Annotated in this window: 52 protein-coding genes and 3 riboswitches (1 of these 55 cut by a window edge); of the genes, 22 read left to right on the top strand and 30 right to left on the bottom strand. The window is 73.4% G+C overall.

Annotated features, from left to right (window positions below):
* Both ACFV1W_RS11995 and ACFV1W_RS11990 read left to right on the top strand, forming a co-directional pair.
* On the top strand, positions 1 to 435 hold the 3' portion of the coding sequence (locus ACFV1W_RS11995) for a DUF58 domain-containing protein (protein WP_380415511.1). The gene continues 888 nt to the left of window position 1, outside the view; only the last 435 of its 1,323 coding nucleotides appear in the window; its start codon lies off the left edge, out of view; its stop codon occupies positions 433 to 435.
* Complete coding sequence (locus ACFV1W_RS11990) at positions 432 to 2,867, top strand: transglutaminaseTgpA domain-containing protein (RefSeq protein ID WP_380415509.1); 2,436 nt, start codon at positions 432 to 434, stop codon at positions 2,865 to 2,867. Before ACFV1W_RS11995 ends, ACFV1W_RS11990 begins: the two co-directional genes overlap by 4 nt.
* A gap of 125 nt (positions 2,868 to 2,992) precedes the next feature.
* Here the strand turns inward: ACFV1W_RS11990 and ACFV1W_RS11985 are convergent, their stop codons facing one another.
* The 3 genes from ACFV1W_RS11985 to ACFV1W_RS11975 all read right to left on the bottom strand — a co-directional run bounded on the left by ACFV1W_RS11985 (position 2,993) and on the right by ACFV1W_RS11975 (position 5,206).
* Positions 2,993 to 3,382, bottom strand: coding sequence for a DUF3040 domain-containing protein (locus ACFV1W_RS11985; protein ID WP_380415507.1), 390 nt, complete (start codon positions 3,380 to 3,382; stop codon positions 2,993 to 2,995).
* A gap of 453 nt (positions 3,383 to 3,835) precedes the next feature.
* Complete coding sequence (locus ACFV1W_RS11980; RefSeq protein ID WP_380415505.1) at positions 3,836 to 4,588, bottom strand: methyltransferase domain-containing protein; 753 nt, start codon at positions 4,586 to 4,588, stop codon at positions 3,836 to 3,838.
* Between the two features lie 45 nt (positions 4,589 to 4,633).
* The gene (locus tag ACFV1W_RS11975; RefSeq protein WP_380415503.1) at positions 4,634 to 5,206 is read right to left on the bottom strand and encodes an SAV_6107 family HEPN domain-containing protein; all 573 of its coding nucleotides are present in this window, start codon (positions 5,204 to 5,206) and stop codon (positions 4,634 to 4,636) included.
* Positions 5,207 to 5,786: 580 nt separating this feature from the next.
* On the opposite strand from ACFV1W_RS11975, the gene ACFV1W_RS11970 reads away from it, so the two are divergent.
* Both ACFV1W_RS11970 and ACFV1W_RS11965 read left to right on the top strand, forming a co-directional pair.
* Positions 5,787 to 6,404, top strand: a complete 618-nt coding sequence (locus ACFV1W_RS11970; protein ID WP_380415502.1) for a DUF4126 domain-containing protein — start codon at positions 5,787 to 5,789, stop codon at positions 6,402 to 6,404.
* Positions 6,405 to 6,426: 22 nt separating this feature from the next.
* A complete protein-coding gene (locus ACFV1W_RS11965; protein WP_380415501.1) occupies positions 6,427 to 7,926 on the top strand; it encodes a phytoene desaturase family protein in 1,500 nt (499 codons plus the stop codon).
* Between the two features lie 38 nt (positions 7,927 to 7,964).
* On the opposite strand, the gene ACFV1W_RS11960 is transcribed toward ACFV1W_RS11965, so the two are convergent.
* Both ACFV1W_RS11960 and metF read right to left on the bottom strand, forming a co-directional pair.
* Complete coding sequence (locus ACFV1W_RS11960) at positions 7,965 to 8,843, bottom strand: hypothetical protein (RefSeq protein WP_380415499.1); 879 nt, start codon at positions 8,841 to 8,843, stop codon at positions 7,965 to 7,967.
* Positions 8,844 to 9,029: 186 nt separating this feature from the next.
* Entirely contained in the window at positions 9,030 to 9,947 is a 918-nt protein-coding gene (gene metF, locus ACFV1W_RS11955) for a methylenetetrahydrofolate reductase [NAD(P)H] (protein WP_380415497.1), read from the bottom strand.
* 184 nt (positions 9,948 to 10,131) lie between these two features.
* Between metF and ACFV1W_RS11950 the strand changes: the two genes are divergently transcribed.
* On the top strand, positions 10,132 to 11,238 hold the full coding sequence (locus tag ACFV1W_RS11950) for a polyprenyl synthetase family protein (protein WP_380415496.1): 1,107 nt from the start codon (positions 10,132 to 10,134) through the stop codon (positions 11,236 to 11,238).
* A gap of 34 nt (positions 11,239 to 11,272) precedes the next feature.
* Here the strand turns inward: ACFV1W_RS11950 and thiE are convergent, their stop codons facing one another.
* The 3 genes from thiE to ACFV1W_RS11935 are packed head-to-tail and all read right to left on the bottom strand — an operon-like array spanning position 11,273 to position 13,518.
* The gene (thiE, locus tag ACFV1W_RS11945; RefSeq protein WP_380415494.1) at positions 11,273 to 11,917 is read right to left on the bottom strand and encodes a thiamine phosphate synthase; all 645 of its coding nucleotides are present in this window, start codon (positions 11,915 to 11,917) and stop codon (positions 11,273 to 11,275) included.
* Positions 11,917 to 12,282 carry an Rv2175c family DNA-binding protein gene (locus tag ACFV1W_RS11940; protein WP_380415493.1) on the bottom strand — a complete coding sequence of 122 codons (366 nt, stop codon included), beginning with the start codon at positions 12,280 to 12,282 and terminating at the stop codon, positions 11,917 to 11,919. Before ACFV1W_RS11940 ends, thiE begins: the two co-directional genes overlap by 1 nt.
* A gap of 33 nt (positions 12,283 to 12,315) precedes the next feature.
* A complete protein-coding gene (locus ACFV1W_RS11935) occupies positions 12,316 to 13,518 on the bottom strand; it encodes an NAD(P)/FAD-dependent oxidoreductase (RefSeq protein ID WP_380415491.1) in 1,203 nt (400 codons plus the stop codon).
* 105 nt (positions 13,519 to 13,623) lie between these two features.
* Positions 13,624 to 13,736, top strand: a riboswitch (TPP riboswitch).
* On the opposite strand from ACFV1W_RS11935, the gene thiO reads away from it, so the two are divergent.
* From thiO to pknB, 4 genes are all read left to right on the top strand, one after another.
* A complete protein-coding gene (gene thiO, locus ACFV1W_RS11930) occupies positions 13,731 to 14,915 on the top strand; it encodes a glycine oxidase ThiO (protein WP_380415490.1) in 1,185 nt (394 codons plus the stop codon). Its footprint overlaps the riboswitch before it by 6 nt.
* Positions 14,912 to 15,136 carry a sulfur carrier protein ThiS gene (gene thiS / locus ACFV1W_RS11925; protein ID WP_380415488.1) on the top strand — a complete coding sequence of 75 codons (225 nt, stop codon included), beginning with the start codon at positions 14,912 to 14,914 and terminating at the stop codon, positions 15,134 to 15,136. The genes thiO and thiS overlap by 4 nt, the downstream gene beginning before the upstream one ends.
* 4 nt (positions 15,137 to 15,140) lie before the next feature.
* Entirely contained in the window at positions 15,141 to 15,947 is an 807-nt protein-coding gene (locus ACFV1W_RS11920; protein ID WP_380415486.1) for a thiazole synthase, read from the top strand.
* A gap of 79 nt (positions 15,948 to 16,026) precedes the next feature.
* Positions 16,027 to 17,805 (top strand): Stk1 family PASTA domain-containing Ser/Thr kinase, encoded by a 1,779-nt coding sequence (pknB, locus tag ACFV1W_RS11915; protein WP_380415544.1) that lies wholly within the window; start codon positions 16,027 to 16,029, stop codon positions 17,803 to 17,805.
* Positions 17,806 to 17,817: 12 nt separating this feature from the next.
* Here pknB and ACFV1W_RS11910 read toward each other — a convergent pair whose 3' ends face one another.
* The gene (locus ACFV1W_RS11910) at positions 17,818 to 18,447 is read right to left on the bottom strand and encodes a sulfite oxidase-like oxidoreductase (RefSeq protein ID WP_380415484.1); all 630 of its coding nucleotides are present in this window, start codon (positions 18,445 to 18,447) and stop codon (positions 17,818 to 17,820) included.
* 242 nt (positions 18,448 to 18,689) lie between these two features.
* Between ACFV1W_RS11910 and bfr the strand changes: the two genes are divergently transcribed.
* Positions 18,690 to 19,169 (top strand): bacterioferritin, encoded by a 480-nt coding sequence (gene bfr / locus ACFV1W_RS11905; protein WP_380415482.1) that lies wholly within the window; start codon positions 18,690 to 18,692, stop codon positions 19,167 to 19,169.
* An 11-nt stretch (positions 19,170 to 19,180) separates the two neighbouring features.
* Here bfr and ACFV1W_RS11900 read toward each other — a convergent pair whose 3' ends face one another.
* Together ACFV1W_RS11900 and ACFV1W_RS11895 are read right to left on the bottom strand one after the other, a co-directional pair.
* Positions 19,181 to 19,471 (bottom strand): bacterioferritin-associated ferredoxin, encoded by a 291-nt coding sequence (locus tag ACFV1W_RS11900; protein ID WP_380415480.1) that lies wholly within the window; start codon positions 19,469 to 19,471, stop codon positions 19,181 to 19,183.
* Positions 19,472 to 19,676: 205 nt separating this feature from the next.
* Positions 19,677 to 21,026 (bottom strand): class II 3-deoxy-7-phosphoheptulonate synthase, encoded by a 1,350-nt coding sequence (locus tag ACFV1W_RS11895; protein WP_380415478.1) that lies wholly within the window; start codon positions 21,024 to 21,026, stop codon positions 19,677 to 19,679.
* Positions 21,027 to 21,326: 300 nt separating this feature from the next.
* On the opposite strand from ACFV1W_RS11895, the gene ACFV1W_RS11890 reads away from it, so the two are divergent.
* A complete protein-coding gene (locus ACFV1W_RS11890; protein WP_380415476.1) occupies positions 21,327 to 23,261 on the top strand; it encodes an anthranilate synthase family protein in 1,935 nt (644 codons plus the stop codon).
* A gap of 40 nt (positions 23,262 to 23,301) precedes the next feature.
* Here the strand turns inward: ACFV1W_RS11890 and ACFV1W_RS11885 are convergent, their stop codons facing one another.
* From ACFV1W_RS11885 to ACFV1W_RS11875, 3 genes are read right to left on the bottom strand one after another with little or no spacing between them, the layout of a single operon-like run.
* Positions 23,302 to 24,012, bottom strand: coding sequence for a response regulator (locus tag ACFV1W_RS11885; RefSeq protein ID WP_380415475.1), 711 nt, complete (start codon positions 24,010 to 24,012; stop codon positions 23,302 to 23,304).
* Positions 24,012 to 25,244 (bottom strand): MacS family sensor histidine kinase, encoded by a 1,233-nt coding sequence (gene macS, locus ACFV1W_RS11880; RefSeq protein ID WP_380415473.1) that lies wholly within the window; start codon positions 25,242 to 25,244, stop codon positions 24,012 to 24,014. Before macS ends, ACFV1W_RS11885 begins: the two co-directional genes overlap by 1 nt.
* A gap of 35 nt (positions 25,245 to 25,279) precedes the next feature.
* Positions 25,280 to 26,113, bottom strand: a complete 834-nt coding sequence (locus ACFV1W_RS11875; RefSeq protein ID WP_380415471.1) for a lysophospholipid acyltransferase family protein — start codon at positions 26,111 to 26,113, stop codon at positions 25,280 to 25,282.
* A gap of 176 nt (positions 26,114 to 26,289) precedes the next feature.
* Here ACFV1W_RS11875 and ACFV1W_RS11870 point away from each other — a divergent pair, with 176 nt between their 5' ends.
* Both ACFV1W_RS11870 and ACFV1W_RS11865 read left to right on the top strand, forming a co-directional pair.
* Positions 26,290 to 27,084 (top strand): alpha/beta hydrolase, encoded by a 795-nt coding sequence (locus ACFV1W_RS11870; RefSeq protein WP_380415469.1) that lies wholly within the window; start codon positions 26,290 to 26,292, stop codon positions 27,082 to 27,084.
* Positions 27,077 to 27,913, top strand: coding sequence for a hypothetical protein (locus tag ACFV1W_RS11865; RefSeq protein WP_380415467.1), 837 nt, complete (start codon positions 27,077 to 27,079; stop codon positions 27,911 to 27,913). Before ACFV1W_RS11870 ends, ACFV1W_RS11865 begins: the two co-directional genes overlap by 8 nt.
* Here ACFV1W_RS11865 and ACFV1W_RS11860 read toward each other — a convergent pair.
* From ACFV1W_RS11860 to ACFV1W_RS11840, 5 genes are all read right to left on the bottom strand, one after another.
* Entirely contained in the window at positions 27,840 to 28,682 is an 843-nt protein-coding gene (locus tag ACFV1W_RS11860; RefSeq protein ID WP_380415466.1) for an endonuclease/exonuclease/phosphatase family protein, read from the bottom strand. The two genes, ACFV1W_RS11865 and ACFV1W_RS11860, sit on opposite strands and share 74 nt — an antisense overlap.
* A gap of 122 nt (positions 28,683 to 28,804) precedes the next feature.
* Positions 28,805 to 29,746: an ROK family glucokinase gene (locus ACFV1W_RS11855; RefSeq protein WP_380415464.1), complete on the bottom strand. Its 942-nt coding sequence runs from the start codon at positions 29,744 to 29,746 to the stop codon at positions 28,805 to 28,807.
* A 192-nt stretch (positions 29,747 to 29,938) separates the two neighbouring features.
* The gene (locus ACFV1W_RS11850; RefSeq protein WP_380415463.1) at positions 29,939 to 30,352 is read right to left on the bottom strand and encodes a DUF5304 family protein; all 414 of its coding nucleotides are present in this window, start codon (positions 30,350 to 30,352) and stop codon (positions 29,939 to 29,941) included.
* Positions 30,353 to 30,458: 106 nt separating this feature from the next.
* The gene (locus tag ACFV1W_RS11845) at positions 30,459 to 31,631 is read right to left on the bottom strand and encodes an ArsA family ATPase (protein ID WP_380415461.1); all 1,173 of its coding nucleotides are present in this window, start codon (positions 31,629 to 31,631) and stop codon (positions 30,459 to 30,461) included.
* A gap of 33 nt (positions 31,632 to 31,664) precedes the next feature.
* Entirely contained in the window at positions 31,665 to 32,099 is a 435-nt protein-coding gene (locus ACFV1W_RS11840; protein WP_380415459.1) for an SRPBCC family protein, read from the bottom strand.
* 324 nt (positions 32,100 to 32,423) lie between these two features.
* Between ACFV1W_RS11840 and ACFV1W_RS11835 the strand changes: the two genes are divergently transcribed.
* Positions 32,424 to 34,217, top strand: a complete 1,794-nt coding sequence (locus tag ACFV1W_RS11835; protein WP_380415457.1) for an AMP-dependent synthetase/ligase — start codon at positions 32,424 to 32,426, stop codon at positions 34,215 to 34,217.
* 86 nt (positions 34,218 to 34,303) lie between these two features.
* Here ACFV1W_RS11835 and ACFV1W_RS11830 read toward each other — a convergent pair whose 3' ends face one another.
* On the bottom strand, positions 34,304 to 35,440 hold the full coding sequence (locus ACFV1W_RS11830) for a glycosyltransferase family 4 protein (protein WP_380415455.1): 1,137 nt from the start codon (positions 35,438 to 35,440) through the stop codon (positions 34,304 to 34,306).
* A gap of 215 nt (positions 35,441 to 35,655) precedes the next feature.
* Between ACFV1W_RS11830 and ACFV1W_RS11825 the strand changes: the two genes are divergently transcribed.
* Entirely contained in the window at positions 35,656 to 37,011 is a 1,356-nt protein-coding gene (locus tag ACFV1W_RS11825; protein WP_380415453.1) for a glycosyltransferase 87 family protein, read from the top strand.
* On the opposite strand, the gene ACFV1W_RS11820 is transcribed toward ACFV1W_RS11825, so the two are convergent.
* The 6 genes from ACFV1W_RS11820 to ACFV1W_RS11795 form a co-directional block, all read right to left on the bottom strand.
* Positions 37,012 to 38,181, bottom strand: coding sequence for a hypothetical protein (locus ACFV1W_RS11820; RefSeq protein WP_380415451.1), 1,170 nt, complete (start codon positions 38,179 to 38,181; stop codon positions 37,012 to 37,014).
* Positions 38,182 to 38,234: 53 nt separating this feature from the next.
* Entirely contained in the window at positions 38,235 to 39,281 is a 1,047-nt protein-coding gene (locus ACFV1W_RS11815) for an NlpC/P60 family protein (protein WP_380415449.1), read from the bottom strand.
* Positions 39,282 to 39,507: 226 nt separating this feature from the next.
* Positions 39,508 to 40,632 (bottom strand): NlpC/P60 family protein, encoded by a 1,125-nt coding sequence (locus tag ACFV1W_RS11810; protein WP_380415448.1) that lies wholly within the window; start codon positions 40,630 to 40,632, stop codon positions 39,508 to 39,510.
* A gap of 10 nt (positions 40,633 to 40,642) precedes the next feature.
* Positions 40,643 to 40,796, bottom strand: a riboswitch (cyclic di-AMP (ydaO/yuaA leader).
* 340 nt (positions 40,797 to 41,136) lie between these two features.
* Positions 41,137 to 42,174 (bottom strand): NlpC/P60 family protein, encoded by a 1,038-nt coding sequence (locus ACFV1W_RS11805; RefSeq protein ID WP_380415447.1) that lies wholly within the window; start codon positions 42,172 to 42,174, stop codon positions 41,137 to 41,139.
* 210 nt (positions 42,175 to 42,384) lie between these two features.
* A complete protein-coding gene (locus tag ACFV1W_RS11800) occupies positions 42,385 to 43,698 on the bottom strand; it encodes an NYN domain-containing protein (protein ID WP_380415542.1) in 1,314 nt (437 codons plus the stop codon).
* Positions 43,699 to 43,988: 290 nt separating this feature from the next.
* Entirely contained in the window at positions 43,989 to 44,252 is a 264-nt protein-coding gene (locus tag ACFV1W_RS11795; protein ID WP_380415445.1) for a hypothetical protein, read from the bottom strand.
* Between the two features lie 201 nt (positions 44,253 to 44,453).
* On the opposite strand from ACFV1W_RS11795, the gene ACFV1W_RS11790 reads away from it, so the two are divergent.
* Entirely contained in the window at positions 44,454 to 45,275 is an 822-nt protein-coding gene (locus tag ACFV1W_RS11790) for a rhomboid family intramembrane serine protease (protein WP_380415444.1), read from the top strand.
* A 3-nt stretch (positions 45,276 to 45,278) separates the two neighbouring features.
* A complete protein-coding gene (locus ACFV1W_RS11785) occupies positions 45,279 to 45,560 on the top strand; it encodes an Lrp/AsnC ligand binding domain-containing protein (RefSeq protein ID WP_030240061.1) in 282 nt (93 codons plus the stop codon).
* Between the two features lie 33 nt (positions 45,561 to 45,593).
* On the opposite strand, the gene ACFV1W_RS11780 is transcribed toward ACFV1W_RS11785, so the two are convergent.
* The 3 genes from ACFV1W_RS11780 to ACFV1W_RS11770 all read right to left on the bottom strand — a co-directional run bounded on the left by ACFV1W_RS11780 (position 45,594) and on the right by ACFV1W_RS11770 (position 48,876).
* Positions 45,594 to 46,952, bottom strand: a complete 1,359-nt coding sequence (locus ACFV1W_RS11780) for an aminotransferase class V-fold PLP-dependent enzyme (protein ID WP_380415442.1) — start codon at positions 46,950 to 46,952, stop codon at positions 45,594 to 45,596.
* A gap of 52 nt (positions 46,953 to 47,004) precedes the next feature.
* A riboswitch (SAM riboswitch) is annotated at positions 47,005 to 47,122 on the bottom strand.
* 133 nt (positions 47,123 to 47,255) lie between these two features.
* Positions 47,256 to 48,332, bottom strand: a complete 1,077-nt coding sequence (gene trpD, locus ACFV1W_RS11775; protein WP_380415440.1) for an anthranilate phosphoribosyltransferase — start codon at positions 48,330 to 48,332, stop codon at positions 47,256 to 47,258.
* A 118-nt stretch (positions 48,333 to 48,450) separates the two neighbouring features.
* Positions 48,451 to 48,876 (bottom strand): hypothetical protein, encoded by a 426-nt coding sequence (locus ACFV1W_RS11770; RefSeq protein WP_380415438.1) that lies wholly within the window; start codon positions 48,874 to 48,876, stop codon positions 48,451 to 48,453.
* 395 nt (positions 48,877 to 49,271) lie between these two features.
* Between ACFV1W_RS11770 and ACFV1W_RS11765 the strand changes: the two genes are divergently transcribed.
* The 5 genes from ACFV1W_RS11765 to ACFV1W_RS11745 all read left to right on the top strand — a co-directional run bounded on the left by ACFV1W_RS11765 (position 49,272) and on the right by ACFV1W_RS11745 (position 54,081).
* Positions 49,272 to 49,892, top strand: a complete 621-nt coding sequence (locus ACFV1W_RS11765; protein ID WP_350515899.1) for a heme-copper oxidase subunit III — start codon at positions 49,272 to 49,274, stop codon at positions 49,890 to 49,892.
* 187 nt (positions 49,893 to 50,079) lie between these two features.
* Positions 50,080 to 50,889: a c-type cytochrome gene (locus ACFV1W_RS11760; protein WP_380415436.1), complete on the top strand. Its 810-nt coding sequence runs from the start codon at positions 50,080 to 50,082 to the stop codon at positions 50,887 to 50,889.
* Between the two features lie 8 nt (positions 50,890 to 50,897).
* Positions 50,898 to 51,950: a Rieske 2Fe-2S domain-containing protein gene (locus ACFV1W_RS11755; RefSeq protein WP_380415434.1), complete on the top strand. Its 1,053-nt coding sequence runs from the start codon at positions 50,898 to 50,900 to the stop codon at positions 51,948 to 51,950.
* Positions 51,947 to 53,605 carry a cytochrome bc complex cytochrome b subunit gene (locus tag ACFV1W_RS11750; RefSeq protein WP_380415432.1) on the top strand — a complete coding sequence of 553 codons (1,659 nt, stop codon included), beginning with the start codon at positions 51,947 to 51,949 and terminating at the stop codon, positions 53,603 to 53,605. The genes ACFV1W_RS11755 and ACFV1W_RS11750 overlap by 4 nt, the downstream gene beginning before the upstream one ends.
* A 104-nt stretch (positions 53,606 to 53,709) precedes the next feature.
* Positions 53,710 to 54,081: a GntR family transcriptional regulator gene (locus tag ACFV1W_RS11745; RefSeq protein ID WP_380415430.1), complete on the top strand. Its 372-nt coding sequence runs from the start codon at positions 53,710 to 53,712 to the stop codon at positions 54,079 to 54,081.
* 56 nt (positions 54,082 to 54,137) lie between these two features.
* Here ACFV1W_RS11745 and ACFV1W_RS11740 read toward each other — a convergent pair whose 3' ends face one another.
* On the bottom strand, positions 54,138 to 55,391 hold the full coding sequence (locus ACFV1W_RS11740) for an Ig-like domain-containing protein (RefSeq protein ID WP_380415428.1): 1,254 nt from the start codon (positions 55,389 to 55,391) through the stop codon (positions 54,138 to 54,140).
* Positions 55,392 to 55,423 lie beyond the last annotated feature (32 nt).

The raw sequence follows: 55,423 nt of genomic DNA, 5'->3' as shown, positions 1-55,423 counted from the left end.
GTGCCGGGGCCCGGCGCCGGCGGCCAGAACCTCGCCGCCGACACCTCCGGGCTGATCCTGGACGCCCTCGCGATCGCCGACCTGTCCGACGGCGCCGGGCTCTCCCGTGCCGAGGAGCCGCTGCGGGCCGGCGGCGAGGGCCTGCTGGTCGCCGTCCTCGGTGACCTGGACCAGGCCCAGGCCGCCCGGCTGGCCAAGCTGCGCAGCCGCACCGGCGGGGCCATCGCCCTCCTCCTCGACACCGGCACCTGGGCCGGCCTGCGGATGATCGCCCCCGACACCGGCGGCGACCCGTTCCGCGAGCGGGTCCGGGAGCTGCGCGCGGCCGGCTGGACGGTCCTGCCGGTCCGGGCCGGCGACTCCCTGCCGGACCTGTGGCGGGCCGCCGACGGTGCCAAGACCACCGCCCCCTACCGAGAAGAGGCCGGCGCGTGACCACCCGGGCCAAACTGACCGTCTACTCGGCGCTGGCCACCGTCCTCGCCTCGCTGTGCATGCTTCCGCTGCTGACCACCCGCAGCTGGCTCACCCACGCCGTCCTGGTCGTCGGGGTGATCTCGGCCGTCGGTGTGGGCGTGCGCCGATCCCCGCTGTACCGCTGGTCGGTGCCGGTGGCCCAGGTGCTGGTGCTGCTCCTGCTGGTGCTGATCGGCTTCGCCGGCTCCGGCATGACCGCGGGCGTGCTGCCCGGGGCGAACGCGCTGCGCGTGCTGAGCCGGGTGTTCTCCTCCGGCATCGACGACATCGGGCAGTACGCCATCCCGGCCCCGCCGACGGCGGGCCTGCGGCTGATCCTGGTCTCCGCGGTCGGCCTGATCGCCGTGCTGGTGGACACCATCGCGGTGACCTACCGGCGCGCGGCGCTGGCCGGTCTGCCGCTGCTGGCGCTGTTCTCGATCGGCAACGCCCTGGCCGGGGAGCACGGCAGCTGGGTCTGGTTCTGCCTCGCCGCGGCCGGCTACCTGGCGCTGCTGTTCGCCGAGGGCCAGGACCGGGTCTCCCGCTGGGGCCGGGTCTTCCGCGGCGGCGCGCGCGGCACGGTGTCCTCCAACCACGTCAGCCTGGGCGGCCAGCAGGTCGGCGTCCTGGCGCTCGCGCTGGCGCTGCTGCTGCCGGTCTTCCTGCCGCGCTGGGACCTCGGGCTGCTGGGCTCCGGCTCCGGCGGGTCGTCCGGCAGCGGCACCGGGGGCAGCGTGGCGACCAGCCTCGACCCGCTGGTCAGCCTGGAGTCCGCGATCACCAAGCCGAGCAACAACGAACTGCTCAGCTACACCCTGGACAGCGACCTCGCCGACCAGATCTACCTGCGCACCGGCTCGCTGGACCAGTTCGACGGCGCCAACTGGAAGCTCAGCAGCGCCGTGGTCCGCGACCTCCCGGTCACCCTGCCCGCGCCCGAGGGCCTGCACGACCCCAACGTCCCCCGGATCAAGGGCGACTTCCAGGTGGGCGACCAGCTGGAGAAGAGCTGGCTGCCGATGCCGTACCCGGCCGCCTCGGTCACGCTCCCCGACCGCAACGACTGGAAGCTCGACCCGATGACCGGCACCGTCGTGCCGGTCGGCGACAAGGCGATCCGCGGGCTGCACTACCAGGTCAGCGCGCTGGACCTGCGGCCCACCGCCGACGAGCTGCGCACCGCGCCGCTCGCGCCCCAGGACGTCCGGGAGCGCTACACGGCCCTCCCCTCCGACCTGCCGTCGGTGGTCGCGGACCAGGCCAGGGCCGTCACCGCCAACGCCCGCAACGACTACGACCGGGCGACGGCGCTGGTGAACTGGTTCACCGGACCGCAGTTCAAGTACGACACCTCGGTCGAGGGCGGCACCGGCAGCAACGCGATCGCGGTCTTCCTGCGCGACCGCCGGGGCTTCTGCGTGCACTTCGCCTCCACCATGGCGGCGATGGCCCGGGTGCTGAAGATCCCGGCCCGGGTCGCGGTCGGCTTCACCCCCGGTGACACCAAGGACGGCAAGCGCTACTCGGTCACCGGCCGGATGTACCACGCCTGGCCCGAGCTGTACTTCTCCGGCTACGGCTGGATGCGCTTCGAGCCGACCCCGAGCCGGGGCGTCCCGACCCGCTACACCGAGGCGTCCAGCGCCCCGACCACGGCGCCCACCCAGCAGCCGACCGCAGCGGCGACCAGCGCGGCCGCCGCCCCGGCACCGTCCAGCAGCTCGGACTGCACGGCCAAGCAGCGCCAGCTGGGCGACTGCGGCCCCAAGGGCAAGGTCGTCAGCCAGGCCGCCGAGGAGTCCTGGCTGCTGTCCGGGCAGGTGCTCGGCACCCTGGCCGTGGTGCTGGCACTGATCGCCCTGCTGCTCGTCCCGATGTTCTGGCGCACCGCCGTGCGCCGTCGCCGGCTCGGCGGCGGGCGGCGCCGACCCGGCGGGGACGGCCCGACCGAGCTCACCGACACCCAGGTGCTGGCCGCCTGGGACGAGCTGGTCGACTCCGCCTGGGACCTCGGAATTCCCCCGGACGAGTCACGCACCCCGCGCTCCGCCGCTCGACGGATCACCGAGACGGCGCACCTGGACGCGGAGGCGGCGGCCGCCGCCGGGCGACTGGCGCTGGCCACCGAGCGGGTGCTCTACGCCCCGGCCGGGCAGGCGACCACGGCACCGCTGGCCGCCGACGTCCGCACCGCCCGACGCGCCCTCCAGGCCGACGCCGGCCGGCGCGGTCGGATCCGGGCGCTGCTGCTGCCGCCGTCCTCGGCCCAGCTGTGGTGGCGGATCTCCGACGAGGTGCGGGCGGCCCGCACGGCCGTCGCCACCCGCACCGGCCGGGCCGTCGAGGCGGTCACCGGCCCGGTGCGGCGGGTGTTCACCCGGCGCGAGCGGTCAGGCCCCGGGGCCTGACGGGACGCGCGAGAGCCGGGGCGGGCAGTCGATCGACTGCCCGCCCCGGCTCTCGTTCGCAACGGTCCTCGGAGGTCCTGGGGTGGTCCTGGCCCGGCTGCCGTCCCGGCCCTGACCGGTACGGCTCAGAAGCCGCCGGTCTGCTCGTCCCGGCGGCGCTGCCAGCGCTGCTCCACGCGGTCCATCATCCCGGCCTTGCGGCGCGGGGCGGCGGCCTGGCGGGGGCCGGAGCCCTGGCCCGCGGGCCCGCGGCGCCAGCCGGTCACGGCGAACACCGCGCACCCGAGCATCACCAGGAACCCCACGACGCTGACCCAGATCTGGTCCGGAACGACCATGCCGCCCATCAGCAGACCGACCCCCACCACGAATCCGGCGACGGCCAGGTAGACCCGCCGACGGGTGTAGGTGCGCAGCCCGGTTCCCTCAAGCGCCGACGCGAATTTGGGATCTTCGGCATACAGCGCTCGCTCCATCTGGTCGAGCAGTCGCTGCTCGTGCTCCGAGAGCGGCACGGAGTCCTCCTACTCGTCGGTCGCGGGTGCGACCGGTCCGCCACCCCGGTCGGGGAGGCCAGTCCAATCAGCCTTGGGCACGCGGTCGGACGCCCGTGTGGGGGACCCGGCCCGTGTCGTCCATATGCCCCACGCGTCCGGCTGTCATGCTTTCCGGCTTTACCCAGATCATACGGTCCGTGGGCCCGTTACGGGGTGGTCTGCGCCGCGTGGGCCGGGCCACTTCGAGCGGCCGGGGCCGCACCCCGCTCAACGCCGGACCGCCCGTACAAGTGCCCGAGCCGATGGGATCGACCCGGACCTGGGGGAGCTTCGCGGGCGCACCCGCACGAGGAGCGGGAGTCCGGGGGCCGTCGGGGGAGCGAACCGCCGCCGTGCGGTGCGCGAACCGTACGACGGCGGGCGGGGGATCCTGGGTGTCGCGGGGGCCCCGGTCCGCTCCGGGAAGGGGCCTCAGGCCAGGGTGGCCAGCAGGTGCAGCTGGGTGGCCACGGCGTGGAAGGCCGGCTGCGCGGCGGCGGCCTCCTCCAGCTTCAGCAGCGCCTCCATCGCGCCCGGCTCGGTGTCCACCAGCACCCCGGGCACCAGGTCGGCGAAGACCCGGACGCCGTGCACCGACTCCACCCGCAGGCCCGCGCCCTCGGCCAGCCGGCCCAGCTCCTCGCCGGTGAAGCGGCGCGGCATCGGGTCCTGCTCGCCCCAGCGGCCGTCGACGGCGGAGAGCACCGTACGGGCCTCGGCGAAGTGGCCGGCCAGCGCACGGGCCAGCACCGCGCCGTTGCGGTTGGCGGCCAGCAGGCTGACCAGGCCGCCCTTGCGCAGGGTGGCGGCCAGGCTGCCCAGCGACTCGGCCGGGTCGTCAACGACCTCCAGCACGCCGTGGCAGAGCACCGCGTCCACGGTGCCGGGCGCGACCAGCTCGGGCAGCGTCTGGGTGTCGCCCTGGACGGCCCGGACCAGGTCCGTCACCCCGGCCTCGGCGGCCCGGCGCTCCAGCGCGAACAGCGCGTCCGGGCTCGGGTCGACCACGGTGACCCGGTGGCCGAGCTTGGCCACCGGCACGGCGAAGTTGCCGGTGCCGCCGCCGGTGTCGACCACGTCCAGCACCGGCTGGTCCAGCTCGGCCGCCCGCTTCTCCAGGGCTGTCCGCACCACCTCCCAGACCACGGCGGTACGCAGGGCGCTGCGGGGACGCGTCGGGTACAAGGTGGGGCTCCTTGGCACGTGCAGATCGATCAGGTTCCCTCCACCTTATGCCTGACGGATGGCGGCTTCGCCCGCGCCGCCCGGCTCCCCGCCGTCGAGCGGCAGGCGTGGTGCGGGCGGGGCCGGGTGCAGGCCGAGCAGGCGCTCGACCAGGCGCAGGAACAGGGCCGAGTTGCGGATCAGGTCGTCCGCGTCGCGGGCCGAGGCGGCGCCCCGGATCCCGGCCTCGGCGGCGGCCCGGCGGCGGGCGCCGGCGCCGTAGTAGAGCGCCCATTCGGCCAGTTCGGGGGCCACCTCGGGCAGCACCTCCCAGGCGCTGCGGATCGCCTTGCGCCGCCGCGGGTTCTTCTCCGGGCGCCCGCGGACGGCCAGTACGGCCGCCACCGTGCGCAGGGCGGCCAGGTGGGCGGTGGCGTAGCGCTCCAGCGGGTCCTCCAGCGCGCGGGCGCGGGCCAGCGTGCGGTGGGCGTCGGCGAGCAGGTCGAGGGCGGCCGGCGGCGCGGCGATCCGGCGCAGCACCGGGTGGACGTCCCGCCCGGCCGGGCGGCCACCGGGGACGTGCGGAAGGGCGGCGGAGTGGAGGCGGGCGGTGACGGGCTCAGGACGGCTGATGGTCATGGTCTCCCCCGTTCCGAGGCAGCGCGCGGACCGGGTGGTCCGTGCTCCCCCATCGTGAACCGCACCACTGACAATCCGGCGCCGGGAACGGGCGTACCGGCGGCGGTCGCGGTCCCCCCGGTCCGCGCCGCCGCCGTCTGCCGTCGCCCCGCCCACCCCCCACCGGGCGGCGGTGGCGAACTCCCCCCGTTCTCCCCCGTACGGTGACCGGTCTCCCCCCGGCCCGCTCCGCCGCCCCGTGCCGGCGGTGCGGGGCCCGAGACCGGCGCCCGTTCGCGGATCTCGGCCGCCGTCCCCCAGGCCCTCCCGGCCGGGGGGACGGACGGATCCGCCACCCGGGACGGCGGCGCCCGACGCGCCGTCCTCCCGGGTGCCACTACTCTCCCGTCCCAGCAGGTCGGAGGCCATCCGCTGACGTACTCAACCGCGGATCTGAGTACCCGTACTCAGTCGGCCCCGGTCCCGTCGGACGCGGAACCGCGGCGGTGGCCCGCGACGTCCCGGGTCCCGGTACGGTACGGCGGGGCCGGGTGGTCCCGGCCGGGGCCGGAGGGCCCGGAGGAGCGAGGAGGGGGACGCGATGACGGTCCTGCCGCTGATCTTCACCAGCGGTCTGGCCAGCGGCATCAACGCGTACGCGGTGGTGCTGCTGCTCGGCCTGCTGGGCCGGTTCGCCGGGGCGGAGTCGGTGCCGCACCCGCTGGAGCGCACCGACGTGCTGGTCGCGGCGGCCGTGCTGTTCCTGCTGGAGGCGGTCGCCGACAAGATCCCCTACGTGGACACCGTCTGGGACGCCGTGCACACCGTGATCCGGCCGATCGCCGGCGCCGTCGTCGGCGTGCTGATCGCGAGCAACGACCCGGGCTCGCTCGGCGAGGTCGCGGCCGGGGCGATGGGCGGCACCACCGCGCTGGTCACCCATCTGGTCAAGGCCTCGCTGCGGATGGCCGTCAACATCTCGCCCGAACCGGCCAGCAACATCGTGGTCAGCCTGCTGGAGGACCTCTCGGTGGCCGGCCTGGTCACCCTGGCGATCTTCCACCCCTGGGCGGCCGCCTCGATCGCCGCGGTGCTGCTGGCGGCCGGCCTGCTGCTGGTCCGGCTGCTGATCGGCCGGATCCGGGCGTTCCGGGCCCGCCGCCGCGAGCGCAGGGCCGCCAGGGCGGCCGCCGAGGGGGCTTTCGCGGGCCGGACGTAGCCGCGGCCTAGGATCGGGTGCCATGGCACGGATCGTCATCATCGGCGCAGGAATGAGCGGGCTCGCGGCGGCCTCCCGGCTGGCGACCCTCGGCCACCGGGTGACGGTCTGCGAGGCGGGAGGCACCTACGGCGGCATGGTCGGCCGGTACGAGCGCGACGGCTTCGCCTTCGACACCGGGCCGGGCCTGCTCACCCTGCCGGCGGTCTACCGCGACCTCGCGCTGAAGACCGGCCGGGAGCCGCTGGAGGACCTGGTCGACCTGGCGCCGGTCGACCCGGAGAGCCGGCACCTGTTCCCCGACGGCAGTGACCTCGCCCTGCCCAACGCCTCCCGCGGCGGCGTGGGACAGGCCCTGGACGCCGCCTTCGGGGCCGGCTCCGGCGAGCGCTGGAACGCGATGGTCAACCGCGGCCGGACGGTCTGGGAGGCCACCCGCCGCCCGCTGCTGGAGGAGCCGCTCCCGGCCGACCCCACGCCGCTGCACGCCGACCCGTACCCCGTCCCGCCCAGGCGGGGCCTGGCCCGGCTGCGGCCCTCCGGCCGATGGACGCTTTCCGATGTCGCCGCCCGGGAGCTCGGCGGTCACCCGGGCCTGACCGCCCTGCTGGCCGAGCACGCGCTGCGCTTCGGGTTCGACCCGTGGAGCACCCCGGCATCGGCCACCGTGCTCCCGTACATGGAGCAGTCCTTCGGCGTCTGGTACGTCAGGGGCGGCCTGCGCGCGCTGGCCGACGCGGTGTACCGCCGCTGCGAGCAGCGCAAGGTCGAGTTCCGCTTCGACACCCGGGTCGAGCAGGTGCTCACCGCGGACGGCCGCGCCCGCGGGATCGACACCACCGCCGGCCCGGTCGAGGCGGATGTCGTGGTCTCCGCACTGGACGCCAACGTGCAGTACCACGAGCTGACCGGCACCGCCGGGACCCCGGACGACCGGCCCGCCTCGGCGCACCGCGCCGAGGACGTCCCCGGCCGGGTCGTGGTGCTGCTGGCCCTGCGCGGGGAGCGCCCGGCGGGCACCGTGCACCGCACCGTCGTCCACGCGGCCGACCCGGCCGCCGAACGGGCCGGGATCTTCGACCGGGGTGCCCCCCTCGCCGAACGCCCGACCGTCCAGGTGCTCCGACCGGACGACCCCTCGCTGTACCCGGCGGGCCACCACACCGCCGTCCTGACCGCGACCGTCCCCTCCGCCAGGACTCACGACTGGGCGGCCCCCGGTGCCGCCGACCGCTTCGCCGACCGGATGCTCGCCCACGCGGACGCCGCCGGTCTCGGCCTCGGTGAGCGCGTGCTGTGGCGGGTGGTCCGCACCCCGGCCGACACCGAACGCGAGCAGGGCTCCCTCTTCGGCGCCGTCCCCCGCCCGGCCCTGCCCGGCGCCCGCGGCGCCTACCTCCAGGCCGCCACCGAGGAGTACCCGGGCTACTACCTGATCGGCGGCGCGGCCCACCCCGGCGGCGGGCTCGCCAGGGTCGGCATGTCGGCCTGCATCACGGCCAACCTCATCGGCCCGGCCTAGCCGGGACGCGTCTTCCGGATCACGCGCCAGGGCCGTCCTCAGCCCTGGTGCCAGCTGTTCTGCTGCTGGTAGCCGTAGCCGCTCTGGTCGTAGGCCGGCTGCTGCGGGATGCCGTGGCCCTGCTGGTCGGGCTGGGGCTGCCACTGCTGCTGGTGCTGCTGGGGGGCGTTCGGGTCCCAGGCCTGCTGCGGGTAGCCCTGGTACGGGTCCTGGGGCTGCTGCTGGTAGCCGCCGTACGGGTCCTGCTGCTGGGCGTAGCCGCCGTAGGGGTCCTGCTGGTCGTAGGCGTAAGCGGGCTGCTGCTGGGTCTGCCAGTGCTGCTGGTCGTAGCCGGACTGGTAGGCCGGGGCGTACGGGTCCTGCGGCTGCTGGGCCTGCTGCTGCTCGTAGTAGGACGGGGCGTAGACGCCGTCCTGGGCCAGCTCCTGCATGTCGAAGGCGGCGGTCCGCTCGACCGCCGGGGCCTCCTCGGCGACCGGCGCCGCTCCCGCCTCCGGCTCCTCGACGGGCGCCGCGCCCGGGGCCGCGGCCTCCTCGACCGCGCTGACCTCACCGACCCGCTTCTGCTCCGCCGCCGCGACGGCCGCGACCGCCGCGCCGCCGGTCAGGGCGCCGAGCAGGGGCACCTTGGCGAGCGGACCGGGCAGGCTGCCGTCGGCCTTCCGCAGGGACCAGCCGGTCCGGTAGCCCTTCTTGACCGACAGCGTCACGAAGGCCTGGCCGACGGCGAACAGGCCCGCTCCGGCGCCGATCACCACGACCGAGCCGAGGCCCATCCCGACGGCCACGCCGAGGAAGCCGGCCAGGGCGAGCACCCGCCAGTGCAGCGGCGCCCGGTTCTGCAGCAGCACCTCGGCCACCAGCCAGAGCGCCACCACCGCCAACGCGACGTACAGCAGCAGGTATCCGATGCCCATCCGCGCGCTACCTCCAGTCGCGTGCCCGCGCGCGCCGCGCGTGTGCGGCGACTGTACCGGTTCAACGGCCGGGGTACCGCATCGCGTTCCCGCCGTGGGCGGCACCGGACGCACACGACCGAGCCCGCCACTGCGGAACGGTGACGGGCCGGTGAACGCAACGTCGGGCCGTGGGCGACACACGCCCTACGGGCGCTGGTGGAGCCCCAGGTTCTGGTAGATCTCCAGCGTCGCCGTCGAGTGGTTGAGCGTGATGAAGTGCAGGCCGGGCGCACCCTCGGCGAGCAGCCGTTCGGCCATCGCGGTGGCGTGCTCCATGCCGATCGCCCGCAGCGCCGCCGGGTCGTCGACGGCGGCCCGCAGCCGGGCCTCCAGGTCGGCCGGGAAGGCCGAGCCGCTGAGCTGGGGGAAGCGCTCCAGCTGCTTGGCGTTGGTGACCGGCATGATCTCCGGGATGATCGGCGTCTCGCAGCCCGCCGCGGTGACCCGGTCGCGGAACCGCAGGTAGTCGTCCACTTCGAAGAACATCTGGGTGATCGCGTAGTCGGCGCCGGAGCGGACCTTGGCGATGAAGTGCCGGATGTCCTCGTCCCAGTCGGACGATCGCGGGTGCATGTTCGGCGAGGCCGCGACGCCGACGCAGAAGTCACCGATGCCCCTGATCAGCTCCACCAGCTCGTACGCGTAGGTGACGCCCTCCGGGTGGCGGACCCACTCGCCCATCGGGTCGCCGGGCGGGTCGCCCCGGACCGCGAGGACGTTCCGCACTCCCTGGTCGGCGTACTGGCCGATGATGTTGCGCAGTTCGGCGACCGAGTGGTCCACCGCGGTCAGGTGGGCTACCGGGGTGAGCGTGGTCTCGGTGGCGATCCGGCCGACCATGTTGACGGTCCGCTCGCGCGAGGAGCCGCCGGCGCCGTACGTCATGCAGACGAAGTTCGGGTCCAGCGGTTCGAGTCGACGGATGGCGTCCCAGAGCTTCTGCTCGCCCACCTCGGTGCGGGGCGGCATGAACTCGAAGGAGAAGGAGCGCTTTCCGGCCGCCAGGAGCTCGCGGACCGTGAGTGCGCGGTCCGGTCTCGTGGAGGCGATGCCGAGTGCCATGCTGGCAGGTTATCGGGCCGCCGAAGGGGCCGGACAACTCGATTCCACGATTCGGGACAAGTAGTGGACGCTCTTCCGCTTCCGTTCCGCCGACCCCTCGGGCCCCCGCCGGCCCGCTCGCACGCCCGTTCCCGGCCGCCCCGCTACGCTTGCTGCACCCCCAGCGAACCAGCGGAGCCTCATCGTGACCTCGTCCAGCAACCGGCCGGCCAACCCCATTGACGTGGAGGACGTCCGCACGCGCGTCAACGCCGCCCTCGCCGCGTTCATGGACGACCAGTCCGCTCTGCTCGGCAAGATCTCGCCGCAGCTGGTGCCCGCCGCCGACGCCCTGCGCGACTTCCTGCTGGACGGCGGCAAGCGGCTGCGCCCCGCCTTCTGCTACTGGGGCTGGCGCGCCGCCGGCGGGCCGGCCGGGGGCGAGGGGATCGCCAACGCGGCCGCCGCGCTGGAGCTGCTGCAGGCCAGCGCGCTGGTGCACGACGACCTGATGGACCGCAGCGACACCCGCCGCGGCCTGCCCTCGGTCCACCGCCGCTTCGAGGCGCTGCACCGGGACAACGGCTGGCGCGGCGACCGCCAGCAGTACGGCGCCTCGGCCGCGGTGCTGCTCGGCGACCTGCTGCTCATCTGGTGCGACGAGCTGTTCCTGCGCTCGGGCCTGGACCCGGCCGCCGTGCTGGCCGCCAAGCCCGTGTTCGACCTGATGCGCACCGAGGTCATGCTCGGCCAGTACCTGGACGTGCTGGAGCCGGTGGCCGGCGACTCGGCCGACGAGGGCGCGCTGGAGCGGGCCCGGACCGTCCTGCACTACAAGTCGGCGAAGTACACCATCGAGCGGCCGCTGCAGGTCGGCGCCCTGCTCGCCGGGGCCGGGCCGGAGCCGGTCGAGGCGCTCGGGGCGTTCGGGCTGCCGCTGGGCGAGGCCTTCCAACTGCGGGACGACCTGCTCGGCGTCTTCGGGGACCCTGCCGTCACCGGCAAGCCCGCCGGGGACGACCTGCGCGAGGGCAAGCGCACCCTGCTGGTCGCCCACGCGATGCGCGCCCTGCCGCAGGCGGACGCCCGGCACCTGGACGCCCGGCTCGGCGCGCCGGACCTGGCCGCCGAGGAGGTCGCCGAGCTGCGGGAGCTGGTCGCCCGCAGCGGCGCGCCCGAGCTGGTGGAGCGGCGGATCGAGGAGCTGATGGACCAGTCGCTGGCCGCCCTGGCGGCGGCGCCGCTCGCCGACGAGCGGGCCCGTACGGTGCTGCTGGCACTGGCCGAGGCCGCCACCGTCCGCAAGTACTGACGGCGACGGCCCCGGAGGACGGCCCGGGGCGGACTCAGGCGGCGCGCACCCGGCGGGCGAGCTCGGCGGCGGCGGCCCGCGGGTCCTCCGCCGCAGTGATGGCCCGGACCACGACGATCCGGCGGGCGCCGGCGGCCAGCACCTCGTCCACGTTGCCGAGGTCGATCCCGCCGATCGCGAACCACGGCCGGTCGGTGGCCCGCTTCGCCGCGTACGAGACCAGGCCGAGGCCCGGCGCCGGGCGGCCCGGCTTGGTCGGGGTGGGCCAGACCGGGCCGGTGCAGAAGTAGTCCACGCCCGGCTCGGCGACCGCCGCGTCCACCTCGGACTCGGCGTGGCAGGAGCGTCCGATCAGCACGTCCTCGCCGAGGATCGCCCGGGCGGCCGCCACTGGCAGGTCGTCCTGGCCGAGGTGCAGCACGTCCGGCCGGGCCGCGTGGGCGACGTCGGCGCGGTCGTTGACGGACAACAGCTTGCCGTGGCGGCGGCAGGCGTCGGCGAAGACCTCCAGCGCCGCCAGCTCCTGCTTGGCCTCCAGGCCCTTGTCGCGGAGCTGGACGATGTCCACCCCGCCGGCCAGCGCCGCGTCCAGGAACTCGGCCAGGTCGCCCTGTTCACGGCGGGCGTCGGTGCACAGGTAGAGCCGGGCGTCGGCCAGGCGGGACCGCGGGTCGGTCATCACAGGGCCATGGCCTGGGCGCGGCGCTTGACCTCGGTCGCGCGGTTCTCCCACAGCGCCTGCACCGGGGTGCCGGGCAGCGTCGGGTCCTCGGTGAACATCCACTCGACGATCTCCTCGTCGGAGAACCCGCTGTCCCGCAGCACGGTCAGCAGGCCGACCAGGTGCTTGACCGGGCCGCTCTCGTCGATGAACGCCGCCGGGACCTGCAGCGACTTGTTGGGACCGCGGCGGACCGCGATCAGGTCACCCTTCTTGACCATGTTGCGGACCTCGGTGACCAGCACACCCCACCGCTCGGAGATGTCGGGCAGGTACAGCCACTCGGGGACCAGGGCGTCAGTCTTGGCATCGATCTCACTCACGGCACCAGACTGCCACCTCGGCACCTCCCGGCGCTAAGCGGTGGCCCCCTTGAGTGCGACCGCCGGGTCCGCCGCCAGTGCCCGGTCCAGCGCCGCCCCGCGCTCGATCAGCTTCCGGCCCTGGGTGAGGTCGCGCGGCCGGTCCACCGCGAGCAGCGCGCTGGGCACCCCGTCACGCAGCCACAGCACCGACCAGGCGGCGTCCCGCGGGCTGCCGCGCCACAGCAGCTCGTCGCCCTCGGCGTGGCGGCCCGCGTACTGGACCATCCGCCCGAACTGCTCGGACCAGAAGTACGGCACCGGGTCGTACGGCGTGTCCGCCCCGAGCACGGCGGCGGCCGCGGCCCCGCCCGACTGCAGCGCATTGTCCCAGTGCTGGACGGCCAGCCGGGCGCCGGAGCGGGCCGACGGGTAGCTGGCGCAGTCCCCGGCCGCGAACACCCCGGGCAGGCCGGTGCGCAGCCGCCCGTCCACCACGACCGCGCCGGAGGCGTCCAGCTCGACGCCCGAGGCGGCCAGCCAGCCGGTCGCGGGCCGGGCGCCGACGCCGACCACCACCTCGTCGGCGGGCAGGTGGGAGCCGTCCGCCAGCAGCACCGCCCCGGGCTCGACGGCGGCCACGCCGACGCCGCAGCGCAGTTCGACCCCGGCCTCGGCGTACCAGGCGGCCATCGCCGAGCCGACCTCGGTCGGCAGCGCGCCCGGCACCGGCGCCGGACCGGCCTCGACCACGGTGACCGCGCAGCCGGCCTGCCGCGCGGCGGTGGCCACCTCGGCGCCGATCCAGCCCGCGCCGACCAGCACCAGCCGCAGGCCGGGGCGCAGCAGCGCGCGCAGCGCCAGGGCGTCGTCCACGGTGTGCAGCAGGTGGGCCCGCTCGGCCCCGGGCAGGACGCGCGGGGTCGCGCCGGTGGCGATCACCAGGGAGCCGTAGGGGAGGTCGCCGCCGTCGGTGTGCAGCACACCGGGGGTGAGGCCGGTGGCGCGGCGGCCGGTGAGCAGCTCGATGCCGAGCCCCTCGTAGTCGATGTCCAGGGTGGTGGCGTCGGCCTTGCCGAGCAGCACGTCCTTGGAGAGCGGCGGCCGGTCGTACGGCGCGTGCGGCTCCTCGCCGACCAGGACGATCCGCCCCCGCCAGCCGCCCTGCCGCAGCTTCAGGGCGCACTGCGCTCCGGCCAGCCCGGCTCCGACGACGACCACCTGGTCCGTTCCGCTCAGCTCTGCCACGCCCGTCACTGTACTCAGTGCCCGGGCGGGCCCCGACGGCCGTCCGCCCCTCGTCCGCCCCTCGTCCGCTCCTCGTACGGCCCTTCGGCCGGGCCGACCCCCGGCGTTAAGGTGGGGGCACCACACGGGAGCCCGGCGAACCGGGCTGAGAGGCGGGCTGGCACGGCCCGCGACCGTCCGAACCTGATCCGGGTCATACCGGCGAAGGGAGGAGAGCAGCTTTGTCACGCTTGCCAACGGGCAGCCGCGCCGACGTGCTGGTGATCGGCGGGGGCGTCATCGGCCTCGCCGTCGCCTGGCGCGCCGCGCAGCGCGGGCTCGGGAACGTGGTCGTGGTCGACCCCTCCCCCGGTCGCGGAGCGGCCGCGGTCGCGGCCGGGATGCTCGCCCCGGTCACCGAGCTGCAGTACGGCGAGGAGCCCCTGCTGCGTCTGGGCATGGCCTCCAACGAGCGGTACGCGGCCTTCGCCGCCGAGCTCGCCGAGGCGAGCGGCGGCGAGGACACCGGCTACCGCCGGTGCGGCACGATCGCCGTCGCGCTGGACTCCGACGACCGCGAGGAACTGCGCGAACTGCACGCCTTCCACCAGCGGCTCGGCCTGGAGTCGAGCTGGCTGACCGGCCGGGAGGCCCGCAAGCTGGAGCCGATGCTCGCCCCCGGCGTGCGTGGCGGCCTGCACGTCGCGGACGACCACCAGGTGGACCCGCGCCGGCTGCTCACCGCGCTGGTGCTGGCCGGTGACCGGGCGGGCGTCGTGGGGCGGCGCGCCGAGGCCGTCGAGCTGCTGGTCGAAGGCGGCCGCGCGGTCGGCGTCCGGCTGAGCACCGGGGAGAGCCTGATCGCCGAGCAGGTCGTCCTGGCCGCCGGGCCGCACAGCCACCGGCTGCCGGGCCTGCCCGAGGGGGTGCTGCCCCCGGTCCGCCCGGTGAAGGGGCAGGTGCTGCGCCTCCACGTCCCCGACGCCTACCGGCCGTTCCTCTCCCGAAACGTCCGCGCGGTGGTGCGCGGCCGGCACCTCTACCTGGTGCCCCGGGAGAACGGCGAGCTGGTCATCGGCGCGACCACCGAGGAGCAGGGCTACGACACCACCGTCACCGCCGGCGGGGTGTACGAACTCCTGCGTGACGCGCACGAGTTGGTCCCGGGCATCACCGAACTCCCGCTGCGGGAGACGGCGGCCGGGCTGCGCCCCGGATCGCCGGACAACGCCCCGCTGCTGGGCCCGACCTCGCTGCCCGGGCTGGTCGCCGCCACCGGCCACTACCGCAACGGCGTGCTGCTCACCCCGGTGACCGCCGACCTGCTCGCCGACTACCTGGCGACCGGTGAAGTCCCCGAGACGGCAAGGCCGTTCACGCCCACCCGGTTCTCCCCCGACGCCCCCACCACGAAGGCCTCCGCATGACCGAGACCACCCCGACCGAGATCGCCCTGACCGTCAACGGCGAGCCCCGCCGGCTGCCCGCCGCCACCACCCTCGCCGAGCTGGTGGCCACCGTCAGCGCCGCCAACACGGGTGTCGCCGCCGCCCTCAACGAGGCCGTGGTGCCGCGCAGTTCGTGGCCCGTGACGCCGCTGAACAGCGGCGACCGGATCGAGATCCTCACCGCCGTCCAGGGAGGCTGAACCAGTGGCCGACGACCTTCTCACCATCGCCGGGACGACCTTCTCCTCCCGGCTGATCATGGGCACCGGCGGCGCGCCGAGCCTGGAGGTCCTGGAGCGCGCCCTGCTCGCCTCCGGCACCGAGCTGACCACCGTGGCCATGCGCCGGGTCGACGCCACCACCCAGGGCTCCGTCCTGGACGTGCTGACCCGCAACGGCATCCGCGTCCTGCCCAACACGGCCGGCTGCTTCACCGCCGGAGAGGCCGTGCTGACCGCCCGGCTGGCCCGCGAGGCGCTCGGCACCGACTGGGTGAAGCTGGAGGTGATCGCCGACGAGCGCACCCTGCTGCCGGACCCGATCGAACTGCTGGACGCCGCCGAGACGTTGGTCGACGACGGCTTCACGGTGCTCCCGTACACCAACGACGACCCGGTGCTGGCCCGCAAGCTGGAGGACGTCGGCTGCGCGGCCATCATGCCGCTGGGCTCGCCGATCGGCTCCGGTCTGGGCATCCGCAACCCGCACAACTTCCAGCTGATCGTGGAGGGTGCGGGAGTCCCGGTGGTCCTGGACGCGGGCGCCGGCACCGCCTCCGACGTCGCGCTCGCGATGGAGCTGGGCTGCTCCGCGGTGATGCTCGCCTCCGCGGTGACCAGGGCTCAGGACCCGGTGCTGATGGCCGAGGCGATGCGGCACGCGGCGGAAGCGGGGCGGCTCGCCCACCGGGCCGGCCGCATCCCGCGACGCTTCCACGCCGAGGCCTCCTCCGCGATGGCCGGCCGCGCCGACCTGGACACCCGCGAGCGGCCCGCCTTCGGGTCCGTGTAGGGCATGTCACAAGCCGGTCCCGGAGCGGTGTCCGCCGGGACCGGCGTCCGCCCGCCCCACTACACTCCCCCGGGTGGACATGGCATTGCACGACCCCCTGATCGGTACCCTGCTCGACAACCGGTACCGGGTCGAGCAGCGCATCGCGACCGGAGGGATGTCCACCGTCTACAAGGGCACCGACACCCGGCTGGACCGGGTGGTCGCCCTCAAGGTGATGCACCCCCAGCTGGCCGGGGACGAGGGCTTCACCGCCCGCTTCATCCGCGAGGCCAAGGCGGTCGCCAAGCTCACCCACCCCAACGTGGTCAACGTCTTCGACCAGGGCGCGGACGGCGGAAACGTTTTCCTCGCCATGGAGTACGTGCCCGGCCGCACCCTGCGCGACCTGCTGCGCGACCGCGGCGCGCTGTCGGTGCGGGCCGCGCTGGACGTGCTGGAGCCGGTGCTCGCCGCCCTCGGCGCCGCCCACCGCGCCGGGCTGGTCCACCGGGACGTCAAGCCGGAGAACGTGCTGATCACCGAGAGCGGTCTGGTCAAGGTCGCCGACTTCGGCCTGGTCCGGGTACTCGGCAGCGCCGACGGCGCGCCCACCTCGACCAGCACCGCCACCGGCGGCACCGTCATGGGCACGGTCTCCTACCTGGCCCCCGAGCAGATCCTCCCGGACGCCCCCACCGACCAGCGGGTCGACGTCTACGCGGCCGGCATCCTGCTGTACGAGATGCTCACCGGCCGCCGCCCGCACACCGGCGACAACCCCGTCCAGGTCATGTACAAGCACCTGCACGAGGACGTCCCCGCTCCTTCGCTGACCGCCCCCACCGTCGCCCCCGCACTGGACGCCATAGTGGCCGGCGCCTGCGCGCGGGCCGTCGAGGGCCGCCCGTACGACGCGGTGGAGCTGCTCGCCGCCCTCCAGCGGGTCCGCCGCACCCTCACCCCGGCCGAGCTCGACGCCGAGCCGCCGGCCTCCACCCGGCCCAGCCCGCGCTACCCGACCAGTGAACCGACCTCGGTGATCCAGCCGCTGCCCCGGCCCGCCGACTCCCCGGCGCCGGAGCGCACCAGCGTGCTGGACGTGCCGGCGGAGGTGATGGACGAGCTGCTCGCCGAGCCCCGCCCGTACGACGAGCCGACCCCGGTCCGGGTGAAGCGGCCGAGCCGGCTGCGCCGCGTCCCGCGCAAGCCGCTGATCTGGGCGTCCGCGCTGACCGCCCTGGTGCTGGCGGTCGGCGGTGCCACCTACGGGATCTCCGAGGGGCTGTACGGCTCGGTGCCGGGCGTGCTCGGCAAGGACCGGGGCGAGGCCCAGCGGATCCTGGACGACGCGGGCATGCACGGCAGGTTCGTCGAGGCGTTCAGCGAGTCCGTCCCGGCCGGGCAGGTGATCTCCACCGACCCCGGGGTCGGTGCGCGCACCCGCAAGAGCGACTCGGTGACGGTCACCGTCTCCAAGGGCCCCAAGCGGATCGCGGTGCCGGACGTGACCGGCAAGGGCTCGGACGACGCGGCCGCCGCGCTGGCCGCCGCCCGGCTGACCAGGGGCACGGTGACCCAGGCCTACAACGACACCGTGCCGGAGGGCTCGGTGATCAGCAGCTCGCCGGCCGCCGGGCAGATGCTGCAGGAGAACGCCGCGGTCTCGCTGGTGGTCAGCAAGGGCATGGTGCCGGTCCCGGACGTCACCGGGATGGGCCGGGACGACGCACAGAAGGCGCTGCAGGCGGCGGGCTTCACCATGAAGGCCTCCACCGACTGGACGCTCGGCATGGGCAAGGTGAGCGGCCAGTCCCCGGCGGCCGGCGAGCGGCGCCCCCAGAAGACCGTGGTGACCGTCAACTTCTCGCTGTTCTGACGGGCCCGGGGCTCAGCGCAGCGGCCCGTCGCCCGGCTCCTCCTGGTAGGAGTAGCGCTGCTCCCGCCACGGGTCGGCGAGGTTGTGGTAGCCGCGCTCCTCCCAGAAGCCGCGCCGGTCGGCCCGCATGTACTCCACCGCCCGCACCCACTTGGGACCCTTCCAGGCGTACAGCTTCGGCACCACCAGCCGTACCGGGAAGCCGTGCTCGGCGGTCAGCGCCTCGCCGTTGCGGTGGGTGGCGAGCAGGGTGCGGGCGTCGGCGAAGTCGGTCAGCCGCAGGTTGGCGCTGTAGCCGTACTCGGCCCAGACCATGACGTGGGTTACGCCGGGCGCCGGGGGCACCAGGTCGAGCAGGAGGGCCGCGGGCACGCCCGTCCACTCGTTGCCGAGCACGGAGAACTTGGTGACGCAGTGGAGGTCCGCGACCACGGTGGTGCGCGGCAGGGCGTTGAACGCCGCGAAGTCCCAGCTGTGCTTCTCCGCCGAGGCGGTGGCGCCGAACACCTGGAGGTCCCAGGTCAGCGGCTTGAAGCGGGGCACCGGCCCGTAGTGCAGGGCGGGCCAGCCGCGCTGCACGCGCTGTCCCGGGGGGAGCCTCGGGTCAGACGGCGGAATCGGTTCTCGTTCGGACTGACCCATGGCTCCATGGTGACAGACGGCGGACGAGCCCCGGCGCGCGCCCCTTGGCCCCGGTTCACGCCCCGCCCGTACGGGCCAACGGTCGATCGCACACCCCCAGATCACCGCCCAAATCGGATATTCCGCCACATGTCCCAGTGAGTGTGAACTTACTGGAATTTCCCGCCGATACGGTGCCAGGATGCCCAGCGCAGGACTCACCGCAGGACTCACCGCAGGACGTAACGCAGGGAGGCAGCACCATGCAGGGCGACCCGGAGGTCATCGAGTTCCTCAACGAGCAGCTCACGGCCGAGCTCACCGCGATCAACCAGTACTTCCTGCACGCCAAGATGCAGGAGAACCTCGGCTGGACGAAACTCGCCAAGTACACCCGGCACGAGTCCTTCGACGAGATGAAGCACGCCGAGACCCTCACCGACCGGATCCTGTTCCTGGACGGGCTGCCCAACTACCAGCGGCTGTTCCACGTCCGGATCGGCCAGACGGTCAAGGAGATGTTCGAGGCGGACCGCCAGATCGAGGTCGAGGCCATCGACCGGCTCAAGCGCGGGATCGTGGTGATGCGGGCCAAGAACGACGTCACCTCGGCGAACATCTTCGAGGACATCCTGGCCGACGAGGAGCACCACATCGACTACCTCGACACCCAGCTGGAACTCCTGGACAAGCTCGGCGAGGCCCTCTACATCGCCCAGCTGATCGAGCAGCCGGAGTCCTAGGCGGCTCCCGGTCAGGCCACCCGCAGCGGGACCACCGGGGCGATCGGGCCCGGCTTCGGGGCGGCCGGCGCCGGCACGTCCTGGGCCTGCGGCTCGGCGAGGCCGAGCTTCGCGGCCAGCCGGGCGGTCGGGCAGGGCCGGGCGCCGTGCTCGCCGAGCAGCGCCTGGATGCGGCGGACGCAGGACCCGCAGTCCGTGCCGGCCTTGCAGCCCTTGGCTATCCGGCGCGGGGTGTCGGCGCCCCCGTCGATCGCCTTCTTCACCTGGTCCTCGGTGACCGCATGGCACATGCAGACGTACATCGCGGTCTCTCCCGGGGGGCGCAGCGCAGGTGAAGCGCGGAGTGGATCTTGACTAAGGCTTGCCTTAGTTCACTAAGCCTCACCTTACCCGGTGGACCGGGTGTGAAAAAGCCCCTCCGGCTTCGGGAGTCCCGAATCCGGAGGGGCCTTCGTCACAGTCGTTCGCCGCCCGCCTCCGAGCGGCTCGGGGCGGCAGCCCGCCGGCTCACTGGCCGCGGTACATCTCCGCCACCAGGAACGCCAGGTCCAGCGACTGGCTGCGGTTGAGCCGCGGGTCGCAGGCCGTCTCGTAGCGCTGGTGCAGGTCGTCGACCAGCACCTCGTCGCCACCGCCGACGCACTCGGTGACGTCGTCGCCGGTCAGCTCCACGTGGATGCCGCCCGGGTGGGTGCCGAGCGAGCGGTGCACCTCGAAGAAGCCCTTGACCTCGTCCAGGACGTCGTCGAAGCGGCGGGTCTTGTGACCGCTGGAGGCCTCGAAGGTGTTGCCGTGCATCGGGTCGCAGATCCACACCGGCTTGGCGCCGGAGGCGGTGACCTTCTCCACCAGGGCGGGCAGGTGGTCGCGGATCTTGCCCGCGCCCATCCGGGTGATGAAGGTCAGGCGGCCGGGCTCGCGCTCCGGGTCCAGCTTCTCGATCAGGGTGAGCGCCTCGTCCACCGAGGTGGTCGGGCCCAGCTTGACCCCGATCGGGTTGCGGATCTTGGAGGCGAACTCGATGTGCGCGTGGTCCAGCTGCCGGGTGCGCTCACCGATCCACACCATGTGGCCGGAGACGTCGTACAGGTCGCCGGTGCGCGAGTCCACGCGGGTCAGCGCGGTCTCGTAGTCGAGGATCAGGGCCTCGTGCGAGGAGAAGAACTCGACGGTCTTGAACTCCTCCGGCGCCACGCCGCAGGCGTTCATGAACGCCAGGGCGTTGTCGATCTCCCGGGCGAGCTGCTCGTAGCGCTGGCCGGCCGGCGAGTTGCGCACGAAGTCCTGGTTCCAGGCGTGCACCTGGCGCAGGTCCGCGTAACCACCGGTGGTGAAGGCGCGCACCAGGTTCAGTGTCGCGGCGGACGCGTTGTACATCCGCTTCAGGCGCTCCGGGTCCGGGATGCGGGACTCCGGGGTGAACTCGAAGCCGTTCACCGAGTCGCCGCGGTAGACCGGCAGGGTCACGCCGTCCCGGGTCTCGGTCGACTTCGAGCGCGGCTTGGAGTACTGGCCGGCGATCCGGCCGACCTTCACGACCGGCACCGAGGCGGCGTACGTCAGCACGGCCGCCATCTGCAACAGCGTCTTCAGCTTGTTGCGGATGTGTTCCGCCGAGACGCCGTCGAAGGCCTCGGCGCAGTCGCCGCCCTGCAGGAGGAACGCCTCCCCGCGCGCCACGGCTCCGAGCCGGGCGCGCAGCTGGTCGCACTCGCCGGCGAAGACGAGCGGCGGATAGGAGGCGAGCTCAGCAAGGGTCTTGCGCAGAGCCTCTTGGTCCGGCCATTCAGGCTGCTGCGCCGCGGGCAGGGACTGCCAGGAGTGGCCAGTCCTCGTTGTCTCAGTCGTAGCGGTCACACGGCAAGGCTACGGGGTCGCGCGAGCGATCCGTGACCATTGCCCGAGGGGTGAGACACGTCTCGGACAATGCCCGGCACCGGCCTCACCCGCCCGGTCGAATCGGCTAGGCTCGCCCCATGCACGCGCCCCACACCCACTCCTGGTGGTGGGCCTCCCCCATGGGTGGCCCACAGATCGCGCGTTCCTAGACGAACACGACGGCCGCCCCTCGGGGCGGCCGTCGTGCGTCCGAGCAGACGGCCCTCCGGGAGCGGAACAGCACCGCCTCGCCATCCTCCCCGGAAGGAAGCCGAACTCGTGACCACCCCCGCCGATCTGCTCGCCCGCCTCACCACCCCCGGCGCGCCCGCCTTCGCCCTGCTGCACCGCCGCACCCCCCGGCACGCCCCGGACACCGTCGAGGTCCTGCTGGGCACCGTCGACAGCTACGAGCACCTCGCCGACCTGCCGGTCCGGGCCGGCATCCCGTCCGCCGGACCGGTCCACGACCTGCTCGCACTGGTCCCGTACCGGCAGATCCGCGAGCGCGGCTTCGAGGCGTACGACGACGGCACCCCGCTGCAGGCCCTCGCGGTGACCGAGCAGTACGCCCTGCCGCTGGCCGGGTTCACCGCCGCCCTGCCGCAGTTGCCGGTCACGCTGTCCGGCGGCGCGTTCGACGTGGACGACGAGGCGTACGCCGAGATCGTCCGCCGGGTGATCGAGGACGAGATCGGCAACGGTGAGGGCGCCAACTTCGTGATCCGGCGGGACTTCCACGCCACCCTGGAGGGCTTCGGTCCCGCACTCGCGCTCACGCTGTTCCGCCGGCTGCTGGACCAGGAGCGCGGCGCGTACTGGACCTTCCTGGTGCACACCGGCGACAGGGTGCTGGTCGGCGCCTCCCCCGAGGTGCACGTCCGGCAGAGCGGCGGCACCGTCGTGATGAACCCGATCTCCGGCACCTACCGCTACCCGGCCGGCGGCTCCGACCTCGACTCCCTGCTCCGCTTCCTCCACGACCCCAAGGAGCTGGAGGAGCTGACCATGGTGGTCGACGAGGAGCTGAAGATGATGTGCACCGTCGGCGACCTCGGCGGCCAGGTGCTCGGCCCCCGGCTCAAGGAGATGTCCCACCTCGCCCACACCGAGTACGAGCTGCGCGGGCGCACCTCGCTGGACGTCCGCGAGGTGCTGCGCGAGACGATGTTCGCCGCCACCGTCACCGGCAGCCCGGTGCAGAACGCCACCCGGGTGATCCGGCGCTACGAGCCCGGCGGGCGCGGCTACTACTCCGGCGCGCTCGCCCTGATCGGCCGCTCCGCGAGCGGCGGCCAGCTGCTGGACTCGCCGATCTGCATCCGCACCGCCGACATCGACCCGGCCACCGGGCGGCTGGTCGTCCGGGTCGGCGCCACCCTGGTGCGCCGCTCCGTCCCGGAGTCCGAGGTCGCCGAGACCCACGCCAAGGCCGCCGGGGTGCTCACCGCGATCGGCGCCCGGCCCGCGCCCGTCCGGCTGCCCCACCCCGGCGGGCCCCGGCTCGCCGACGACCACCGGGTGCAGACCGCCCTGGACGCCCGCCGGGCCGACCTGGCGCCGTTCTGGCTGCGGATGCAGACGCCGTCCCGGGTCACCGAGGCCGCACCGACCCTGGTCGTGGACGGCGAGGACACCTTCACCTCGATGCTCGACCACCTGCTGACCTCGCTCGGCCACCGGGTCACGGTGGTCCGCTTCGACCGGCCCGGCCTGCGCGAGCTGGTCGCGGCGCACCGCGGGCCGCTGGTGCTCGGCCCGGGCCCGGGCGACCCGGCGCTCGCCGGCGACCCCAAGATGGCGGTGCTGCGACCGGTCGTGGCGGACGCCCTGGCCGCCGTCCGTTCCGGCGCCCGCACCGCCCCGCTGCTCGCGGTCTGCCTCAGCCACCAGCTGCTCTGCGCCGAACTCGGGCTCGCGCTGGGCCGCAAGGCCGTCCCGTACCAGGGCGCCCAGGAGCGCATCGACCTGTTCGGCACCAAGCGGACGGTCGGCTTCTACAACACCTTCACCGCGCGCTGCTCGGACGCCGACGCGGCCCGGCTCGCCACCGCGGGCGTCGAGGTCTCCAGGGACACCGCCACCGGCGACGTCCACGCGCTGCGCGGCCCCGGCTTCGCGGGTCTGCAGTTCCACCCGGAGTCGGTGCTGACCCGGGACGGCGTGGACATCGTCGCGGGCCTGCTGCGGGAGGCAGCGGCCGTCCGCGGCTGAGGATTCGCGCGGGCCCGGGCGGCAACCGCCCGGGCCCCGCTCACAGCTCCTCGTCCAGCCCCCGCTCGATCGCGTACCGGACCAGCTCCACCCGGTTGTGCAGCTGCAGCTTGCCCAGCGTGTTCTGCACGTGGTTCTGGACGGTCCGGTGCGACAGCACCAGCCGGTCCGCGATCTGCCGGTACGACAGGCCCTTGGCCACCAGCCGCAGCACCTCCGTCTCCCGGGCGGTCAGCTGCGGGGCGGCCGGCGCCGAGGCCGGGGCCGGCTCGGCGGCCAGCCGGCGGAACTCGCCCAGCACCAGCCCGGCCAGGCCCGGGGTGAACACCGCGTCGCCGACGGCCGTACGGCGCACCGCGTCCAGCAGCTCCTCCCGGCCGGCCGACTTCACCAGGTACCCGGTCGCGCCGGACTTCACCGCCTCCAGCACGTCCTGGTGCTCGCCGCTGGCCGACAGCACCAGCACCCGCACCGCCGGGTCGTGCGCGACCACCTGGCGGCACACCTCGGCGCCGGGCAGGCCGGGCAGGTTGAGGTCCAGCACGACGACCTGCGGCGAGCAGGCCCGGGCGCGGCGCACCGCCTCCTCGCCGTCGCCCGCCGTGGCCACCACGTCCAGGCCGGCCTCGGCGAGGTCGCGGGAGACGGCGTCGCGCCACATCGGGTGGTCGTCCACCACCATCACCCGTACCGGCCGGCCGGTGTCCGGCTGCTCGGCGGCGGGCTGCTCGGTCATCGGCTGGTTGGTCATCAGGAGGCCTTCCTCGGGACGCGCAGTTCGACCTCGACGCCCTCCCCGGGCGCCGAGTACAGCTCGGCCGTGCCGCCGAGGTCCAACACCCGGCCGCGGATGGACTGGGAGACGCCCAGCCGCCCGGCCCGCTCCGCCTCGCCGAGCCGCCCCGGCGCGAAGCCGGGGCCGTCGTCGCGGATGCTGACCGTGACGGCCTCCGGCTCGTCCTCCACCAGGATCCAGGCCCGGGCGCCCTCCCCGGCGTGCCGGCGGACGTTGTCGACGGCCGCACCGACCGCCGCGGCCAGCTCGCCCGCCGCCGGGCCGGGCAGCAGCACCGGGGTGCCCGGGGCGGAGAGCGTGATCCGCTCGTCGGCGTACCGGCGCAGCAGCGCGGTGAGGTCCCGCGGCCCGGCCGGGTCGGGCTCGTCCGCCCGGGCCTCCGGCAGCCGCTGCGCCGGGAGCGGACCGCCCGTCATCAGGGCCCGCAGCGCGCGCTCCTGTTCACCGGCGAGGCGGCCCAGCTCGGCGAAGTCCGTACCGTCGGCGCCGCCGCTGCCGTGGGCGCCGCCCAGCTCCGCGCCCCGGCGCTGGACCAGGGCGAGCACCTGGAGGACGCCGTCGTGGATGTCCCGGGAGAGCCGCTCGCGCTCCCGGGTGGCCGCCTCGACCTGCAGCGCCCGGGTGAGAGTGGCCTCGCTGGCGCGGGCCAGCTCGATCACGTACCCGATCGCGCAGCCAGCCACCAGCAGCAGCACGATGTTGTGGACGTTGTCGCCGGTGGGGCCGCCGTGGCCGAGGATGTTGGCCACCCCGATCACCGCGCCGGACGCCGCCGCCGGACGCCAGCCGCCCTTGGCGGCGAAGCCGAGCACCGTGCCGGCGGCCCAGATGGTCGGCAGGGTGGGGGCGCCGTGGCTGATCCGGGCCGGCGCGTCGGTCAGCCCGCTCAGCACGATGCCGGTCACGGCCAGGGCGAGGTCGAAGCCGAGGACGTACCAGGTGCAGCGCTGCGGGTTGGCGAAGGCGCGGGTGCTGGCGAGCGTCCAGAGGATCAGCGCGCCGAAGTAGATCCAGCCGGCGACCGGGTGCAGGAAGTGCAGGTACGAGTTGAAGTAGCGCAGCAGCGCGTAGCACAGGGCCAGCACCCGGAAGTAGGAGATGGCCCGCCACAGCGGCAGCTCGACGGACATGCCGCCGACCGCCAGCGTTCCGCCGACCGCACCGCCCGTTCTCGCGCCGTCCGCCATGCCCCCGACCCCTCCCCTGGACCCGTCCTGGACGGTCAGGCCGACCCGGTGCCCTTCTGCTCCTGCTGGTCCCGCTGCTCGGCCTTCTCCGCCTTCTCGGCCTCGGCGGCCTTCTCCGCCTCGGCGGCCTCGGCCTTCTCCGCCTTGGCGGCGGCCCGGCGCTCGGCTTCGGCCTTCTTCTTCTCGTCGGAGATCTGCCGCTTGGCCGCGGTCGCGTAGATGTCCACGTACTCCTGGCCGGAGAGCCGCATGATCTCGTACATCACCTCGTCCGTCACCGAACGGAGGATGAAGCGGTCGTTCTCCATGCCGTGGTAGCGGGAGAAGTCCAGCGGGCGGCCGATCCGGATGCCCGGGCGGATGCCGAAGTTCGGGATCACCTGGCCGGGCGGCTGCACCTTCTCGGTGTCGATCATGGCGACCGGGATGACCGGGGCGCCGGTGGCCAGCGCGACGCGGGCCAGGCCGCCGACCTTGCCGCGGTAGAGCTTGCCGTCGGGCGAACGGGTGCCCTCCGGGTAGACGCCGAACAGTTCGCCGCGGTCCAGCACCGCGATGGCGCTGCGGATCGCGGCCTCGCCGGCGCCGCGCACGCCCGAGCGGTCCACCGGCAGCTGGCCGACGCCCTTGAAGAAGGCGGCGGTCAGCCGCCCCTTGAGGCCCGGGGTGTTGAAGTACTCGGCCTTCGCGATGAAGGTCACCCGGCGCTTGATCAGCGCGGGGAAGAAGAACGAGTCCGAGAAGGACAGGTGGTTGCTCGCGATGATCGCCGCACCCTCGGTGGGGATGTTCTCCTCACCCTCGATCCACGGCCGGAAGAAGATCCGAAGCAGTGGCGCGACGATCATCTTCATCAGTCGGTAGAACAACCCGGGCCTCCTGTTATGCGGACCGGTCGATCCTAATGCCCCGCGGCCGTCGGCTGTGCCCGGGCCCGCCGTTGGGGGTGTACGTCCCGGCTCGGGGCATGGGACGATGCGGATTCCTGCAGCTCCCCCTCCCAGCGTCCCTCCCCCAGCGCCACCCGCCCGCGAAGGAGTCCGCCATGCCGCTGCTGCCCGGTGCCGAACCGTACCGCCACCGCGGCGGACCGGTCGGGGTGCTGCTCTGCCACGGCTTCACCGGGTCGCCGCAGTCCATGCGGCCGTGGGCCGAGGAACTGGCGGCGGCCGGGTTCACCGTCTCGCTGCCGTTGCTGCCGGGGCACGGCACCCGTTGGCAGGACATGCAGGTCACCCGGTGGGAGGACTGGTACGCGGAGGTCGAGCGCGAGCTGCTGGCCCTCGCCGAGGAGTGCGAGCAGGTCTTCGTCTGCGCGCTGTCGATGGGCGGCGCCCTCGCACTGCGACTGGCCGCGCTGCACGGCCCGACGGTGTCCGGGCTGGTGCTGGTCAACCCGTCGGTGCGCTCGGACAACCCCGCGGGCGTGCTGCTCCCGGTGCTCCGGCACCTCGTCCCGAGCATCCCGGGGATCGCGAACGACATCCACAAGCCGGGGGCCCGGGAACTCGCTTACGACCGGACGCCGCTGCACGCCGCCTGGTCGCTCGGCCGGCTGTGGCAGGACGTCCGGCGGCGGCTGCCCGAGGTGACCCAGCCCGTGCTGCTCTTCCACAGCCCGCAGGACCACGTCGTCTCGTCGGCCAACTCGGAACTGGTGCTGGCCCGGATATCCTCGACCGACGTGACGGAGCGGCTGTGCCAACGCAGCTTCCACGTCGCGACGCTGGACCACGACGCGGCGGAAATATTCGCGGCGAGCCAGGACTTCATCCGACGGCTGGCTCCCGCGCACGCGGCGGGGGCGGACAGGGCCGAATCCGACGATCACCATGGCTGAAGGGCCGGAAGTGCACGAGAGCAGCACGGCGGGCAGCGGGGACGAGAAGCCCCGCGAGGACGGCGCGCGGACGGACGGAACGCCGACGGACGCCACCGACCGGGGGGACGCCGGCGCCGAGGGGACCTCGAACGTCCCGGGCGACGCCACCGTCCACGGGGACGGCACCGTCCAGGGCGGCCCGGCCGCGGGAGGCACGGCCGCCGACGGCGCCGCGCCGAACGTACCGGCCGGGGAGTCCACCGAGGCGGACGCCCCCGCGTCCGTGGAACCCCGCCCGCGCCGCACCGCCCCCGAGCGCAGCCAGGCCGAACAGGACGCGATCTTCGCCGCCCTGGTCGCCCAGTTCGACGACCCGGTGGACCTCACCAACCCCAACTGGCCCGAGGTCGAGAACCTCCGGGCGCAGAACGAGCTCAAGGGCGGCTTCAAGGACGGCCACGGCCCCGGCGCCGGCCGGCGCGACCCGGACGACCTCTCCGACCTCGCCCCGCAGCCCCGCTCCCGCTCGGGCCGCCCCCTGCTCCCGTCCGCCACCTCGGGCCCGCGCGACTTCGAGCTGGCCGAGGAGACCGACGAGGGCCACTACGTCCCGCCGGAGCCCCCGCCGCTGCCGCCGGCCGACACCACCGCCAAGTTCGCCTGGCTGGCGGTGCTCGGCGGCCCGGCCCTGCTGCTGATCGACGCGGTGGTCTGGCGGGAGATCTCCGGCTGGCCCGCCTGGGTCGGGGTCACCGCCTTCCTCGGCGGCTTCGTCACCCTGGTCGCCCGGATGAAGGACCGCGACGAGGACGAGCCGGAGGACCCGGACCACGGCGCGGTGGTCTGAGCCCGGGCTGGTGGGGCGCGGGTCGGCCCTCGGGCAGTTCGACCACGGCCAGCACCGGCAGGTGGTCGGTCGCGGCCCGCAGGTCGGACTCGGTGACGCCGGGCAGGCCGTGCGGCACCCCGCAGCCGAGCACGGTGATCCCGGGCGTGGCGAAGACGGCGTCGATCCGCTGGTAGGGGTTCTCGGGAACGGACGTGAACTCGCCGCCCCAGGGCGCCGTCGGGTACCCGTCCCACATCCGGGAGGCCAGCAGCTGCCAGCCGGGCCCGTCCGGGTGCTCGTTGAAGTCCCCTGCCACGACGCCCTGTTCGGCGATCGCGAGCTGGTCGAGCAGCAGCTCGAACTGCCCGTGGCGCTCCTCGGCGTCCAGGCTGAGGTGGCAGCTGGTGACGGTGAACGGCGCGGCGCCGGGCACCCGCAGCAGCGCGGTGGCGAAGCCGCGCGCGTGCAGGCCGCGGGTCTTGGGCAGCAGCCGGTCATACCGGCCGAGCACCTCCACCGCGTCGGGCCGGCCGAGCAGCAACGGCCCGGCGGCGGTCCGGCCGCCCCCGGACAGCACCACCGTCCCGGTGCGCCGGGCCAGCCAGGCGGCCTGCCCCTCGGGGCGCCAGTAGCGCGGCGACTCCTGGACGCAGACCAGGTCGGGCGCGCAGGCCCGGATCACCCGCACCAGCGCCCGCCGGTCGTCGCGCAACGAGCGGATGTTGTAGCTGAGCAGGCGCAGCCGGCGCGGGCCGCCCGGCGGCGGAGCGATGGGTGCGGCGGTCATCTCACGGTCCTCCCCTGTGCGGTGCCACTGGAGAGGACCGTAGTGCGACGGCGGCGGCGCGTCCGGGATTGGTCGGGGCCCGGTCGCACCGCCGCCGGCGGGTCTGGCAGGGGGAGCAGCGGTCAGGTGCGGGCGAGGTCCGCCGCGCCGACGATGCCGGCCGCGGAGCCCATCGAGGCGAGTACGACCTCGGCGCGCGGGCGGTGCACCCCACCGGTCAGATAGTGCTCGAAGGCCTTGGCGACCGGGTCGAGCAGCAGCCGGCCGGAGTCGGAGACGCCGCCGCCGAGGACGAACACGCCCGGGTCGAACAGCGCGGCGAGGTCGGCCATGCCGCGGCCCAGCCAGTCGGACAGCTCGGCGTAGCACTCCAGGGCGAGCGGGTCGCCCTCCTCCGCCGCCTCGGTGATGTGGATGCCGCGGATGGTCTCGGCGACGCCGTCGTTGAGCGCCAGCATCCGCCGGCCGCGCACCGGGTCGGCCGCGGCCCTCTCCCGGCCGTAGCGGCGCAGCGCGCGCCCGGAGCCGTACTGCTCCCAGCAGCCCTTGCCGCCGCAGCCGCACTGCAGGCCGTCCGGGACCATGTTGAGGTGGCCGATCTCGCCGGCCACGCCGAAGCGGCCGCGGTGCAGCCGCCCGTCGAGGACGATGCCGCCGCCGATGCCGGTGCCGACGGTGATCAGCACCATGTCCTGGTAGTCGGCGGCCGCACCGAAGCGGAACTCCGCCCAGGCGGCGCAGTTGGCGTCGTTCTCGACCACCGTGGAGAGACCGGTGAGCTCCTCGATCCGGCCGCGCAGCGGCTCGTTCTCCCAGTCGATGTTGGGCGCGAAGATCACCGTGGAGCGGTTGCTGTCGACGAAGCCGGGAGCGCCGACGCCGACCGCGGTGACGTCGGGGTGCTGCTCCTTGAGCTCGCGCACGGCCTGCGCGATGGCGTCGACCGCCCACTGGGGGTCGGCCGGGGTGGGGACCCGGGTCCGCGCCAGGATCGCACCCGCATCGTCGACCACGCCTGCCGCGATCTTGGTACCGCCGACATCGACGCCGATGGTCAGAGCCATGTGTCCCTCAGCTATTCACTCGTTCCCGCTGGACGGAACGGTACCGCCCAACCCTGCCCCCGTACACAGCCTCGCATACATTATCCGAAGACAATTCTGGGAAAACCGAGCCGCGACGCTTCAAAAGTCTTATCTAATCTCCCCCTTCGTGACGTACGAGAACAGAGCGATCACGCTCCGAAGGTTACGGATTCATTGCTTGGCGGACGCCTCGTCAGCCTCGCCGGCCTCTCCGGCGTCCGCGGTCCGGCCCGGCTCGTCCAGGTCGATCTTCTCCACCGACGCCCCCTCCCCGGCGGTCCAGCGCTGCTCGTGCCCGGCCACCGCGGCCCGGTACGCGGCCAGCAGCTCGGCGCCCGCGGCGGCCAGCCCGGAGCCGGCCGCGGCGAGGTGGGAGTAGACCTCCGGCTGCTGGGTGCGCAGGCGGTCGGCCAGCCCGGAGAGGGTGATCAGGGTGGTGGCGCTGGTCTCCTGCGCCTTCTCGCCGACGGCGCTGGCGAACCTGCGCACCTCGTCGACCAGCGGGCCGAGCTCCGGCCCGAACGGGTGGGACGGCCCGCTCCCCTGCTCCGCGCCGGGCTCGGTACGGTCGTCGGTGCTGGTCATCGCGGGCGCCTCCTCAGCCGTGGCCGCACCCCGCGGCCCTCCGGCCCGACGCTACCCGACCGACGACACCCCTCGGCCCCGCTGATCGGCCGGGCCGGAGAATCCGTCAGCCCTGCGGCCAGAGCGAAGGGTCGGGCGCGAACCGCACCGACAGCACGCCCTCGTGCAGCCCCGCCCCGGCGACGGTGCAGCGGCGCAGCGCGGCGGGAAGCGGCAGCACCCGGCGGTGGGCACCGAGGCCGACCACCAGGTCGTCGCCCCGGCGGACCAGGTCCAGACCGGCACGGTCGGCGCCGGGCAGGTCGAGGTGCCAGACCAGCAGGCCGTCCTCGTCGAGCCGGTCCTCGACCGGCCAGGGCTCCGGATCCAGCCGCTCGGGGCCGGGCCCGTCCCCGTACAGGCGGTCGGCGACGGCCTCCAGGGTGCCCTCGGCCGAGCCGGTGACCAGTACCGGGGCGTCGGTCACGGCGGCGAGCCGGTCCAGCTCCTCCTGGCGGCGGCGGGCCAGCGCGGCCAGCCAGGCGTCGGGCGAGGCCAGGGCGCCCGGCGGCAGGGCACCGTGCACCACGACGGCGTCCGGCCGGTGTCCGTACAGCGCGAGCCCGGCCCGGGTCCGGCGCAGTTCCTCGTACGGGTGGCCGTCGGCCGGCACGACCAGGCGCACGCTGGTGCCCGGGTCGCTGATCGCGGCGCGGGACTCGGCGAGCACCGCGGCGGCCTTGGTGCGCCCCTCGTACAGCCACTCGGCGGGCATCGGGACGCCGGCCAGCCCGGCCAGCAGCGGGCGCAGCGCGCGGGCGGCCTGCCGCTGCGAGGGGACCAGCCGGTCCAGGTAGCGGGCCAGTTGCTCGGGCAGGGCGAGGGTGGCGATCAGCTCGGCGGGCGGCGGGGCGAGCACCACCAGGACGTCCTGGTCGGCGGCGGGCAGGGCGCGCAGCAGGGCGAGCCGGGCGATGCCGGGGAGGGCGGTCAGCTCCTCGGGGTCGAGCTGTTCGGCGCCGAGCAGGTCGAGGGCGGGCTTGAGCCGGCCGGTGAGCTCGCCGACGGCGTAGCGGAAGGCGGCCTGCTCGTCGATCCGGGAGACCGTCAGGCCCGGCGCGTAGCGGATCGGTTCGGGTTCCAGCCGGGTGCCGAGGACGGCGTCCAGGGTGCGGTGCGGGTCGTCGGCGGCCAGCAGCCAGGTGCGGTGGCCGCTCCGGGCGGCGTGCAGGGCGGTGGCGGCGGCCACGGTGGGCGCACCCGCGTCGCCGCTGACCAGGATGGTGCGCGTCGCCGTCATGCCGTCAGCCCCCGTTCCGCCGTGCCGTTCCCGTCAGCCCTCGACGCGCTTCTTCAGGCCGTCCAGGGCGCGGTCGATGATGACCTTCTCGGCCTTGCGCTTGATCATGCCGAGCATCGGGATCTTGACGTCCACGGCGAGCTGGTAGGTGACCTCGGTGCGGCCGCCGGACAGCGGGGCGAGGGTGTAGGAGCCGTCCAGCGAGCGGAGCATCTGGCTGCGGACGAGCGTCCAGCGGACCTCTCGGTCGCCGTCCCAGGTGTAGGAGAGGGTGTGCTCGTCGCGGATGGCGCCGGCGTCCAGCAGCAGTCGGACCTCGGCGGCGCGGCCGTCCTCGGCGGTCCCCAGGACCTCGACCTCCTTGACCTCGCCGGTCCAGGCCGGGTAGGCGGCGAAGTCGGCGATCACGGCCATGACCTCGGCCGGGGTCGCGTCGATGGTGATGCTCGACCTGGTGTGCTCCGCCATGGAATGACCCTCCGTGTCGTCCCTCTGCCTGCCGGCCCGGTCGAGGCGCGCTCGACCCGGTCCGCCCGGAGCAGGCTATCGCGACCGGCGATCGGCTCGGCCGCGCGGGCAGGGGCGGCGGGCCCCGCGGGGCGGGTGGCGGGGCATGCTACCGGCCGGTCACCGATGGGCTGCCGTAGGGTGCCAGTCGAACGACCCGGTCACGGCCTGGTCCGACCCGCCCGGGTGTGACACTTCGAACACCGGGGCCGACCCCCCTGGTCGAAGCTGCCTACCGGGCAGTAACGTCCTGCCGTCCCGCAGCGTCGCGAACGAGGAGCAGTCTTGCTCGACTTCAGCCTTCCGGCCCTCTACCAGGTACCGAGCGGCGGTAACCTCTCCGACCCTGTGCACCGGAACGCCGAGGTGCACCCGGACGTCGCGGTGCTCAGCCGGAAGGTGGACGGCCGCTGGCAGGAGCTGACCTCGGTCCAGTTCCTCGCCGAGGTGCACACCGCCGCGAAGGGCCTGATCGCCGCGGGCATCGAGCCCGGCGACCGGGTGGGCATCATGTCCCGCACCCGGTACGAGTGGACGCTGCTGGACTTCGCGATCTGGACGGCCGGCGCGATCACCGTGCCGGTGTACGAGACCTCCTCCGCCGAGCAGGTCGAGTGGATCCTCGGGGACTCGGGCGCGGTCGCCGTCCTGACCGAGACCGACCAGCACGTCAAGGTGGTCGCCGAGGTCCGCGACCGGCTGCCGGAGCTGAAGCACACCTGGCAGATCGAGGGCGGCGCGCTCGCCGCGCTGGCCGAGGCCGGCCGGGACGTCCCGGACGCGACGGTGCAGGAGCGCCGCTCGATCGCCGGCCCCGACGACATCGCCACCATCGTCTACACCTCGGGCACCACCGGCCGCCCGAAGGGCTGTCAGCTGACCCACGGCAACTTCCTCGCCGAGTGCGGCAACGTGGTCGAGCGCCTGGCCCCGCTGTTCCGCACCGGTGACAGCTCCGTCCTGCTCTTCCTGCCGCTGGCCCACGTGCTCGGCCGGATCGCCGAGATCGCCCCGGCGATGGCCCCGATCAAGCTGGGCCACGTCTCCGACGTCAAGGACGTCACCGCGGAGCTGGCCGCCTTCAGGCCGAGCCTGATCCTGGGCGTGCCCAGGGTGTTCGAGAAGGTCTACAACACCGCCCGTGCCAAGGCCCAGGCCGACGGCAAGGGCAAGATCTTCGACAAGGCCGCCGAGACCGCCATCGCCTACAGCCGGGCGCTGGACGCCGGCGGCGCGGGCCTGGTCCTGCGGCTCAAGCACGCGGTGTTCGACAAGCTGGTCTACAGCAAGCTGCGCGCCGCCCTCGGCGGCCGGGCCACCCACGCGATCTCCGGCGGCGCCCCGCTCGGCGAGCGGCTCGGCCACTTCTACCGGGGCATCGGCTTCACCGTCCTGGAGGGCTACGGCCTTACCGAGACCTGCGCGGCCACCGCCTTCAACCCGTGGGACAAGCCGAAGATCGGTACGGTCGGCCAGCCGGTCCCCGGCGCCTCCGTCCGGATCGCCGAGGACGGCGAGGTCTACTTCAAGGGCCCGCACGTCTTCACCGGCTACTGGAACAACCCGCAGGCCACCGCCGACACCCTCAAGGACGGCTGGATGGCCACCGGCGACCTCGGCTCGCTGGACTCCGAGGGCTACCTGACCATCACCGGCCGCAAGAAGGAGATCATCGTCACCGCCGGCGGCAAGAACGTCGCCCCGGCCGTGATCGAGGACCGGATCCGTGCCCACGCCCTGGTCGGCGAGGTCATGGTGGTCGGCGACCGCAAGCCCTTCATCGCCTGTCTGATCACCGTCGACCCGGACTTCTTCCCGAAGTGGAAGGAGCTCAACGGCAAGCCCGCCACCGCCACCGTCGCCGAGCTCGCCGACGACCCGGACCTGCTGGCCGCCCTGCAGAGCGCGGTGGACGACGGCAACGCGGCCGTCTCGCACGCCGAGGCGGTCAAGAAGTTCCGCCTGCTGGACACCGAGTTCTCCGAGGAGAGCGGCCACCTGACGCCCTCGCTCAAGCTCAAGCGCAACGTGGTGCTCAAGGACTACGCCGCCGAGGTCGAGGCGCTCTACAAGAAGTAGTAGTCGTGGACGTGGTCGGGCCCCGCCCCCGAGAAGGCCGAGAAGGGGGGCGGGGCCCGGCCGCGTACCGGCCCGTCCGCGGGGGCTCAGGCCGCCAGCAGCGAGGTCAGCCGCCCGGCCAGCAGGTCCCAGCGCCAGGAGCGCTCCACCCAGCGCCGCCCGGCCTCGCCCATCCGCCGCCGCAGCTCCTCGTCCCCCAGCAGCCGGACGATCCGCTCCGCGGCCGCCGCGGCCGAGCCGCCCGGCACCACGTACCCGGTCTCGCCCTCCAGCACCGCGTCCGGGGCCCCGCCGGAGTCCCCCGCGACCACCGGCAGGCCGGTCGCCGAGGCCTCCAGGTAGACGATCCCCAGGCCCTCCACGTCCAGCCCGCCGCGCCTGGTCCGGCAGGGCATCGCGAAGACGTCCCCGGCCCCGTAGTGGGCGGGCAGCTCCTCCCAGGGCACCGAGCCGGTGAACCGCACCGAGGCCCGTACGCCCCTGGCCTCCGCCAGCTTCTCCAGGTCCGCCCGGTACGGCCCGCCGCCGACGATCAGCAGCACCGCGTCCGGCACGTCCGCCAGGATCTGCGGCATCGCCTCGATCAGGGTGTCCTGGCCCTTGCGCGGCACCAGCCGGGAGACGCAGACCACCACCGGCCGGTCCGCCAGCCCCAGCCGCCGGCGCACCTCGGCGCCACCCGAGGCCGGGTGGAAGGTCGATTCGTCCACGCCCGGCGGCAGCTGCACCATCCGGGCCGCGGCCCGCGGCCCGACCGCGGCGGCGATCCGCGAGCGGGTGTACTCGCCCAGGTACGTCAGCACGTCGGTGCCCGCCCCGATCCGCCGCAGCAGCTGCCGGGAGCCCGGCAGTTGCGCCCAGGCGGCCTCGTGCCCGTGGGTCATGCCCAGCAGCCGCCCGGCCCCGGCCCGGCACAGCGCGGGCGCCATCAGGCCGAGCGGAGCGGCGGCGCCGAACCAGACCGAGTCGCACTTCTCCGTGCGCAGGATCTCGGCGGCCCGCCGGGTGACCCGCGGTGTGGGAACCATCACCTTCGTGCGGTCCCGGATCACCGGGAACGGCTGCTCGGCGTCGAAGCGCCGCACCTCGGTGCCGTCCCGCCAGGTCGAGGCGTAGACCACGACGCTCCCTGCGGGCTGACGGACGGCCATGTTGTGCACGAAGGCCTGGATGCCTCCCGGGCGGGGCGGGAAGTCATTGGTGACGATCAAGGTTCTGTGCATCAGGCCACGGCTCGCTCGGTCGGGGGGTGCTCGGTGTACCGCTGGGTGATCCGTACGATAGGTCAACACCATGGCCCGCCGGGAACGGAACCGCACACGGCAACCGTTCGACCTCCGGGTCAGTCCTAGTACCTAGGCCGCCGCGGACGCGGCGGCCCGGGCGTCCGTCAGTACGACGCCTCCGGTGAGGACGTCGAGACGAACGAGGGAGCGCAGTGGAGTTGGCCCCGGCCACCGAGTCCGGTACTTCGCGCGGCCGCCTCGGCCGCCCGCTCGGGGCGCTCGCCGCCCTCGTGGCGACCTGGGTGGCCACCCGCACCGTGCTGGTGCTGCTGATGACCGGCGTGCTGAAGTCGCCCGGCGGCGACGTCACGGCCGACGTCTGGATGATCTACCACGCCTGGTACGGCGTGCTGCAGACCGGCACCTTCCCGTTCGACGACGTGACCTGGCAGTACCCGCCCGGCGCCGCCCTGGTGATCCTGCTGCCGGGCCTGCTCCCCTGGTCGTACCTGACCTCGTTCTGGGTGATCTGCGGCCTCGCCGACGCCGCCGCTGCCGCGCTGCTGATCCGCACCGGCCTGCGCAAGGGCCGGGCCCTGACCGGCGCCTGGATGTGGGTGGTCGGCGTGCCGCTGCTCGGCCCGATGATCTACAACCGCTTCGACCTGCTGGTCACCGCGCTCGCCCTGGCCGGTCTGCTCGCGCTGATCCGCCGCCCGGCGGTCGGCGGGCTGCTGCTGGGCCTGGGCGGCATCGTCAAGGTCTGGCCTCTGCTCGGCCTGATCGGCACCCCGTCCGGCCGCCGCACCCGCCGCTCCTGGACGCTGGCCGCGGCCACCGCCGTCTCGGTGGGCTTCCTGCTCGCGGCCGGGATGAACGGCGCCTTCGGCTTCCTGGCCTTCCAGAAGGACCGCGGCATCGAGGTCGAGTCGGTCGGCGCCCTGCCACTGCACCTGGCCCGGATCGCCGGGGGCTGGAACGGCAAGGTCACCATGAACTACGGCTCCCCCGAGATGCTCGGGCCGTGGGTCGGCGTGATCAGCAAGGTGATGATGGCCGGCACCGTGCTGGGCTTCCTCTGGCTGCTGCTGTGGCGCTTCACCGCCCGCCGCCGCAACGCGGCCACCATGTACGACGCCGCGCTGTGCGCGCTGCTGGTCTTCGTGGTGACCAGCCGGGTGATCAGCCCGCAGTACCTGGTGTGGCTGATCGGCGTGGCGGCGGTCTGCCTGACCGTGCGCGGCACCAGCCAGCGGCCGGTGGCCCTGCTGATCCTGGTCGCCTGCCCGCTCACCCTGCTCGAATTCCCGACCATGTTCACCCAGGTCCTGAACAGCGAGCCGCTGGCGATCACCGTGCTGGGCCTGCGCAACCTGCTTCTGCTGACCGCCACCGTGCTCTCCGCCGTGCGGCTCTGGCGCTCGACCCGCGCCGCGGCGCCCCTGCCGCCCACCGTGGTGCTCCCCGAGCCCGCCGCGCTGCCGCCCGCCTCCGCCTACCCGGTGCGCCCGGGCATCGCGTACGAGCAGGACCTGCTGGACGGCATCGACCACCCGGCCGGTCGTTAGCTACCCGGTTCTCAGCGCCTGCACCTCGGCCAGCCAGAGCGCGGTGAACTCGGCCAGGCCGATGCCCAGTTCGCCGCGCAGCAGCCGGTCGGTACGGCGGTCCCGGTCCTCGCCCTGCCCGTCGGCCGCGCCGACCGCCCGGTAGAACGCGACCAGCCGCTCCGTCCCGTAGCGGCGGGCGATGAGGTCGCAGGCGAGCCAGGCCTGTTCGTAGGCCTGGGCGATGCCGGTGGCACCGGCGGCGAAGTCCCCGTCGGCGGGCAGCGCGGTGGGCAGCTTCCCGGCGGCGACGTCCCGGGTGAGCTCGGGGGCGATCTGCTGCGGGCGGCGGCCGGACCCGCGGTAGGCGGTCCAGTCGGCGGCGCCTTCGGAGAGCCACAGCGGGGTCCAGGCCCGGGTGTCGGCCCGGGTCGCGACGTGGGTGGCCTCGTGGGTGACGACCACCTGTCGGCCGAAGTCGCTCAGCCGCCCGAACGCCTCGGGGTTGATCACCACCCGGTCCGCCGGGGTGTGCCAGGGCGCGCCGGGGGCGGCCACGGTGACCGCCGCCATGCCCGTCCAGCTCGCCGGGTCGGCCTCCAGCAGCCGGGCGAACTGCGGCTCGGTGGCGGGCAGTTCGAGCAGCAGTCGGCCGGCCCAGCCACCGCCCCAGACCGCGCTGACGGCCGGCACCGCCTGGTCCCCCACCGCGACCAGGCCGGCCGGGTCGGGCCCTGCGGCCAGGCCCAGTACCAGGCACCGGGCGCCGGGTGCGGTCCGGGCGGGGCCGAGGTCCCAGAGCGCCGGCGGTCCGCCCGTGCCCTCCTCGTGCTCGACCCGCCAGCCGTCCCGGTGCCGGACCAGCTCGATCCGGCGCGGGTACACCACCGGGTACTCGTCGTACCCGGCGATCCGCACCGCCAGTTCGACGGACGCGGTCAGCCGCTCCGGCCCGCCCGCCGCCGGGGCCTGCGGCCCGGACGACAGCACCAGGTTGCGGTACGTCGCCCCGGCCCCCGCGAGCCCGGACCAGACGGGCAGCGAGCGCGCCCGCTCCGCCAGCAGCCCGGCCACCGCCGTGCGCCGGTCGGCGGCCCGCCCGTCCGGCAACGCCGCCGGAGCGGCCGGGGGCAGCGACAGCTGGGCCAGCCCGCCGGCCGCCAGCAGCAGTGCTCCGCGCCGGGACAGCACGCAGCCGGGCGCTTCTATCGGGTACGGTTCGGCCGGGCGGGAAGGCGTCGCGCTCAGAGCCGGACCACCCCCGAGACCGGCATCGAGTTGACGCTCTCGTACCGGACCTTGGCGCCCGGGTACGGGGCGTGCACCATGACCCCGCCGCCGGCGTACATCCCGACGTGGTGCATGTCCCGGTAGAAGATCACCAGGTCTCCCGGCCGTGCTTCGGAGAGGCTGATCCGCTGCCCGGCGTACGCCTGGGCCTGCGAGGTCCGCGGCAGGGTCACTCCGGCCTGCCGCCAGCTGTAGTACATCAGACCGGAGCAGTCGAAGGCACGGGGCCCGGCGGATCCGTAGACGTAGGGCGAGCCGATCATCCGCACCGCGGCGGCCAGCGCGGCCGCCCCGCGCTCGGAGGCCGGCGGCGTGGTGCCGAGGTCCAGCCGGTCGGTGCCACGGGTGGCGCGCTGCTCGGCGTCCTGGGCGTCCTGGGCGTCCATCCTGGCCCGCTCGGCGGCACCCAGGCTGTTCAGCAGCTGCTGCGCCGCGGTCAGCCGCTGCTGGATCTGCTGCTTGTTCTCGGCCAGCGAGCGGCGGGCCTGGTCCAGCTCGGCGAGCTTGGCCGCGGTCTCGGTGCGTCGCTGGTCGAGCCTGCGCTGACGGGAGACCAGCTCGTGCAGGGTCTCCTGCTGCCGCTCGGCAGCCTGGCCGAGGGTACGGGCGCGGGCGAGGTAGGCCTCTGGGTCGGTGGAGAGCATCAGCTGGGCGGTCTGGGTCATTCCGCCGCTCCGGTACTCGGCCCCGGCGACCGTGGCCAGGTCCCCGCGCAGCTGGTTGAGCTGGTCCTGGGCAGCAGCCACCTCACCCTGCAGGTTCGCGGTCTCGCTCAGGAGCCTCTTCTGGGCCTCCTGGGCGGCGTTGTACTTCTCCGAGGCCTGCTCGGCCTCGTCGTACAGCTGCTCGACCTGCGCCTTGACGTCCCTGCGGTCGGGCTTGTCCGGCCCCCCGGGGGCGGCCTGGGCGCTGCCGACGGTCGCCACGCCCAGGGCCGTGGTGGCGGCCGCGGTCAGTACCAGCGCACGGGCGAGCAGTTGGGAACGGCGGTGCACGGGCATGGCGGCAGCGGCTCCAGTCCTGCGGCGCGGCCCCGCGGCCGCACCCCGGTGGGCGGCCGTCGAGCGGGAGTCCGGTGGCAGACGTTAGCGAGTCCGGGCAAGTGAGTCCAAACCCCTCCCGACCCGAATATTTGACCCCTATTCGGACATTCGACCGAGCCGCCGGAAAAGCCGCAGGCCCGGCCCTCCGTGGCGGAGGACCGGGCCTGCGAGGACCTGGCGGGGATCAGACCCGCACGATGGAAGCCAGCGGCATGTTGGAGACGGCCTCGTAGCGCACCGAGGCACCCGGCTTGGGCGCGTGCAGCACCTGGCCGTTGCCCGCGTAGATGCCGACGTGGTGGGCGTCGCTGTAGAAGATCAGCAGGTCGCCGGGCTGGGCCTGGGAGAGGTCCGTGCCGATCCGGGTGCCGGCGCCGGCCTGCTCCTGCGAGGTGCGCGGCAGCGACACGTTGGCCTGGTTGAACGCCCAGACCATCAGGCCGGAGCAGTCGAAGGAGCTGGGGCCGGTGGCGCCCCAGACGTACGGGCTGCCGACCTTGGTGGCGGCGGCGGCCAGCGCGGCGGCACCGTGCGAGCTGCCCGGGGCGATCTTGACCGGCGCGTTCGAGGAGCCCGACCCGAGGTCGGAGCGGCCGCTGTCGCGCGAAGCGCGGTCACCGGAGCCCGACTGGGAGGCCTGCGCGGCGGCGTCCGCCTTGGCCTTGGCGTCGGCGGCGGCCTTGTCCTCGGCCGCCTTGATCGCCTGGCGCTCCTGCTCGGTCAGCGTGTTGAGCAGGTCCTGGGCCGCCTTCAGCTTGTTCTGGACGTCCTCCTTGGACGCCTTCAGCTGCGCGGTCGTGGACTCCAGCTCGGCGAGCTTGCCCTGCGCCTCGGTGCGGTCCTGGTCCAGCTTGCGCTGCTGCTCCTGGAGCTGCTTCAGCTGGTTCTTCTGGGTGTCACCGGCCTGGTTCAGCGCCCCGGCCTGGTTGAGGAAGTTGTCCGGGCTGGAGGAGAACATCAGCTGGACGGTCGGGGATATGCCCCCGTTGCGGTACTGCTCGCCGGCGATCTCGGCGAGGCCGCCCTGCAGGTCGGTCACCTGCGCCTGCTGACGGGCCACCTGGTCCTGCAGGCCGGAGACCTGCTTCTCCAGCTCCTGCTGCTTCTCCTGCGCCGCGTTGTACTTCTCGGTCGCCTGCTCGGCCTGCTCGTTGAGCTGGTCGACCTGCTCCTTGACCTGTTCCTTGGTCGGCTGCGGGTCGGCGTGCGCGCCGGTCTGCGCGGAGAGGGCGACGGCCGCGGCGGCGAAACCGGTCAGGATCGAGACACGAGCGCGGCTGGCGGGCTTGGGACGACGATGGGACGCCACGAAGGCGGACTCCTTCTTCCTACATCCGCCTACCGGGTGAGCTGACGGGTTCGGGCCGGAAGCATGCCCTACGACGCCTCACGGCCTCACCAGCGGCCGACCTGGCGCCGATTCACCCCGGAGGAACATGGTTCCCCGGCTCCGCTCCGCAGCGCCCCCGACCACTGGGCTCCCCTGTCGGGCAGTCGCTTCGACCTGCCCCGCTGTTTCGCGAACTCGACGGAAACCACCGCCGCCACCCAGGCTGGGTGATCGACAGTGCGGTGGTTCGGGGCACGACCCTAGTAACTGAACCGTGATCCGTTCAAATCCTTGTCAGAAAAAAGACGGAAGGTTACCCATGTTCATTTGTGAAAATGACTGATCGTGATCACTGCTGCACGCAAAGCTGATCGACGCTCACCGCTCGGTCGGGCAATGGGCAAGCCTGAAGCGCCACCCCCCGGATCGGGAGGTGGCGCGGATCACAGGGGCGGAGTCGAACCCCCCGGGCGTGTCGGGCCGTCAGACCCTGCGGATCGTGTTGATCGGCATCGCGTCGGCCTTCATCACCTTCACGACGTCACCGGTGTGCGGCGCGTGGACCACCATGCCGTTGCCGATGTACATCCCGACGTGGTGCCGGTCGCTGCCGTAGATCACCAGGTCGCCCGGCTGGGCCTGGTCCAGCGAGGGCACCCGGGTGCCGACGTTGCCCTGCTCCTGCGAGGTGCGCGGCAGCGAGACGCCGGCCTGGGCGTACGACCAGACCATCAGGCCCGAGCAGTCGAAGGTGTTCGGCCCGGTGGAGCCCCACACGTACGGCGAGCCCTGCTTGCTCATCGCCTTGGCGACGGCCACGGCCGCGTAACCGCTGGCCGGCGGCAGGCTGCTGAGGTCGACCCGGGCCGCGCCGCGCGAGGCGCGGTCGTCCTGCTGCTGCTGGGCCTTCAGCGCGGCCCGGTCCGCGGCGCTGAGCGAGTTCAGCAGGTCCTGCGCGGCCTTCAGCTTCTGGTTGACGTCCGCCTTGGCCTGGTTGAGGTCCTTGGTGGTGGAGTCCAGCGAGGCCAGCACGGCGGCCGCCTCGGCCTTCTCCTGGTCCAGCCGGCGCTGCTGGTCGAGCAGGCCCTTGAGCGCCTCGGTCTGGCTCTCGCTGGCCTGCTGGACGCTCGACGCCTTGTCCAGGTAGCCGGTCGGGTCGGAGGAGAGCATCAGCTGGACGGACGGGTCGATGCCGCCGGTGCGGTACTGCTCGCCCGCGACCTGGGCCAGTCCGGTCTGCAGCTGGCTCATCTGGTCCTGACTGCGGGCCACCTGGTCCTGCAGCTGGTCGGCCTGCTTGCGGAGCTGGTCGGCGCGCTCCTTGGCGCCGTTGTACTTCTCCGCCGCCTGCTCCTGCTCCTGCTGGAGCTGGTCGATCTGCGCCTTCACGTCGGACGTGTTCGGCTGCGGCGCGGCGTGCGCGGCCACCTGGGCGGAGAGGGCGACCGCGGTCGCAGCGGCAGCGGTGAGCACGGAGACCCGCGCGCGGCTCGGCTGCTTGGGACGGCGGTGGGAGGCCAAGGGACCGGCTCCTTCTTCCAATGGACTCACCTGTTCGGGTGAGATTCCGGAAAATAGGTTTGACGCCAGACCCTAGTGAAGATCTATCCGTTTTGCCACTCCCCCGAAGGCGTGAACTCCGGTTCCCACGCTGACTTCACCGGATCCGCACACCCCGGCGGAAAGCGCCCGGAAAGGGCACTGACCAGCGGTCACGGCAACCGGCCCCGATCAGGGGCGGGCCAGCCGGTTCAGCAGCAGCACCGAGGCCACCGGGCGCGCACCCGCCTTCCGCACGCCCTCCGCGACCTCCCGGTCGGTGGACACCACCACCACCGGACGGCCCTGCGGCTCGGCCCGGACCAGACGGCGGATCAGCTCGTCCGCGGTCTCCCCGGTCCGGCTGAACCGTACCCGCACCCCGCGCGGCGGCGCCATGATGACCGGCACGTCCAGGTCCTGCCCGTCGAACACACAGGTGACCTCCGCCTGGGTGCGCTGGGCCAGCATCGCCAGCCCGCCCAGCAGCCGGATCCGCTGCTGCTCCAGCGGCAGCGCCGGGTACCCGGTCTTGGTCACGTTGTAGCCGTCCACCACCAGGTGCACCTGCGGGATCGCCAGCAGCTGGTCCAGCAGCGCCGGATCGTCCTCCGCCAGGCCGCGCCGGGCCACGTCGTGCGGCGAGGCCGCCCCCGGCACCACCGCCTCCACCAGGTCCGCCGGGCGGATCTGGGAGACCGGCAGCGCCAGCTCGCGCTGGAGGCCCTGCGCCGACTGCAGCACCGTGTCCAGCAGCAGCCGCAGCCGCATGTCCTCGACGCTGCGCCCCTCCCTGGCCGACCGGCGGCCCTGCTCGGCCGCGGTCTCCAGCTCGGACACCCGGTGCCGCAGCCGCCGCGCCTCGCCCTCGGCCGCGCTGCGCTCGCCCGCGGCCTGCGCCTTCGCGGCCTCCAGCTCCCCGGTCACCCGCCGGGTCTCGGCCTGCGCCCGGCGGGTGTCGCTCTCCAGCGACCGCACCTTCTTGCGCAGCGACTCGACCTCCCGCCGGACGCCCTCGAACTCCGCGCGCTGGCGGTCCAGGTCCGCCCGCGCCGCGGCCCGCACCTCGGCCAGCTCGGCCTGCAGTTTCTCCACCAGCCGGGTGGCCTCCGCCGCCGCGTCCTCGGCGCCGGCCCGCTCGGCCTCCTCGCCGGCCTCGGCGACCAGTCGGCTCCAACCCTCGGAGCGCACCAGGTAGGCGGCGGCCGCGACGTCCATCGGATCGGCGGCGCCGGGAACGGTGCCCGATTCCAGCGCCTTCACCAGGTCCGGCTGGCCCAGTCGCAGCCGCTCCGCTATCCGCACCCGGAAGGCCGGCTCGGACTCCAGCGCCGCCGCCAGCGCGGTGGCCGCGTACTTGGCCCGCCGCGCCGGGGTGAACTTGACGTACTGACGCAGGCTCTGCGGCAGCTCCGCGGGCGGCAGCCCGCCCAGCGCGTCGGAGGCCAGCCCGACCACGCGCCGGCGCACGCCCTCCGGCAGCGGCCGGTCCAGCTTCTCGACCACGCGCTCCGCGGCGGCACCGGAAGCGGCGGCACCGGAACCAGCGGCGGCGCCCTCCGACACGGCGGTCTCGGACGGGACCGTCCCGGCGGCCGGCTCCGGTGCCTGCGCAGCGGGCTGAAGCCCCTGCGCTTCGCCGGGCTCCCTCGCTGCGTCCACCACGTCCTCGGCTCCGATCCTGGTCCAGCGGGTGCGGCTCGCGGCCGCCCCTGTCGTCACGCTCCGTGCGTCTTGTCTGTATTGTCCCGTGCGGTGGGCGGCCGCGTCGCTCACCGCCCACCGCACCCGCGGGGTCAGCCCTGCTCGGCGGGGGTCTCCGCGCCCTCGGCGCCCGGGCGGGCCACCAGCTCGACCTGGTCCACGGCGTTGCACCAACGGCAGCGCACCGACTCGATCGTCTCGCTGAGCACCTCGGTCTCCTCGACCTCGGACTCGCCGGCCAGGTCGAAGTGCAGGAACTCGGTCACCCGCGCGGTGCGGGTCACGTCGAAGCGGGTGAGGTTGCCGCACAGCGTGCAGCGCCAGCGCGTCTCGGCGGTCAGTGCGGGGACGGTCATTGGGGATCCTCTCGGCTGGTCCCTGGGTGGGCTAGGCGCTCCCCCCGGAGCCCCGGCGTCGGCGGCGGGAGACGGGATTGCCCGCCCCCAGCCTATTGCCTGGGGCAACCACCCCGACCACCGGTTGCCGGAACACGGTGGCTAGCCCACCTGCCGTAAACCGCCGTGTCACCTGCCGCGCGCGGAGGGATGCTTGGCCGCATGGCGCTCGCGGCCCCCGACCACACGGAAGCGCGGGGCGACCGCCCGGCGGTGCCCGCACCGGCGGTCACCTACGCCCTGATCGCGGTCAACACCCTGCTTTTCCTGCTCGGCCCGGCCGCCGGTCTCAACCCGCTGTACGGCACCGGCCAGGCCCGGATCTGCGCCGAGCAGCGGTACGAGCAGCGCTGGGGCGCCGTCCCCGCCGAACTGCTGACCGGCCACCCGCTCACCGCCGAGCAGCTGGCCGCGGGCCCCGACCCGGTCCCCGGCTGCCCCGCCTCCCCCACCCCGGGCAAGCGCCCGGCGGTCTCCGCCCTCACCGGGCTGTTCCTGCACGCCGGCTGGCTGCACCTGCTGGGCAACCTGCTCTTCCTCCATGTCTTCGGCCCCACCGTCGAACGGCGGATCGGCCGGACCAGGTACCTCCTCTTCTACCTGGCCGCCGGGAGCCTCGCCTCGTACGGCTTCGCGCTCGCCGAGGCGCACTCCCCCGGCTCCACGCGGGTCCTGATCGGCGCCTCGGGCGCGATCTCCGCCGTGCTCGGGGCGTACCTGCGCCTGCACCCGCGGGCCAGGGTGACCACCCTGGTGCCGCTGCTCCTCTTTCTCCCGCTGCGCTTCCCCGCCTGGCTGGTGCTCGGCCTCTGGTTCGCCCTGCAGTGGTGGTCGGTGCACTCGGCCGGTCCCGGAGTGGCCTACCTGGTGCACGTGATCGGCTTCTCGGCCGGCTTCCTCTACGCCTGCACCATGGTCGGACACCCCCCGAGACGCCCCGGTCGAGGCCCGATACGCTGGCCGCACCCCACGAAGGAGCGCTGAACAGTGATCACCGCCATCGTCCTGATCAAGACCAGTGTCGACCGCATCCCGGAGATCGCCGAGGCCATCGCCGCGATCGAGGGGGTCAGCGAGGTGTACTCGGTGACCGGCGGCTACGACCTGGTGGCGATGGTCCGGGTGCGCCGCCACGACGACCTGGCCGAGGTCATCCCGGGCCGGCTGAACAAGGTCCCGGGCGTGGCCCACACGGAGACCCAGATCGCCTTCCGCACCTACTCCCAGCACGACCTGGAAGCGGCCTTCGCCCTCGGCCTGGACGAGTAGTCCCGCCCTGGAGCGTGTCTTTCCGATCACGCCCTAGCGGCGGCTGTCGGCGACGCAACGGCCGCCCTCGTTGCGGTAGTTCCACGCTGCGCCGTCGGTGACCAGCTCGCGGACGGCGGTCAGGAATCGCTCGACGTGCTCGTCCGGCGTACCGGCCCCGAAGCTCACCCGGATCGCGTTCAGGCTGCGCTCCCCCGGGAGCGAGGGCTCCGGCGCCCCGCACTCGGACGGCGCCACGTCCTCGTCCCCGAGCAGCGTCCGCACCAGCGGGTGGGCGCAGAACAGCCCGTCGCGCACCCCGATGCCGTACTCGGCGGACAGCGCGGCCGAGAAGTGCGAGCTGTTCCAGCCCCGGACGACGAAGGACAGCACCCCCACCCGGGCGGAGCCCTCGCCGAACAGGTTCAGCACCTTGACCTCCGGGATCTCCGCCAGCCCCGCCGTCAGCCGATCGACCAGCTGCCGCTCCCGGGCCTCCAGCGCGTCGAAGCCGGCCTCGGTCAGCGCCCGGCAGGCCGAGGCGATCGCGTAGGCGCCGATGACGTTCGGCGAGCCGGCCTCGTGCCGGGCCGGGCCGGTGTGCCACTGCACCGCCACCGAGCCGTCCGGCTCCCGGGCGACCGTCCGGGTCGCCCCGCCGCCGGCCAGGTACGGCTCGGCCGCGTCCAGCCAGTCCGCCCGCCCGGCCAGCACCCCGGCGCCGAACGGGGCGTACAGCTTGTGGCCGGAGAAGGCGATCCAGTCCACGCCCAGCTCGCGCACCGAGACCCGGTGGTGCGGGGCCAGCTGGGCGGCGTCCAGCACCACCCGGGCGCCGTACCGGTGCGCGGTCTCGGTCAGCTCGGCCACCGGCCACAGCTCGCCGGTCACGTTTGAGGCGCCGGTGACGCACAGCAGCTTCGGCCCCTCGGGCGCCGCGGCGAGCGCCGCCTCCAGCGCAGCCACCGCCTCGGCCCGCGAGCGCGGCGCCCGCAGGTAGCCGACCTCCAGCCCGGCGTGCGCCCAGGGCAGCAGCGAGGCGTGGTGCTCGGTCTCGAAGGCGAACACCCGGGTGCCGGCCGGCACGGCCGAGGCCAGCAGGTTGAGCGAGTCGGTGGTGGCGCGGGTGAAGACCACCTGGTCGCCCTCGCGCAGGTCGAGGAACTCGGCGACGGTCCGGCGGCTCTGCTCGAACAGGTCGGTGGACAGCTGCGAGAGGTACCCGGCGCCCCGGTGCACGCTGCCGTAGTACGGCGCGTAGGCGGCGACGTCGTCCCAGACCCGCTGGAGCGCCGGCGCGCTGGCCGCGTAGTCGAGCGCCGCGTAACCGACCTTCTCTCCGCTGGCGAGCGGCACCTGGACGTCGTGGCCGAGGACGGCGAGCGGAGCGTGGAGATCGAGGGAGACGGACATGAGGGTGCACTCCTTCTAGGGGTGAGGGACCCCGGGAGTGCTCGTCGTCCGGTGTCCGCGCTTGTCGCACGGACGGTTTGCCCGGCGACCCGGTCCTCACCCAGGGCACCCCGCCACGGACGGAGGGTTGCCGGACAGCCAGCTGGGGCTTCGCGCTGTCACTCATGACCTGGCGAAGACTCTAGGTCGGGTCCGTCGGACGGTCAAACAGGTATCCACCATCCGGACGGTGTTCTCGCCCGCCCACCTCCGGAGCGCTCGGACCCGGCGCCGACGCATCGGCCCGGGCCCTCAACCACCGCCTCAGATCCGGCTGGTGGCCTCCGACCAGCGCCGCAGCAGGTCCTGCGCCGCGCCCGAGTCGATCGCCTCGGCCGCCCGGACCATGGCGGCCGCGAGCTGCTCCGTCAGCGGCGCGTCGCCGAGGTCCATCGCGACCAGCGCCGCCGCCGTGTTCAGCAGGACGGCGTCCCGCACCGGCCCGCGCTCCCCGGCCAGCAGCCGGCGCGCGACCTCGGCGTTGTACGCGGCGTCGGCCCCGCGCAGCGTCTCGATGCCGACCAGCTCGATGCCGACGTCCCGCGGATCGAAGGCGGTCTCGGTGACCAGCCCGTCGCGCACCACCCACACCCGCGAGGTGGTGGTGATGGTCAGCTCGTCCAGCCCGTCGTCGCCGCGGAACACCAGCGCCGTCGCCCCGCGCCGGGCCAGCACGCCCGCGATCAGCCCGGCGAGCCGGGTGTCGAAGCAGCCGATGGCATGCGAGGTGACCTTCGCCGGATTGGTCAGCGGGCCGAGGATGTTGAAGGCGGTCGGCACGCCGAGGTCGCGCCGCGCGGTGGCCGCGTGCCGCATGGAGGGGTGGAACTTCGCCGCGAAGCAGAAGGTGAGCCCGACCTCCTCGGCCACCTCGGCCACCCGCCGGGCCGACAGGTCGAGTGCCACCCCGAGTTTCTCCAGCACGTCCGAGGAGCCGCTGGAGGATGAGGCGGCCCGGTTGCCGTGCTTGACCACCTTCGCCCCGGCGGCGGCCGCGACGATCGCCGACATGGTGGAGATGTTGACGGTCTTCGCCCGGTCGCCACCGGTGCCGACGATGTCGACCGCCGGGCCGGGGATGTGCAGCGGCTCGGCGTGTTCGTACATCGCGTCGACCAGACCGGCGATCTCGTCGACCGTCTCGCCCTTGGCCCGCAGCGCCACCATGAACCCGGCCACCTGGACGGGGGACGCCTCGCCGCTCATGATCCGGTCCATCGCCCACGCGGTGGAGGAGCGGTCGAGGTCCTCCCCCTTCAACAGCGCCGCCAGGAGGTCCGGCCAGGTGCGGACCACCTGCGCGGGGTCGGTACCACCGTTCGCAGGGTTCACGTTCACCATGGCTGACTCCAGCTGTTGTCGGTTCCCCCGCGCCGGGGGACGTCCGTACGGATGGAGCCAGCCTATCGAGCGGCGGGGCGCCCGGCCCCGGCCCTCTCCAGGAGTGAGACGACAGCGCTCAGCGTGCGACCGGGGCCCGCTTCTCCAGCCGGGCCCGCAGCAGGGTGGCGACCGCTCCGGCCAGCGCCACCGGGTCGACCGGGTGGGAGATCGCGGCGTCGGCCCGGCTCCAGGCGGCGAGCCAGGAGTCCTGCGGCCGGCCGATCAGCACCAGCACCGGCGGGCAGCCGTAGATCTCGTCCTTGAGCTGGCGCCCGAGGCCGAGCCCGCCGGCCGGGACCGCCTCGCCGTCCAGCACGCAGAGGTCGATGCCCCCCTTCTCCAGTGCCTTGATCACCGCGGGGGTGGTCGCGCACTCCAGATAGGACAGCTCCGGAAGATCCTCGGCGGGCCGGCGGCCGAGTGCCGTCAGCACCTGCTCGCGGGTGTTGCGGTCGTCGCTGTAGACGAGGACGGTGAGCGTCTCGTCGGTCGTGTACGCCATGGGCCCTGCTCCCTCAAGTGTGATCCGGACCACGTTCACCTGACCCGGATGCTACTCCCGTTTCCCCCGTCGCCGGTCCCCCTCGCGCACGTTCCTCCCCGAGCCGCCCCGCCGACGGCTCACCCACCCGGAGGACGGCCCGTCACCCGGACCCCGCCGGTCCACCCGGACGGCGGACGCGGCACCCTCTCCCCTACACCCGGCACTGCGCCGCCCGTGCGACGACGCACCGGGCAAGGGGGTGGCGGGCCCGCCCGAGGAACCGTCAGAAAAGGGACACGCCGCTGCTCAGCCCCCGTGCGGGCACCCCGTCGCCCTCCAAGCGGGCATACCGCACGCACCGGACACTCCGAGGGACACCCCCCGACGTGAAGACGGAATAAGGGACCGACATAATGTCCGTCGTGGCGACAGCAACAGCAACAGAAACCGGGCACGCGCACGGATCGGTCAATCGACCGAACATGGTCAGCGTCGGAACGATCGTCTGGCTCAGTTCCGAGCTGATGTTCTTCGCGGCGCTCTTCGCGATGTACTTCACGCTCCGCTCCGTCAAGGGAGCCGAGTTCTGGGCCGAGAAGGCGCACGCCCTCAACGTGACGTTCTCCTCGATCAACACCACGATCCTGGTGCTCTCCTCGCTCACCTGCCAGCTCGGCGTCTTCGCCGCCGAGCGCGGTGACGTGAAGAAGCTCCGCGCGTGGTTCGCCCTCACGTTCTTCATGGGCGCGATCTTCATCGGCGGCCAGGTCTACGAGTACACCGAGCTGGTCAAGAACGACGGCCTCTCGCTGTCCTCCGACCCGTACGGCACGGTGTTCTACCTGACCACCGGCTTCCACGGTCTGCACGTGACGGGCGGTCTGATCGCCTTCCTGCTGGTCCTGGGACGGACGTACGCAGCCAAGCGCTTCACGCACGAGCAGGCCACCGCCGCGATCGTCGTGTCCTACTACTGGCACTTCGTCGACGTCGTGTGGATCGGCCTGTTCGCGACCATCTACCTGATCAAGTAACCAGCTGATCAGGTCGCTGGCCACCGGCTGCGGCCCCCGCCCTCACCGGCGACGGGCCGCTTCTGCCGGTGCCGACGCTCCCACCGACCGACCGCGCGCGCAGCCTTGGACAGGCAGCCTCGTGCCGGCCAGACCGGCCGCCGGGTGCACCCACCAGTCGACCAGATCCTGACACCGGGGTTATTCCGTGAAAAAGCTCTCCGCACGACGGCGCCACCCATTGGCGGCGCTGGTCGTCCTACTTCTCGCCCTGGCGGCAACCGGGGGGCTGTACGCCGCGTTCGCGCCCGCCGACAAGGCGCAGGCCGACGTCGCCGCGCAGTCGCTCGCGATCGATGAGGGCAAGAGGCTCTTCGCCGTCGGCTGCTCCTCCTGCCACGGCATCAACGGCCAGGGCAGCAGCGAGGGTCCGAGCCTGGTCGGCGTCGGCACCGCCGCCGTCGACTTCCAGGTCGGCACCGGCCGCATGCCGGCCCAGCAGCCCGGCGCCCAGGTGCCGCGCAAGCCGAAGATCTACACCCAGAGCGAGATCGACCAGCTCGCCGCGTACATCGGTTCGCTCGGCCCCGGCCCGATCGCGCCGAAGCCGGAGCAGTACAACTCGACCGACCCCCAGGACATCTCCAAGGGTGGCGAGCTGTTCCGCACCAACTGCGCCCAGTGCCACAACTTCGCGGGCCAGGGCGGTGCCCTCACCAAGGGCAAGTACGCCCCGTCGCTGGAGGGCGTGGACGCCAAGCACATCTACGAGGCCATGCAGACCGGCCCGCAGAACATGCCGTCGTTCCCGGACAGCACCATGCCCGAGGAGCAGAAGAAGCAGATCGTGGCCTTCGTCCGCCACACCACCAACGATGAGCCCAACCCCGGCGGTCTCACCCTGGGCAGCCTCGGTCCGGTGACCGAGGGTCTGTTCGGCTGGATCTTCGGCCTCGGCACGCTCATCGCGGTCGCGATCTGGGTCGCCGCCCACACCACCAAGGCCAAGAAGTCATGAGCCACGACATGTCAGAAGAGAAGCTCCCGGAGCCGCACGGCTCCGCCGGCGAGGTGGCCGAGCACGGCAACCCGTTCGCCGACCCGGGCCTGCCGGCCCACGAGCCCCGTCGCACCGACATCGACGAGCGGGCCGCCAAGCGGGCCGAGCGCCAGGTCTCGCTGATGTTCGTGGTCTCGATGCTCGCCACCATCGGCTTCATCGCCTCGTACGTGGCCATCGACCCGGACAAGATCGTCTACATCTTCCCGCTGGGTCACGTCAGCGCGCTGAACTTCGCGCTCGGCCTGACCCTGGGCGTCGCGCTGTTCATGATCGGCGCGGGCGCGGTCCACTGGGCCCGCACCCTGATGTCGGACGTCGAGATGCCGTCCGAGCGTCACCCGATCGAGGCCTCCGACGAGGTCCGCAACGACGTCATCGAGCAGTTCAAGACCGGTGCCGCCGAGTCGGGCTTCGGTCGCCGCAAGATGATCCGCAACACCCTCATCGGGTCGATGGCGCTGGTCCCGCTCTCCGGCGTGGTCCTGCTCCGCGACCTGGGCCCGCTGCCGGAGAAGAAGCTCCAGGAGACGGGCTGGAAGGAGGCGACCCCGGCCAAGCCGCTGGCGCTCGTCAACATGAGCACCATGCAGCCGATGAAGCCCGAGGACCTCGTGGTCGGCTCGCTGACCTTCGCCATGCCGGAGGGTCTGAGCACCCACGACGAGGACTTCCAGCAGCGCATCGCCAAGGACGCCCTGATGCTGGTGCGCATCGCGCCGGAGGACATCAAGGACGACAAGTCCAAGGACCTGGGCTTCGAGGGGATCCTCGCCTACTCCAAGATCTGCACCCACGTCGGCTGCCCGATCAGCCTGTACGAGCAGCAGACCCACCACGCGCTCTGCCCCTGCCACCAGTCGACCTTCGACCTGGCGGACGGCGCGCGCGTCATCTTCGGCCCGGCCGGCCACCCGCTGCCGCAGCTGAAGATCACCACTGACGACAAGGGCAACCTGGTCGCCACCGGCGACTTCGAGAAGCCCGTCGGCCCGAGCTTCTGGGAGCGTGCTCGATGAGTAGCGCGAGCAGCACCACGACCGGTGCCGCCAAGCCCTCCAGCACGCGTGCCAACCCCGCCAACAAGTGGGAGGCCGCGGCTGACTGGACGGACGGCCGGCTGGGGATCTACTCCCTCGCCAAGGCCAACCTGCGCAAGATCTTCCCGGACCACTGGTCCTTCATGCTGGGCGAGATCTGCCTCTACACCTTCGTCATCATCATCCTGACCGGTGTCTACCTGACGCTGTTCTTCAAGCCGTCGATGGCCGAGGTCGTCTACAACGGCTCGTACGTGCCGCTCAAGGGCATCGGGATGTCCGAGGCGTACGCCTCGACGGTGGACATCAGCTTCGAGGTCCGCGGCGGTCTGCTGATCCGCCAGATCCACCACTGGGCCGCCCTGGTCTTCGTGGCCGCGATGCTCGTGCACATGATGCGCGTGTTCTTCACCGGCGCGTTCCGCAAGCCGCGTGAGATCAACTGGGTCTTCGGCTTCCTGCTGCTGGTCCTGGGCATGTTCGACGGCTTCTTCGGCTACTCGCTGCCGGACGACCTGCTGTCGGGCACCGGTATCCGCTTCATGGAAGGCGCGATCCTCGCCGTCCCGCTGGTCGGCACCTACATCCAGATGTTCCTGTTCGGGGGCGAGTTCCCCGGCCACGACATCGTGCCGCGGTTCTTCACCATCCACGTCCTGCTGATCCCGGGCATCATGCTCGGCCTGCTGGTCGCGCACCTGATCCTGGTCTTCTACCACAAGCACACCCAGTGGGCGGGCCCGGGCAAGACCGAGAAGAACGTCGTCGGCATGCCGCTGATGCCGGTCTACATGGCCAAGGCCGGTGGCTTCTTCTTCCTGGTCTTCGGCATCATCGCCGCCATCTCGGCGATCGCCACGATCAACCCGATCTGGGCGTACGGCCCGTACCGCCCGGACCAGGTGTCGACCGACGCCCAGCCCGACTGGTACATGGGCTTCTCCGAGGGCCTGATCCGCGTCATGCCGGGCTGGGAGATCAGCCTGTGGGGCCACACCCTGAACCTGGGTGTCTTCATCCCGCTGATGATCTTCCCGCTGGTGCTGGTCGCGATCGCGGTCTACCCGTTCATCGAGGGCTGGATCACCGGCGACAAGCGCGAGCACCACATCCTGGACCGCCCGCGCAACGCCCCGGTCCGCACCGCCCTGGGTGCGGCCTGGATCAGCCTGTACCTGGTCCTGCTGATCGGCGGTGGCAACGACCTGTTCGCCACGCACTTCCACCTGTCGCTCAACTCGATCACGTACTTCGTGCGCACCGGCTTCTTCGTGGTGCCGGTCATCACCTTCATCATCACCAAGCGCTGGTGCCTCGGCCTGCAGCGCCGTGACAAGGAGAAGGTGCTGCACGGCCGCGAGACCGGCGTCATCAAGCGCCTGCCGCACGGTGAGTACGTCGAGGTGCACGCCCAGCTGCCGCAGAAGGACCTGCACACGCTCACGGCGCACGAGCAGAACCAGCCGATCGAGCTGCCGGCCCAGACGGACGAGAACGGCGTGGCCCGCAAGGCCGGCGCCCTCACCCGCACCCGGGCCAAGCTCTCCCGCGGCTTCTACGGCGAGGGCAGCCAGATCCCCAAGCCCACCGCCGAGGAGCACCACGAGATCACCAGCGGCCACGGCCACCACTGATCCCGTACGCACCCCCGCGTCACCCCGAGGGCCGCTGACCAGAGTTCATCTGGTCGGCGGCCCTCGGGCTTTCTCGTACCCGCAACCGCTTCCAGGAGCCATCCGTGCAGCTGTCCGTCGACCCCGCCGCCGCCACTCCCCCGTACGAGCAGATCCGCGCCCAGATCGCCGAGCAGGCCCGCTCCGGCGCCCTGCCGACCGGGCTGCGGCTGCCCACCGTACGGGCCCTGGCCGAGGAACTGGGGGTGGCCGCCGGGACGGTCGCCCGGGCCTACAAGGAGCTGGAGGCGGACGGCGTGGTGGAGACCCACGGCCGGCGCGGCACCCTGATCGCCGCCACCGGGGACGCCGCCCACCGGCTGGCCGCCGAGGCCGCCACCGAGTACGCCGAACGCGCGAGCCGGCTGGACCTGTCCCACGCGGACGCCCTGGCCGCCGTCGTCACCGCCCTGGCCGTGGCCTACCCGGAGGCCTGACCCCGGGCGGTACCGGCGCTGCGGGGCACCCCCGCCACCGCGGGGAAGGGGCGGCCTCAGAGCTCGGGGCGCATCATCCCGACGGCCGGGGCCTGGGCGGCGGGGGCCGTGGTGCTGAGGGGCTTCCCGAGGGCGCTGTGCTTGACCCAGTCCGTCCAGGAGACGTTCCAGTCCCCGAAGCCGTTGCCGAAGGGCTCCATGGTGGCGCCACGGCTGTTCACCACCGTCACCAGGTCCCCCACCCGGGTGTTCTCGTAGAACCACCTGGCGTTGTCGGTGCTCATGCCGGTGCAGCCGTGGCTGACGTTCTCCACGCCCTGCGAGCTGACCGACCAGGGCGCCGCGTGGACGTACTCGCCGCTCCAGGTCACCCGGGTGGCCCACTCGACGTTCAGGTCGTAGGAATCCGAGGTGCCGGCGGCGATGCCGATCGTCTCGCCGTTCATCCGGACCGAGCGCTCCTGGCCGAGCACCACCTTGATGCCGTTGCGGGTGTCGAAGCCGGGCCTGCCGGTGGTCACCGGGATGCTCCGGACCGCCTGGCCGTCACGCTTGAGGGTGAGTTCGTGGGCGGCCGCGTCGATCACCGTCTCCACCCGGGCGCCGATCCGCAGCCGCAGCGAGCTGCGGTCTCCACCGTAGAGGCCGTCGGCGATCCGGCTGCCGGTGTCGTCGAAGGCCAGCGACACGGTGGTGCCGGCCGGCCAGTAGTCCTGCGGGCGGAAGTGCAGGTTCTTGTCGTCCACCCAGTACCAGGCGCCGGTGACGGCCGGCTGGGAGGTCACGGTCAGGGCGCTCTCGACCGCCTGACGGGCCTTCGGGTCCTTGACCGCCTCGGAGAGCTGGACGGTCAGCGGCTGGCCCACCCCGTAGACGCCGCTGCCGGAGGAGTCCGGGCCTAGCTTGGCGGTGAGCAGGCGCTGGGCGGCCGCGGTGGTGAAGTTCTCGGTGGTGTCACCGCGGCCGTTCTTCCCGTCGTCGGCGGAGATCCGCACGGTGTACGCGGTGGCGGCCTTGAGCCGTCCGGTGGTCTGCCAGCTGCGCTGGTCGTCGGCGAGCCTGCCGGCCACCACCCGGCCGTCCGGGCCGACCACGGTGACATCGGTGAGCCGGCTGCCTTCCAGGGCCGTCACGGTGACCGGCTCCGAAGGGTCGACCTTGCCCTCGGCCGAGAGGTGGACGAGCGGTCCCGCATCGATCCGGTGTGGTCCGGAGGACTCGTCCCCGAACGAGCAGGCGGCCAGCGGGGCCAGCACTGCCAGTGCCAGCGAGATGCTGCCGATACCTGCGGTTCCGCGCCTGTCGCCCATGACCGCCTCCGTGGGGTCTGCACCATTCGCAC

The sequence above is a fragment of the Kitasatospora sp. NPDC059648 genome (assembly GCF_042734825.1).
Lineage (GTDB): Bacteria > Actinomycetota > Actinomycetes > Streptomycetales > Streptomycetaceae > Kitasatospora.
This window is presented reverse-complemented; position numbering and strand designations above follow the sequence as displayed.

Excerpts from the sequence above, each read along its gene's own strand:
- bfr (WP_380415482.1), top strand. The coding sequence starts at position 18,690 with ATGCAGGGCGACCCGGAGGTCATCGAGTTCCTCAACGAGCAGCTCACG.
- ACFV1W_RS11740 (WP_380415428.1), bottom strand. The coding sequence starts at position 55,391 with ATGGGCGACAGGCGCGGAACCGCAGGTATCGGCAGCATCTCGCTGGCA.
- ACFV1W_RS11750 (WP_380415432.1), top strand. The coding sequence starts at position 51,947 with ATGAGTAGCGCGAGCAGCACCACGACCGGTGCCGCCAAGCCCTCCAGC.
- macS (WP_380415473.1), bottom strand. The coding sequence starts at position 25,244 with ATGGCGGACGGCGCGAGAACGGGCGGTGCGGTCGGCGGAACGCTGGCG.
- ACFV1W_RS11910 (WP_380415484.1), bottom strand. The coding sequence starts at position 18,447 with ATGGGTCAGTCCGAACGAGAACCGATTCCGCCGTCTGACCCGAGGCTC.
- ACFV1W_RS11830 (WP_380415455.1), bottom strand. The coding sequence starts at position 35,440 with ATGCACAGAACCTTGATCGTCACCAATGACTTCCCGCCCCGCCCGGGA.
- ACFV1W_RS11870 (WP_380415469.1), top strand. The coding sequence starts at position 26,290 with ATGCCGCTGCTGCCCGGTGCCGAACCGTACCGCCACCGCGGCGGACCG.
- ACFV1W_RS11780 (WP_380415442.1), bottom strand. The coding sequence starts at position 46,952 with ATGTCCGTCTCCCTCGATCTCCACGCTCCGCTCGCCGTCCTCGGCCAC.
- ACFV1W_RS11770 (WP_380415438.1), bottom strand. The coding sequence starts at position 48,876 with ATGGCGTACACGACCGACGAGACGCTCACCGTCCTCGTCTACAGCGAC.
- thiS (WP_380415488.1), top strand. The coding sequence starts at position 14,912 with ATGACCGAGACCACCCCGACCGAGATCGCCCTGACCGTCAACGGCGAG.
- trpD (WP_380415440.1), bottom strand. The coding sequence starts at position 48,332 with ATGGTGAACGTGAACCCTGCGAACGGTGGTACCGACCCCGCGCAGGTG.
- ACFV1W_RS11860 (WP_380415466.1), bottom strand. The coding sequence starts at position 28,682 with ATGACCGCCGCACCCATCGCTCCGCCGCCGGGCGGCCCGCGCCGGCTG.
- ACFV1W_RS11855 (WP_380415464.1), bottom strand. The coding sequence starts at position 29,746 with ATGGCTCTGACCATCGGCGTCGATGTCGGCGGTACCAAGATCGCGGCA.
- ACFV1W_RS11960 (WP_380415499.1), bottom strand. The coding sequence starts at position 8,843 with ATGGGCATCGGATACCTGCTGCTGTACGTCGCGTTGGCGGTGGTGGCG.
- ACFV1W_RS11765 (WP_350515899.1), top strand. The coding sequence starts at position 49,272 with ATGTCCGTCGTGGCGACAGCAACAGCAACAGAAACCGGGCACGCGCAC.
- ACFV1W_RS11885 (WP_380415475.1), bottom strand. The coding sequence starts at position 24,012 with ATGACCAACCAGCCGATGACCGAGCAGCCCGCCGCCGAGCAGCCGGAC.
- ACFV1W_RS11900 (WP_380415480.1), bottom strand. The coding sequence starts at position 19,471 with ATGTACGTCTGCATGTGCCATGCGGTCACCGAGGACCAGGTGAAGAAG.
- pknB (WP_380415544.1), top strand. The coding sequence starts at position 16,027 with ATGGCATTGCACGACCCCCTGATCGGTACCCTGCTCGACAACCGGTAC.
- ACFV1W_RS11865 (WP_380415467.1), top strand. The coding sequence starts at position 27,077 with ATGGCTGAAGGGCCGGAAGTGCACGAGAGCAGCACGGCGGGCAGCGGG.
- ACFV1W_RS11790 (WP_380415444.1), top strand. The coding sequence starts at position 44,454 with ATGGCGCTCGCGGCCCCCGACCACACGGAAGCGCGGGGCGACCGCCCG.
- ACFV1W_RS11840 (WP_380415459.1), bottom strand. The coding sequence starts at position 32,099 with ATGGCGGAGCACACCAGGTCGAGCATCACCATCGACGCGACCCCGGCC.
- ACFV1W_RS11970 (WP_380415502.1), top strand. The coding sequence starts at position 5,787 with ATGACGGTCCTGCCGCTGATCTTCACCAGCGGTCTGGCCAGCGGCATC.
- thiE (WP_380415494.1), bottom strand. The coding sequence starts at position 11,917 with ATGACCGACCCGCGGTCCCGCCTGGCCGACGCCCGGCTCTACCTGTGC.
- metF (WP_380415497.1), bottom strand. The coding sequence starts at position 9,947 with ATGGCACTCGGCATCGCCTCCACGAGACCGGACCGCGCACTCACGGTC.
- ACFV1W_RS11815 (WP_380415449.1), bottom strand. The coding sequence starts at position 39,281 with ATGCCCGTGCACCGCCGTTCCCAACTGCTCGCCCGTGCGCTGGTACTG.
- ACFV1W_RS11795 (WP_380415445.1), bottom strand. The coding sequence starts at position 44,252 with ATGACCGTCCCCGCACTGACCGCCGAGACGCGCTGGCGCTGCACGCTG.
- ACFV1W_RS11965 (WP_380415501.1), top strand. The coding sequence starts at position 6,427 with ATGGCACGGATCGTCATCATCGGCGCAGGAATGAGCGGGCTCGCGGCG.
- ACFV1W_RS11850 (WP_380415463.1), bottom strand. The coding sequence starts at position 30,352 with ATGACCAGCACCGACGACCGTACCGAGCCCGGCGCGGAGCAGGGGAGC.
- ACFV1W_RS11845 (WP_380415461.1), bottom strand. The coding sequence starts at position 31,631 with ATGACGGCGACGCGCACCATCCTGGTCAGCGGCGACGCGGGTGCGCCC.
- ACFV1W_RS11975 (WP_380415503.1), bottom strand. The coding sequence starts at position 5,206 with ATGACCATCAGCCGTCCTGAGCCCGTCACCGCCCGCCTCCACTCCGCC.
- ACFV1W_RS11755 (WP_380415434.1), top strand. The coding sequence starts at position 50,898 with ATGTCAGAAGAGAAGCTCCCGGAGCCGCACGGCTCCGCCGGCGAGGTG.